This is a genomic window from Massilia sp. BSC265, assembly GCF_000740675.1.
GTDB lineage: Bacteria > Pseudomonadota > Gammaproteobacteria > Burkholderiales > Burkholderiaceae_D > Telluria.
The window spans coordinates 401,254-458,924 of sequence record NZ_JPXI01000042.1 but is presented as its reverse complement, the minus strand read 5'-3'; the positions used below and the strand labels follow the sequence as shown (position 1 = coordinate 458,924).

The window sequence follows — 57,671 nt, the reverse complement described above, 5'->3', positions numbered from 1 at the left end:
GCCGCACGAGCCGGCGCGCTGGATGCGGGTGCCGATCGAACTGCTGGTGCTGTTGTGCATCGCCATCGGCATCATGCCGGAGCGGGTGGTGGGCGACGTGCTGGCGGTAGCGGCGCACGCCGTCCTCGGCCCGGCCATGCCCGAGTACAGCCTGGCGGTGTGGCACGGCCTCAACCTGCCGCTCGTGATGAGCCTGGTGGCGCTGGGCGGCGGCCTGGTGTGCTACCTGGTGCTGCGCAACCGCTTCGAGCTGGCAGGGCGTGACCGTACGCCGGTACTGCACCGTATCAATGGCGCCCAGCTGTACGAAACCACCATGCTCGGCCTGGCATCGGGCGCGGACCGGCTGATCCGCCTGACGGGGACGCGCCGGCTGCAGCCGCAGCTAAGGGTGCTGATGACAGCGCTGGTGGCAGTCCCTCTGCTGCTGGCATGGCCGGCCGGCCACTGGGCACTTCCCCTGCCGCGCAATGCCGATCCGCTGTTCGCGCTGCTGTGGCTGATCGGCGCCGGCTGCGCCATCGGCGCGGCCTGGAAGGCCAAGTACCACCGGCTGGCCGCGCTGGCAATGGCCGGCGGCACCGGCCTGGCCACCGCGATCTCCTTCCTGTGGCTGTCCGCGCCCGACCTGGCGCTGACCCAGTTCATGGTCGAGACGGTGACCGTGGTGCTGGTCCTGCTCGGCCTGCGCTGGCTGCCGCCGCGGCGCCCTCCGCCTCACCTGGCGCCGCATGCCCCGCCCTCCACCTGGCTGCGCCGCGGGCGCGACGCCCTGATCGCCGGTGCCGGCGGGCTGGCGCTGGCGGCAGCCAGCTACACGGTGCTGACCCAGCCGGGCGTGCCGGGCATCCGCGACTTCTTCGTGCTGCGCGCGCTTCCCGAGGGCGGCGGTTCCAACGTCGTCAACGTGATACTGGTCGACTTCCGGGCCCTCGACACCATGGGCGAGATCACAGTACTGTCGGCCGTGGCGCTGACGGTCTACGCCCTGCTGCGGCGCTTCCGCCCGGCGCCGGAAAGCATCCCGATCCCGGTGCAGCAGGCCGACGACGCCGACCCGGCGGTCCATGAGGCGCCGGCGCAGCAGGCCGCCAGCGGCTACCTGATGGTGCAAGCCACTTACCTGCGCTTCCTGCTGCCGGGCATCGGGGTGGTGGCCGTGTACTTCTTCATGCGCGGCCACAACGAGCCGGGGGGCGGCTTCGTCGCCGGACTGGTGTTCGCCACCGCCCTCATCGTTCAGTACATGGTGGCCGGCACCGACTGGGTCGAATCGCACCTGCGCCTGCGCCCGCACCGGTGGGTCGGCTGGGGCCTGGCGCTGGCCTGCGGCACCGGCCTGGGCGCCTGGCTGTTCGGCTACCCCTTCCTGACCAGCCATACGGCCCACGTGAGCCTGCCGCTGCTGGGCGAGCTGCACCTGCCTTCTGCCTTCCTGTTCGACCTCGGGGTGTTCTTCGTGGTGGTCGGCACCACCATGCTGATCCTGGTGGCACTGGCGCACCAGTCGCTGCGCAGCCGGCGGATGCCGCCCGGCCGCGCCCCCAGCCTCGCCGCCATCGCACCGCCCAAGGAGATCCAGTAATGGAGGCCGTCATCTCGCTCGCCATCGGCATCGTGTTCGGCGCCGGCATCTGGCTGATCCTGCGTCCGCGCAGCTTCCAGGTGCTCATCGGCCTGCTGCTGATGTCGTATGCCGTCAACCTGTTCATCTTCGTCATGGGCGGTCTCGCCGTGGACCGACCGCCGCTCACGCCGCCGGGCAAGGTAGCCGACCCGGCGGCGCTGGCCGACCCGGTGCCGCAAGCCCTGGTACTGACGGCCATCGTGATCGGCTTCGCCACCACCGCCCTCTACCTGGTGGTGATGATCGGCGCGCGCGGCCTGGCAGGCACCGACCACGTCGACGGCGCGGAGCCGCCGCCATGAGCCTGGACTGGACTGCCCACCTGGTTGCCGTCCCGGTCGTGCTGCCGCTGCTGTGCGGCGCGCTGCTGGCGCCCTTGACCCAGGGCCGCCACGACCTCAAGTTCGGCCTCGCCTACGGCTCGGTGCTGGCCCAACTGGCCACCGCACTGGCGCTGGGCGCCCTTGCCGACGGCGGTCGCCCGGGCGGCATCGGCGTCTACTTCGGGGCCAACTGGGCCGCCCCCTTCGGCATCACGCTGGTGGCCGACCGCCTGGCCGCCGCCATGCTGCTGCTCACCGCCGTGCTGGCGCTGGCCGCGCTGCATTACGCCCGGCCGCGCTGGAGCCGGATCGGGGTGCATTTCCATTCGCTGTTCCAGTTCCTGCTGATGGGAATCAATGGCGCGTTCCTGACCCACGACCTGTTCAACCTGTTCGTGTTCTTCGAGGTGATGCTGGCCGCCTCCTACGGCCTGGTCCTGCACGGCTACAACGCCGTGCGCCTGCGCGCCAGCCTCCATTACATCGCCATCAACCTGGCCGCTTCCCTGCTGTTCCTGATCGGTGTTGCCCTGATCTATGCCACGGTCGGCACCCTCAACATGGCGGACCTGGCGGCGCGCATCGACGCGGTGGATGCCGGCCGGATCGGCCTGCTGCACACCGGCCTGGCCGTGCTGGCGCTGGCCTTCCTGGTCAAGGGCGCCATGTGGCCGCTCGGCTTCTGGCTCCCCACGACCTACGCCGCGGCTTCCCCGCCGGTGGCCGTGATGCTGGTCCTGATGACCAAGGTTGGCGCCTACGCAGTGCTGCGGGTCTGGCTGCTGGTGTTCCCCGACAGTGCCCGCTTCGGCTACGAGGCGCTGCTGTGGGGCGGCATGGCCAGCATCGTGTTCGGCGCCGCCGGCATGCTCGCCACCGACACCGCCGGTCGCCTGGCCGGCTATGCCGCCATCGTCTCGTCCGGCACGCTGCTGGCGGTGATCGGCTACGGCCAGGCTTCCCTCGTCACGGCCGGGCTGTACTACTTCTTCGCCTCGACGCTCGCCCTGGCCGCTTTCGTGCTGTTGATCGAACTGGTGGACCGCATCCGCACGCCGGGCGCCGCGATGCTGGCCCTGACGGCGGAAGCCTACGCGGTCGAGGACGCCCCGGCCGAGCCCAAGGGCACCGGCGTACCGGCCGCGATGGCCTTCCTGTCGCTGGCCTTCATGGCCTGCGCCCTCATCATCGCGGGCCTGCCGCCCCTGTCGGGCTTCGTCGCCAAGTTCGGCATGTTCCACGCGGTGCTCAACCCGGGGCCGGGCGCGCCGGGCATCGGCGCCGCCGGCTGGACCCTGATGGCCCTGGTATTCGGCTCCAGCCTGATCGCGATCGTGTCCCTGATGCGCTTCGGCGTGCGCACCTTCTGGGCTACGGAGGCGATCGGACCGCCGCGCCTGCACGCCTCGGAAGTGATCCCGGTGGCAGCGCTGCTGCTGGCGTCGGTGGCGCTCACGCTGCAGGCACGGCCGGTGCTGGACTACCTGGCGCGTGCCAGCGGCGAACTGCACCGGCCGGCCCTGTACATCGAGCGCGTGCTGGGCACGCCGGCGCTCCCGGGGCCGGCCTCGTCCGCGCACCGGCCGGGGGAGGCGCCATGAAGCACTTGCTGCCCCACCCGGTCGTGTCGCTAGGGCTGTGCGCCCTGTGGCTGCTGCTGAACCAGTCGCTTTCACCGGGCAATCTACTGCTAGGTGTACTGCTTGGCATCGCGGTGCCGCTGCTGTCGCGCCGCCTGGTGCCGCTCGGCTACCCACGCATGCGCGCCCCGGCGGCCATGCTGCGCCTGCTGGTGATGGCCACGGTGGAGATCGTGCGCTCGTGCTTCAACGTCAGCCGCATCATCCTGCTCGGGAGCAAACAGAAGGCGAACGCACAGTTCATCCGCGTGCCGCTGACGATCCGCGACCCCTACGGCCTTGCGATGCTGTCCTGCCTGATCACCATGACACCGGGCACCGTCTGGGTCGAGATCCTGCCGGAGCACTACGAGCTGTCGATGCACGTGCTCGACCTGCACGACGCGCAGTGGTGGATCAACACCATCAAGAACCGCTACGAGCGCCCCTTGATCACCATCTTCGAACCGGAGGACGACCATGGACACCCTGCTTGAGATCGCGATCGGCTACGCGCTGGTCTGCGTGCTGCTGGCGATGCTGCTGTGCACCTTGCGGCTGCTGATCGGCCCTTCGGCGCACGACCGCGTGCTGGCCCTCGACACACTCTGGATCTCGGCCATGCTGCTGGCGATCGTGCTCGGCATCCGCTTCGGCACCCAGGTGTATTTCGAGGTGGCGCTGCTGGTAGCGCTGTTTGGCTTCGCATCGACCGTGGCCCTGGCCAAGTTCCTGATGCGAGGGGAGATCATCGAATGAGCGGCATCGAGGACATCTCCGACTGGGCGGCGCTGCCGGTTGCGCTGCTGCTGGTGCTGGGCGCCAGCATCATCCTGATCGGCGCCCTCGGCCTGCTGCGCCTGCCCTCTTTCTACCAGCGCATCCACGGCCCGGCCCTGGTCGTCACGCTCGGCGCGGCCTGCGTGCTGCTGGCGTCGATGATCTTTTTCACGGCGGCGCAGGCGCGCCTGGTCATCCACGAAATCCTGATCACGATCTTCCTGTTCCTGACGGCCCCGGTGGTAACGATGACCATCATGCGCGCCGCCGTGTACCGCGACCTGCGGGCGCGCAGGCATGGGGCGGGGGCGACGGCGGGCAAGGTATATGCCATTCCCGAGGAGCCGGACGACGACGTTCCCGGCGGGCCTTAGCGCTTTGGTGGAACTGCCGGAACGACCTGTTCGATACCACCCTGATCGGTGCGGCCGTGTTCGGGCGCTCGACCAACCGGAGAAGGCTGGCGGCGTCGCGGCTGCCGTCATCCTGTTCGATGGGCGGACTGCGGCCGCGGGACACGCCTTGCCCACCGCATCAGCCACTGGGCCAGGAGAAAATATCTAAGCATAAAAAAACCCATTCCTGGGAATGGGTTTCGTGTCGAGCCTGCGGCTGGCGCTTAGAAAGGAATGTCGTCGTCCATGTCCGAGAAGTTCGGCGCCGGACGCTGCGGCTGCGGACGGGCTGCCGGTGCCGGCGGGGCCTGGCGCGGTGCCGGGCGCTGCTGAGGCTCGTAGCCGCCGTCATCCATGCCGCCCATGCTGTCGCCACCACCCATTCCCTGGCGGCCGCCCAGCATCTGCATATTCTCGGCGATGATGTCGGTCGCGTAGCGCTCGATGCCGTCCTTGTCGGTGTACTTGCGGGTCTGCAGGCGGCCTTCGACGTAGACCGAGGAGCCCTTCTTGAGGTACTGGCCCACGATCTCGGCCAGGCGGCCGAAGAACGAGATGCGGTGCCATTCGGTCAGTTCTTTCTGTTCGCCGGTCTGGCGGTCCTTCGACTTGTACGAGGTGGCCACCGCGATGTTGGCGATCGCGTCGCCGCTCGGCATGTAGCGGATTTCCGGGTCGCGGCCCAGGTTGCCGACGATGATGACCTTGTTGACTGATGCCATGTTGTTACTCCAGTGAGTTTTGTAGAGCCCTGACTCTGCGTGGGTACTCAACGTCAGGGAACGTATGCTGCAGCCAACTATTATGGGGCCGAAAGGCAGAGAAAAAAAGCAGATTTTGCGTGTCCCGCCATGCGTTCGATTGCGCTGGCTCGACCCCTGATTTCCCGGGTTTGACCCGCACTTACATGAAAATTTCCGATTACTGAACGCTTTGTCATTGAACAGCCGGCGAACCGGCCCACATACGTCGAACCCGGCTTTTCGCCCGTCGCAGGTGCGTTCCAGTTCGCCATCGAAACGTATCCTGAAGGCACAAAACTGCTGGATGCATGTACAGCACTTCGAAAAACCAGCTACACTACTAGGTTCTCCCCCATTGGCCCGCTCACCGCGACAGTCCTTCGTGCGCCGGCCCTGCAAACTTTGACTGAAAGCCTGCAAAAAGACTAATGGAAGAAATTCGCATCCGCGGCGCACGCACGCACAACCTGAAGAACATCAACCTCGACCTTCCGCGCAACAAGCTGATCGTCATCACGGGCCTCTCGGGTTCGGGCAAGTCGTCGCTCGCCTTCGATACCCTCTATGCGGAAGGCCAGCGCCGCTACGTCGAGTCGCTGTCGGCCTACGCGCGCCAGTTCCTGCAGCTGATGGAAAAGCCGGACGTCGACCTGATCGAGGGCCTGTCGCCGGCGATCTCGATCGAGCAGAAGGCCACCTCGCACAACCCGCGTTCGACCGTCGGCACCGTCACCGAGATCCACGACTACCTGCGCCTGCTGTACGCGCGCGTCGGCACGCCCTACTGCCCGCAGCATCCGCACGAGCCGCTGGCGGCTCAGACCGTATCGCAGATGGTCGACTCCGTGCTTGCCATGCCGGAGGGTACCAAGCTGATGATCCTGGCGCCGGTCGTGGCCAACCGCAAGGGCGAGCATACCGACCTGTTCCAGGCCATGCAGGCCCAGGGCTTCGTGCGCTTCCGCGTCGCCAGCGGCGTGGGCGCGGCCAGGATCCATGAGATCGACGAGCTGCCCAAGCTCAAGAAGACTGAAAAGCACACGATCGATGTCGTGATCGACCGCGTCAAGGTCAATCCCGACATCAAGCAGCGTCTTGCCGAAAGCTTCGAGACCGCACTGCGCCTCGCCGATGGCCGCGCCGTGGCTTATGAAATGGACACCGAGAAGGAAACCGTCTTCTCGAACAAGTTCGCCTGCAATGTCTGCGGCTACTCGCTGCAGGAATTGGAGCCGCGTCTGTTCTCGTTCAACAATCCGATGGGCGCCTGCCAGGAGTGCGACGGCCTCGGCCACATCGAGTTCTTCGATCCGAAGCGCATTGTCGCCTTCCCGCACCTGTCGCTGGCCTCCGGCGCCGTGAAAGGCTGGGACCGCCGCAACCAGTTCTACTACCAGATGCTGCAGAGCCTGGCGGCCCACTACGACTTCGACCTCGACAAGCCTTTCGAGACCCTGCCGAAGTCGGCCCAGGATGCCGTGCTGTTCGGCTCGGGCAAGACCGCAATCCCGTTCAGCTACGTCAACGAGCGCGGCCGCACCGTGATCCGCGAGCACACGTTCGAAGGCGTGGTCAACAACCTGCAGCGCCGCTACCGCGAGACGGACTCGATGGCGGTCAAGGAAGAGCTGGCCAAGTTCATCAACGAAAAGAAATGCCCGGTCTGCGACGGTGCGCGCCTGCGCACCGAAGCGCGTTACGTGAAGATCGGCCAGGGCGCCCAGCAGCGCGCCATTTATGAAGTCTCGGACAAGCCCTTGCGCGACACCCTCGCCTTCTTCGAGACGCTGGAACTGACCGGCGCCAAGAAGGACATCGCCGAGCGCGTCATCAAGGAAATCACGGCCCGCCTGAAATTCCTGAACAACGTCGGCCTCGACTACCTGTCGCTCGACCGCAGCGCCGATACCCTGTCGGGCGGCGAAGCCCAGCGCATCCGCCTGGCCTCGCAGATCGGTTCGGGCCTGACCGGCGTGATGTACGTGCTGGACGAGCCTTCGATCGGCCTGCACCAGCGCGACAACGACCGCCTGATCGCGACCTTGAAGCACCTGCGCGACATCGGCAACAGCGTGCTGGTGGTGGAGCATGACGAGGATGCGATCCGTACTGCCGACTATATCGTCGACATGGGTCCGGGTGCGGGCGTGCATGGCGGCGCGGTGATCGCGGCCGGCTCGCTGCCGGAGATCATGAAGAGCGAGCATTCGCTGACCGCCCAGTACCTGGACGGCCGCCGCAGGATCGAGGTGCCGAAGAAGCGTACCAAGGCCGACCCGGCGCGCCAGCTGGTGATCACCGGCGCCACCGGCAACAACCTGAAGAACGTTTCCTTGACACTGCCGGTCGGCCTGCTGACCTGCGTCACGGGGGTCTCGGGTTCCGGTAAATCGACCCTGATCAACGACACGCTGTACCCGGCCCTGTCGCGCCACCTGTACGGTTCGCAGACCGAGCCGGCGCCGCACGACGCCATCCACGGCCTCGAGCACTTCGACAAGGTGATCTCGGTCGACCAGGCGCCGATCGGCCGCACCCCACGTTCGAACCCGGCGACCTACACCGGCGTGTTCACGCCGATCCGCGACCTGTTCGCCACCGTGCCGACCGCGAAGGAACGCGGCTACTCGGCGGGCCGCTTCTCGTTCAACGTGAAGGGCGGCCGCTGCGAAGCCTGCCAGGGCGACGGCGTGATCAAGGTCGAGATGCACTTCCTGCCGGACGTGTACGTGCCTTGCGACGTCTGCCACGGCAAGCGTTACAACCGCGAGACGCTCGAGGTGCAGTACAAGGGCAAGAACATCACCGAAGTGCTGGAGATGACGGTCGAGGACGCGCACGAGTTCTTCAAGCCGGTGCCGGTCATCGCGCGCAAGCTGCAGACCTTGTTGGATGTGGGCCTCGGCTACATCAAGCTGGGCCAGAGCGCGACCACGCTCTCGGGCGGCGAGGCGCAGCGCGTGAAGCTGTCGCTGGAACTGTCCAAGCGCGATACCGGGCGTACGCTGTACATCCTGGACGAGCCGACCACCGGCCTGCACTTCGCCGACATCGACCTGCTGCTGAAAGTGATCCACCGCCTGCGGGACCAGGGCAATACGCTGGCGATCATCGAGCACAACCTCGACGTGATCAAGACTGCGGACTGGATCGTCGACCTGGGGCCGGAAGGCGGCGCGGGCGGCGGCACAATCGTCGCGAGCGGCACGCCGGAAGATGTGGCGAAGAACAAGGCGAGCGTGACCGGGAAGTACTTGAAGCCCTTGCTGAAGGCTTGAGAAGCAGCTACTGCTTGAAGTAAGACAGGGCAGCGCCACCAGGCGCTGCCCTTTGCTTTTCCTGCTTCAGCAGCAGCCTAGCGTTCACGGCTCCGCTCGTTCTCCATCTTGTCGTTCGTGGCCTTGCTGCCCGACGTCGTCCCGCGCGTCCCGCTACCGCCCATAGCCGCCGCGCCGCTGCCGCTCGACGCATTCGCCAATGCCTGGCGCAGCATGTCGGCCTGCGGATTCTTCACCTTCCCGCTCAGGACGTCGCGCGCCGCCACCTGGCGCCGGTAGTAGCCCGAGGTCTCGTCTTCGTCGTAGTCGATGTCGGTGATGTTGAGGGCTGCACCGCCGAACAGGCCTTCGGTGTCGGCCCAGGCGGTGATGTTTCCCCAGCCGGCAGAACCCTCGCCTTTCTTCGACCAGTCCACCAGCGTCAGACCGGCGTCGGCCCCCAGCGAGAATTTGTTGTTCTGCATGAAGCTGTTGAGCGCCTTCTGGTCGTTGAGCACGAAGGCGATGGAACCGGCTTCCACGCCCGCCTGCAAGCCGGCACTGATGCCGCCCATGTTGTAGAAGGCCGGATTGCTCCAGGTCTTGCCGCTGCGAACCAGCAGCACGCCCGCGCCGCCTCGCGCGCCCACGCCGAGCGCCGCGCCGCCGTAATCCGGCACGACGAACACACCTTTCGAGCGCTGCAGCAAGGCACGCATCTCCGGCGTGGCCTGCATCTGCTGGACTACCTGGATGGCCTTGTTGACGTGCTCGGTCGCGTCCTTGACCTCTTCCTTGTTGCGGGCCGTACCGGGGGTGGCGGCTTCCTTGGCAGGTCCGACCTGGGCGCAGGCGCTCCCTGCCGTTCCCGCCAGCAGTACGGCAAACGATGTCGCGATGAGGTGCTTCATGGTCGTTTTCATGATTCTTTCTCCTTGGTGGGCGTTAAAACAACGAAAAACCTGAACCCATGCGACGCAAGCGCTATGCTAAAAAACAGCAGCCGCCGCATGGACTGGCAAGAAGCTCGCTCGTGTGGAACTCGCTATTGCTCAGCCTGTGCCTTGCGGCGGATGTCCATCCAGACGCATGTCGCCGAGCAGGTGGAGCCGGCCGACGTCGGATCGCTCAAGTTGTATGCCCAGCGTGCTTGCTGCCCCTGGTAAGCGACCTGGCACAAGCCCTGTGCCGGCATGCGCACGGCGGAAAGAAAACAGGCCTTCGCATCTGCCGAATCGGGAATCTGCTTCCACGCACCGTTGGTGGACTCTTTCAGGGTTACTTGGCGTACATTGGTTGTCACGAGTTCCAACTGGTCGACGGTCTGCAAAAGCAGTTGCTGTTTGGTCTTTTCCGCATGCTGCCTGACCCGTTCGGCCTCCGACGTGATCTGACCCTGCACGCAGGTCAGCGCAGCCTGGATGTCCCCGATTTTCTCGATTTTGTTGATGCGCGCCTGGCAATCCTCCTGTGCAGCGACCCCGGATGCCGAAGCTGCCAAAACACATGCCAGCACACTTGTCCTCGTACGGAACTTCATTGGCCACCTCCATTGTTATTGTCACGGAACACACAATTCACGCTTCTTTCGCTGATTTCGGGGATGTTGCAGTTGTCGGGTGGAGCGATAGGAGCCGGCTTGGCCGTGGACTCGTCTTTGCGTGCAGCCGGGGGGGACGGCTTGGGCTTCCGTGCTTCTTGTCGAGCTTCCTGGCGCTTCCTGGCTTGGTTACCGGATCCGGTATCAGTGTCTGGCTCGACCTCGGCAGGTTTGACTGGGTCCGTGCTGGCCCCTGGCTTGGACAGCGGCCTGCTCTGCGAATCGGCGGGCACCAGCGTGGTTCCGGATACGGATGACGCCTCCGTCCCTGTCTTGGGTGTTACCGGCGTCGGAGACGTGCTGTCCCGTGAAGGCCACATTGTCACGACACCGATCGCAATAGCCACGGCCGCGGCGAACAATCCTGCGGCCAGGACGCCCATGCGCGAGCGTCCGGGTTGCGCGGCCCGGGCCGGCGCCTCCTCGTGCACTGGGGTAGTGGACGGCGGCCTGCCCTGCTCACGTCCGAAGCCCGGCCGGCCCGGTTCCGGTTCCGGTTCTGGTTCTGGTTCTGGTTCTGGTTCCAGTATGAATGCCGGAAGACCCACTCCCTGGCCGGCGCTCGGCGGAGTGTCTTGCACGTCCAGGACAGGTTCCCGTTTCGATGGTGGCGTGCGCCGTTTCGACGGAGGCTTCGGTGCAAGCTTGTTCTCCGCCGGGCCCGGTGCGGCCTCGGCCGGCGACATGGCTTCGTTCACCCGGGCCGTCGGCACCGTGTGCTGTTCTGCCTGACCGGGCGCCGGTCCAGGCGGCGAGGTGGCCTTCTCCTCCGGGACTTCCAGCGGGATCTGTTGCGCAGCCGGTACCGGCTCCGGTTCGAGCGCCGGAGCGGTTTCGCCTGCCTGGAATGCCTTCGCTTGCGCCTGCGGCGGGAAGGCGTTCTCCTGCGGATCCGGGCCTGGCGTGGGCGGTGGCGGACTCTCTTTGACCCGCGTGGCCCTCGGTTTTTTTCTGGCGGCTGGACCTGGATCGGCTTGAAGCGGCAAGGCTCCCTGTTGCGACTGGGTCTCCTTGATCTCGCGCTGCTCGCTCAGGGCAGGCGCGACGCGGGGCGGGCGCGCACCTGCCTTGGCAGCGGCTTCCTTCGGCTTTTTCTGGCCGGCGGGGCTTGCTGCCGGGTTGGCGATCGGTTGAAACAGCTGGCCGTTGAGTGCACGCATGTAGAGTACCGGCGTGCCCCATTCGATCGGGTGGCCGTTTGCCTGCATGCGCAGCCTGGCTTCGGTCAGGGAGGTATCGACAGCGCCGATCTCGATCAGGTCGCGGTAGAAGTAGCGGGTGAAAATGAGAGCGGCGTCATCCGTGATCGAGGCCTGCATCGCTACCACTGCCGGTACGCCCTGCCTCAGGAATCCCTGGGCAAGGCCCGAGAACGGCACATCCTCGGCAATGGCGCCGGAACAGGCGTTCAGGACGATGAGCCGCGGCAAGGCACCGATCGGAAACGCGGCGCGCAGATTGGTCGCCTCCATCTCCATGCCCCTGCCCGATTCCTGCTCGAGCACCAGCGCCCCCGGTACTCCGTGCCCCACGAAGTGGAAAATATGGGCGCCGTAATGCCGGAGCGAATCTCGCAGGCTGTCGAAGGTGCAGCGGCCGGGTACGCGGCGCAGTTCGAGCTGGCCGGCCGCCACCGAAGGTCCCAGGGCATTGCGCAGGATGTCCCACTCGCGTGTAATGTCGAGCCGCGGGTGATCCGACGGCGAGGACAAAGCCACGAGTACCCGCAACGGCCCCTCTACCATAATCGGAGGCATCGGTTGTGCAACCGGCAGATAACGGACAAGGGGAGTATGTTCACGGACAGCCAGGAATTCCCTGCTCTCCGTGTCGAACAGGAACTCCCACGGCCGCGCATGCAGTTCGCTGTCTTCGGGCAGTCGCAAGCGGATGCGTAGCCCTTTTCCGGAACGGAATGCGTTATCCAGCGAGGACCGGAACAGATGTTCGATGTCACCGGAAAAAACAGCTTCGAACAACCTTCCACCGAAGTCCTCGATCGTGCTCACCGGGCTCGCGCGCCCACGCCGTTGCCTGAGGCCGCCATAGATTTCGGACAACATTGCGTTTTCTTCTTCGGCAGCGAAGGGCCATTTCACATCGGTGAAAGGGCAATCGCCCTGGGGCGACTCGAGCACCCGGGCGCACAGCCGGTCCCCTCCGTGCGGGCAGATGATTTCCAAATCGAAGTTTTGATAAATCATCGCAACCCCAATGCGGTCCAGGAAACGGCACCCACGCGCTTGCTCCGTGGGAACGATATGTCTTAGACCGCACCGCGCGAAGAATGTGCGCCAGCGAAGAAAATGACTTCAGTGCCGGCGTCCGCCGTTATCCGGCTTCCAGACAAGCTTGACGTTGAGTGTTGCCTCGCTGGAGGTCTTTGCGATGTACGCATTGAGTCCTGCCTTGAACATCAGGCCGAACTCGACTTCGACAGAATCGGGCAACACATCGAGGCTACTGCATGTCTCCATCGTTGCTTCGGCAACTGGACGGATGACCGATAGCGCATCCACCAGGGTCGCGCCGACTTTTTCCGCTACCTGGGCGACACTTGCACCGCGCATCACGCTCCCGGAAGCGGTGTCCTGGGATTCAATGACCACCGTGCCACCGGACACATTGAACTCGATAAGCTTGTTCATGGAAATTCCCCTTTTCCAAATGAAAAAGGGACAGGCGTTTGCCCATCCCTTACTTGCTTATGCGCTGCTGATGTGCTGCCGGTGCGCTCCCTTGCGGCAAGCGCACCGTCCGCCTGGCTTAGGCAGCCAGTTGCTTCTCCAGCTTGGCTTTGGTATCCACCAGCTCCTGCGGCAGGTGGTAGGCCAGCTTCTCGAACAGCTCGCTGTGCAGCTTCAGCTCTTCGTTCCAGGCGGCCTTGTCGATCGAGGTGATCTGGGTGAACTGCTGCTCGGTGAAGTCCACGCCTTCCCAGTTCAGGTCGCCGTAATTCGGCGAGGTGCCGAACAGGTGCTGCTGGCCGCCCTGGGCGCCGCCTTCGGCACGGTCCAGGATCCACTTCAGCACACGCATGTTGTCGCCGTAGCCCGGCCACACGAAGCCGCCGTTCTCGTCGGTGCGGAACCAGTTGACGCAGAAGATCTTCGGCGCCGTGCCCTGGGCTTCGATTTTCTTGCCGAGGTTGAGCCAGTGCTGGAAATAGTCGCTCATGTTGTAGCCCATGAACGGCAGCATCGCGAACGGATCGCGGCGCACCACGCCCATCTGGCCGGCGGCGGCGGCGGTGGTTTCCGAGCCCATGGTGGCGGCCATGTAGACGCCTTCCACCCAGTTGTTCGCTTCGGTCACCAGCGGCACGGTGGTCGAGCGGCGGCCGCCGAAGATGAAGGCCGAGATCGGCACGCCGGCCGGGTCGTCCCAGGCGGCGTCGATCACCGGGTTCTGGGTGGCGGCAACCGTGAAGCGCGCGTTCGGGTGGGCGGCCTTGGTGCCGGAAGCCGGCGTCCAGTCCTTGCCCTGCCAGTCGATCAGGTGCGCCGGGGCTTCCTTGGTCATGCCTTCCCACCACACGTCGCCGTCGTCGGTCAGCGCCACGTTGGTGAAGATGACGTTCTCGCGCAGCGAGGCCATGCAGTTCGGGTTGGTCTTGTCGTTGGTGCCAGGTGCCACGCCGAAGTAGCCGGCTTCCGGGTTGATGGCGTACAGCTTGCCGTCCGCACCCGGCTTGATCCAGGCGATGTCGTCGCCGATGGTGGTGACCTTCCAGCCGTCAAAGGCTTTCGGCGGGATCAGCATCGCGAAGTTGGTCTTGCCGCAAGCCGACGGGAAGGCGGCAGCCACGTATTTCTTGTCGCCTTGCGGGGACTCGACGCCCAGGATCAGCATGTGCTCGGCCAGCCAGCCGGTGCCGCCCTGCTGGGCTTCCTGATAGCCCATGGTCGAGGCGATGCGCAGTGCAAAGCACTTCTTGCCCAGCAGCGCATTGCCGCCATAACCGGAACCGTAGGACCAGATCTCGCGGGTTTCCGGATAGTGGACGATGTACTTGGTGGCGTTGCATGGCCACGGCACGTCTTTCTGGCCGGCGGACAGCGGCATGCCGACGGTATGTACGCACGGCACGAACTCGCCGTCGCTGCCCAGCACGTCGAACACGGCCTTGCCCATGCGCGTCATGATGCGCATGTTGACGGCGACGTAAGGCGAGTCGGACAGTTCGACGCCGATGTGGGCGATCGGCGAACCCAGCGGGCCCATCGAGAACGGCACCACGTACAGCGTGCGGCCGGCCATGCAGCCGTCGAACAGGCCGTTCAGGGTGCGGCGCATCTCGGCCGGGTCCATCCAGTTGTTGGTCGGGCCGGCCTGTTCTTTCGTTGCCGAGCAGATGTAGGTGCGGTCTTCGACGCGGGCAACGTCCGACGGGTCGGACCAGGCCAGATAGGAATTCGGACGCTTTGCCGGGTTCAGCTTTTTCATCGTGCCGGCTTCGACCATCTGCGCGCACAGGCGGTCGTACTCTTCTTCGGAGCCGTCGCACCAATAGATGCTGTCAGGCTTCGTCAGGGCGGCGATGTCCGCGACCCAATTGATGAGCTGCTGGTGTTTGACGTGAGCTGGGACGTTCAGTGCGGCGACGCCGCCCATCACGGGCTGGTTCATAGATACCTCCAAATGCCAATTAAGAATACTGTCACGGCAGGATCGTCCGTCTGGCCGTGCCTTAGAATGGCGGTTCGCCCCAGCGAGGCGCGGCGTTTACGGCGGTCGTGTCGACGGCCTCATAAGGGAGGCCGGAACGGGTGCTGCTGGGTCCGGCATACACATGTCGAACCTTCAAGAATTGGCCGATTGTACACCCGGAAAACCTCGATTCGCGCTCAGCTACTACAAAAAAGTAGCGGAAATGCCCGAGTAATGTAGTAGGCTATTTGGCAGGTTTTTGGAACCTGTTATTTCGCTACGCGATGAACGTTTATTGAAAGAAACTCTCATGCGAATAGCTGTTTTGGACGATTATCAGGACGCCGTCCGGGGCCTGTCGTGCTTCCGTTTGCTCGACGGGCATGAGGTCAAGGTATTCACGCATTCGGCACGCGGGATGGGGCAACTGGCTGCGCGGCTGGCGCCGTTCGATGCCGTGGTGCTGATCCGCGAACGCACCGCCTTCCCGGCGGCGCTGCTGGCCCGCCTGCCGAATTTGAAACTGATCTCGCAGACTGGCAAGGTCAGCGGACACATCGACGTAGCGGCGGCCACAGAGCACGGGATTGCGATTGCCGAGGGGATCGGCTCGCCGGTGGCGCCTTCCGAACTGACCTGGGCCCTGATCATGGCGGCCAGCCGCAAGATCGTGCCGTATGCGACCAACCTGAAGGAAGGCCTGTGGCAGACGGCCTCGATCAATCCCGTGCTCAACGGGCTGGGACGTTCGCTGCGCGGGCGCACGCTGGCGATCTGGGGCTACGGCAAGATCGGCCAGCTCGTGGCCGGCTATGCGCGCGCTTTCGGCATGCGCGTGCTGGTGTGGGGCAGCGAAGACAGCCGGCAGGCCGCGATGGCCGACAGCTTCGAGGCGGCGGTGTCGCGCGAAGCCCTGTTCGCGCAGGCGGACGTGCTCACGCTGCACCTGCGCCTGGCGGAAAGCACACGCGGCATCGTCAAGGCCGACGATTTCGCACGCATGAAACCGGATGCCTTGTTCGTCAACACGAGCCGGGCGGAACTGGTCGAGGAAGGCGCATTGGAGCAGGCGCTGCGGGCCGGGCGGCCGGGATATGCGGCGCTGGATGTGTTCACCAATGAACCGCTCAGGCCGGATTCACCGCTGCTGCGCATTCCGACCGTGCTGGCCACGCCGCACCTTGGGTATGTGGAACAGGACAGTTACGAGATCTATTTCCAGACCGCGTTCGAGAACCTTGTGCGGTTTGCGGCGGGCCAACCGGACAACATCCTGAACCCGGAAGCGATAGGAAAGCGCTAGCTTTCCTGCTTCAGCTCAGGCAAGCCGGTAAAGCTGGGCTTACGCACCGGCATCACATGCGTGCCGGTCCACAGCCCTGCCCATCCCGGCGGCCAGCCGATCGTGGGCCCCGAGTACGGCTGCAGGCCCGCGCGCACCGGCACGACCGGCACCGGCGGCGCCTCGACCAGCTTGCCACCCGCGGGACGTTCCATGTTCAGGCTGTACATGTAGCCCGGCAATAAAAGATCGCACACCTGCGCGAACCAGGCCGTGTGGTCCTCGTCGCGCCCCAGTGCCTGCGCCAGGCCCTGCGGGTCGAACTTCGCCAGCGCATGGATCAGCTCGTCCGTGCTCGCGCCCGGCGAATCGCCCCAGCCCATCACCGGATTGTTGTTGTAGTCCGCGCCCGAGCCGTACCAGCCCTCGCGCCAGGTGCGCTGCATCCAGTTGCGCGGACCGGTGAACAGGTGCCAGCGCCAGTGCAGTCCGGACGGTTTGGGCCACGAGTACAGGTACAGCTTCTGGTAGCCCGCCTGGTGCAGCGCGCGCACCACTTCCATCAGGCGCGCATGCGGCATGCGGTCCGGCGGAGCGCGGCGAAACAGGATCGGCTCGCCGTCCGCGTGCTGCACCTCGTCGCTCGACAGGTTCAGGTCGAGCGTGCGCTGCTCGTTGCCGAAGCGGGCCGAGATCCAGCCGGTCAGCAAGTTGACGTGGGTGATCACGCCATAGCCCCGATGGCGGTGGAAAATGACGGTGCCTGGTGCGACGGCTTTCATGGGAGTACGTGGAGAGAAGGAAGAAAGATGATGACTATACTCATCCGATCGAGACGATTCTAGCGCAGTCACATCCAGATACACTACCGTTTGCGGCTATCATTAGCCACCTTTTTTCTGCACGTGGACAAACCAACATGACTTTGCGAATCATCGCCACCGGCGGCACTTTCGATAAACACTACAACGAACTGAACGGCGTGCTCGGCTTTGCCGAGAGCCACCTGCCGGCCGTGATCGCGCGCTCGCGCATGACCGTGCCGGTCGAGCTCGAAGTGTTGCCCCTGCTCGACTCGCTCGACATGCAGGACCCGGACCGCCAGCGTGTGCTGGCCTCATGCCAGGCAGCAAAGGAGAAGGCCATCGTCATCATCCACGGCACCGACACCATGCGCGACACCGCGGCCGTGCTGGGTGCTGCCAAGCTGGACCAGACCATCGTGCTGACCGGCGCCATGATCCCCTACGAGATTGCGAATTCCGACGCGCTGTTCAACCTCGGCTTCGCCTGCGGCGTCGCCCAGACCCTGCCGGCCGGCGTATACGTCGCCATGAACGGCCAGGTGTTCCCATGGGATAACGTCACCAAGAACCGCGCTGCCGGCGTGTTCCAGCAACTGTAATTCTCGCAGGCAGGCGCGCGCTGCCTGCACGCGCGTCTTCCTATACTGCTTCCTCCATCGACCCCGCACGAGGAGAAAGCAATGAACGAGCAGCGTCCCTTCCTGACCACGCGCCAGGGCCATCCGGTCCGCGACAACCAGTCGCTGCGCTCGGTGGGCGAACGTGGTCCGGCCACGCTCGAGAATTACCAGTTCATCGAAAAGATCACCCATTTCGACCGTGAGCGCATCCCGGAGCGCGTCGTGCACGCGCGCGGCACCGGCGCCCACGGTTATTTCGAGCCCTACGGCACCATCGGCGGCGAGCCGGCCAGCAAGTACACGCGCGCCCGCGTGCTCAACGAACTCGGCGTGCAAACCCCGATCTTCGTGCGCTTCTCGACCGTGATCGGCGCCAAGGAATCGCCCGAGACAGCGCGCGACCCGCGCGGCTTCGCCATCAAGTTCAAGACCGTCGACGGCAACTGGGATTTGGTGGGCAACAACCTGAAGGTCTTCTTCATCCGTGACGCAATCAAGTTCCCGGACATGATCCACGCCTTCAAGCCCGACCCCGTCACCAACCAGCAGGAGCCGTGGCGCTTCTACGACTTCATCTGCAGCCATCCGGAAGCGCTGCACATGGTCACCTGGGTCAAGAGCCCGTGGGGCATCCCGGCCACCTACCGCGAGATGGAAGGCTCGGGCGTGAACACCTACAAGTTCGTCAACGACCAGGGCGTGGCCCACCTGGTGAAGTTCCACTTCCAGCCGAAGCAGGGCGTGCGCAACCTCACCGCACAGCAGGCCGCCGAGATCCAGGCCCATGACACCAGCCACGCCACGCGCGACCTGTACGAGGCGATCGAGCGCGGCGAGTTCCCGGAATGGGAGTTCTGCGTGCAGATCATGAGCGACGGCGACCATCCCGAACTCGACTTCGATCCGCTGGACGACACCAAGCGCTGGCCGGAAGACCAGTTCCCGCTGCTGCCGCTGGGCCGCATCGTGCTGAACAAGAACCCGGACAATGTGTTCGCCGAGACCGAGCAGTCGGCCTTCGGCACCGGCGTGCTGGTGGACGGCATCGACTTCTCGGACGACAAGATGCTGCAGGGACGCACCCTGTCCTATTCCGATACCCAGCGCTACCGCGTGGGCCCGAACTACCTGCAGCTGCCGATCAACCAGCCGCAGGAAGGCGCCGCGTCACGCACCAACCAGCGCGACGGCCAGATGACGTATTACGTGGACGGCCGCGGCGAGGACAAGCACATCAACTACGAGCCGAGCCTGATGGGCGGCTACACCGAAGCGCCGAAGCCGGAGAAGGAATACAACCAGTGGGTCGAAGGCCGCCTGGGCCGCTACCAGACCACCCGCACGATGGACGACTACGCCCAGGCCGGCACGCGCTACCGCACCTTCGAGGACTGGGAGCGCGACGACCTGGTCAACAACGTGGGGGGCGACCTGAAGAAATGCCCGGAACCGATCCAGCTGCGCATGGTGTGGCACCTGTGGCACTGCGACGAGGATTACGGCCGCCGGGTGGCGGAGGTGGCGGGCATCGACCTGGAGCGGGCCAAGGCGCTGCCGCCGCTGCCGGGCAAGCCGGCGCCGCACCAGAACCGGCAGGGGCCGACCTACTCGAGCGGCAAGCCGGAACAGGGGGATGAGCCGTCGACCAGCGAGGAGATGGCAGGGGCCAAGTAAGTCGACACAGCGCGGCAATTCACCCGCTGCTTGAACGCGTGGGCGTAATTCAGGCCATTGGCCTGAATTACGCCCACCCTACGGGTACGTGGGTTTCGTAGGGTGGGCGGGTCTCCCGCCCACGCGGTGATAGCCGACATGTGCAAGACTGCACACGTGCCGACAGAAAGAAATTACGCCTTGGCTTCCCCGCCCAGCGCCTCAACCACATCCGCCAGCAGCTTCGCCATCTCGCCCGTCATCAGGGTGATGTCGTTGTCGAAGCGCTCGTCATCGCTGTAGGTCACCGCTTCGCCTTCCTTGATCACATCCAGCGGCTTGACCCCCTTGATCGCCAGCGACTCGGTCAGCACGAAGCTGATGCGGTCGTTCCAGGTCATGGCCAGGCGGGTACACTGCTTGCCGGCGGCGATGTGGCGACGGATGTCGTCCGGTTCCAGGGTGTGCTTCACGTAGCGCACGGCTGCGCGGCTTTCACCGGTGGCGCGCAGTTCGGTGTCCTGGTCGATGGTGAAGCCGTACGGCGCTTCATCCGCTTCCAGCCAGCCGGTCATCACGGCCACCGGCGAGCGCTGCACGCGCAGCGATTCCAGCGGCATGCGGTCCACTGCCTTCAGCAGCAGCTTGATGACGTCGTCCGCCTTCGATGGGCTGGCGGCGTCGATCACGAGCCAGCCGTTGACCGGGTCGATCCAGACCCAGACGTTGCTGCGGATCGAGAAGGCGCGCGGCAGCAGTTCGTCGGCCACGCGTTCCTTCAGTTCCTTCATTGCCTTCTTACCCGGCGGGAAGCCCTGCTGCTCTTCCAGCTCGGCGGCCTTGGCCTTGGCGACCTGGTTGATGACCGAGCTCGGCAGCAACTTCTTCTCGGTGCCCAGCATCATCAGCATCTGCTTGTTGACGACATGGACGAGCTTGCCGTTGCCGCGTGGCGAATCCCAGCCCTGGCGCAGCAGTTCATTGCTGCTCGCGGGCGTGAAAGCCTGCGACTGCAGTGCTTCTTCCATCTGTTCCGGGTTGAATGCCCATGGGGCGGGCAGGCGATAAATCTGGAGATTCTTGAACCACATACGCTGTTATCCGATTGTTTCAGTATTTCAAGGGAACGACATTCTACGCTGCTGAGCGGAAATTTGACCCAGCAGACGGGGGAAAATTAATCTGTTGACGAGTCGCCAATAAGCTCGACGATTGCCGCTGGCAGCGCATCGTCGAACAGGCGCAGCTGCTCGATCGTTTCGGTATCGCTGAGCCGCACGCCGACGCCCAGCAGGCGCACGGGGCGGCTATGGCGGGCCCAGCCCGTTTCCATCAGGCGCGCATAGGTCGGGATATGTGGCGCATAGCCAACACACTCGACCGTGGTCTGCTGGAAGTCCGAAAACTTGATTTTCACGAAGAGCTTGTTGATGAACTTCTCGGCGCCGTTGCGCTTGATGCGGCCCAGCAGGTGCTCGTACAAGTCCGGCAGCAACCTGAGACAGGCGTCGAGGTTCGGCACGTCCGGCGTATAGGTTTCTTCGGTGCTGATCGACTTGCGCTCGCGCGAGGTGTTCACTTCGCGCTCGTCGATGCCGCGGCAGAGCTTGTACAACCGGTAGCCGAAACTACCGAAGTGCTCGGTCAGCCGCTCGATGCTCCAGTGGCGCATGTCGGCGCAGGTCTGCAGGCCGAGGCGGTGCATCTTCTCGGCCGTCACCTTGCCCACGCCGTACAGCTTCTTGACCGGCAGCGCGGCAACGAACGCGTCCACCTCCTCCGGCCGCACCAGGAACAGGCCGTCCGGCTTGTTCCAGTCGCTGGCGATCTTGGCCACGAACTTGTTCGGCGCCACCCCGGCCGAGGCGGTGATGCCGACGGTCTCGAAAATACGGCGCCGGATCTCCTGCGCGATCAACGTGGCGCTGCCCTTGCAGTGCGGCGAATCGGTGACGTCGAGGTAGGCTTCGTCGAGCGAGAGCGGCTCTACCAGCTCGGTGTAGTCGCGGTAGATGTCCATGATTCTCCGCGAAGCGATGCGGTATTTTTCCATCGCCGGCGGGATCACCAGCAGCTGCGGGCACAGCTTCATGGCCTGGGCGGTGGCCATGGCCGAATGGATGCCGTAGCGGCGCGCCTCGTAGTTGCAGGTGGCGATCACGCCGCGCTGGTCGGGACGGCCGCCGACCGCGAGCGGACGCCCGCGCAGCGACGGGTCGTCGCGCATCTCGACCGATGCGTAGAAACAGTCGCAATCGCAGTGGATGATTTTACGGAGGGGAGGATTCACGTGACGGCGGAGCCGACTACTGTCATTCCATACAGTATCCGTGGAAAGGGGATTTCTTGCAAGATGCCAAAAAACTGAGCAAAAAAGAACGCGCGGCATGCCGCGCGTTCCCGGATGAAGGCGGCGCAGGGGAGCGCGCCGCCTCGTCCTGACCGTTACCAGCTGAGCTTCAGGGTGTATTTGCCGCTGGTCGCATCGGCGCCACCGCTGTAGTACACGACACGTACGTAGCGGGTCACCGTGGTAGTGCCGGTATTGGCCGAGCTCACGCTTTCAACCGCACCGGTGCCGTTCTGGCTGCGGCTAAGCAACATACCCGAGCCACTGTAAACGTACAGGTCGTAGTCCGAGCTCAGGTTCGGCGTCATGACCGCGCTTAGTGTCTTGCCTGCCGGCAGGTTCACACGGAAATAATCCGTATCGGTCGAGCTGCTCAGAACGCCATTCAGGGTAGTAGCGCTGGTCGAGACCAGGTTCGCGGTACCCGAGCTGTTATTCGACTCTACCTCGTTCATAGTGGGGCCGGTCGAGGTGGTGCCGCCGCCGATTGCCGCGTTCACCGCCGCGGTCGCGTCCACGATGCCGGTGCCGCAGCCAGAGCAGGTCGCCGGGAAGGCGCGCGCGGTCGACTTCAGCATGCTTTCCACCTGGTCCGGGGTCAGGGTCGGCTTGGCCGCGAACATCAGCGCTGCCACACCGGCCACATGCGGGGTCGCCATCGAGGTGCCCTGGTAGCCTGCGTAGTTGTCGGCGCCCGGCGAGCTGGTGCCCGCGTTCAGGGTCGAGATCACGCTGTAGCTGCCATCGCCGCCGGGCGCGGCTACGTCGATCAGGGTGCCGAAGTTCGAGTACGAAGCACGGCCGCCGGTCTTGCCGGTGGCTGCCACGGCGATGACGCCCGAGCAGTTCGCCGGACTGGCGTTGCTGACGTCCGTGTTGGCGTTACCCGCCGCCACGACCACGACCGCACCGCGCGAACGGGCGCCGTTGATCGCGGTCTGGGTGGTAACGTCGCAGGCGCCGCTGCCGCCCAGCGACAGGTTCAGCACCTTGGCAGGGTTGGCGTTGGCTGGCACGTTGTTCACGGCGCCGCCCGAGGACCAGGTGATCGCGTCGGCGATGTCCGAAGTGTAGCCGCCGCACTTGCCGAGCACGCGGACCGGGACCATCTTGGCGTTGTACGCCACACCGGCCACGCCGAGGCTGTTGTTGGTGCGTGCGGCAACCGTGCCGGCCACGTGAGTGCCGTGCCAGCTGGAATTACGAGCCGGCGAGCCGGCATAGCATTCGCCTGCGGCAACCCGGTCGCCTGGATCGCTCGGATCGTTGTCGCGGCCGTTGCCGTCGTTGCCGATGGTGGCGCTGCTGATGAAGTCATAACCCGGCAGGTGCTGGCCGCTCAGGTCGGCGTGCGGGCGGTAGCCGGTGTCGATCACGGCCACGACCACCCCTAGCCCGGTCGACTTGTCCCAGGCGGTCGGCAGGCGCAGGCCGCCGGTCGCGTCGGTGTAGTGCCACTGCTGCGCGTAGTACGGGTCGTTGGCGGTGGCCATGTGGGTCATGATGCGGTCCGGCTCGGCGTATTCGATGTCCGGGTCGCGCGCCATCATTTCGGCGGCCAGCTTCTCGACTTCCTTCAGGTGCTTGCGGCCGTTGAGCTTGAACACGTGGGCGCCAGTCGCAATGGAATGGCTCTCGCTGACCAGCATGCCGAACTCCTGGCCCGCACGGTCCAGTTTGGCCTTGCGGTCGGCCTTCAGGGCTGCCTTGGCCGCCTTCTTGCTGTCCGGTGCCGAGTCCTTGTATTTCACGATGACACGGTCTGTTTCTACGATAAAGTTCTGCTCGGCCGCACCAGTTGTCGTTGCCACCAAAGCGAACGAGATTGCAGCGCACATCTTCAGCATTGCAGGATGGTGCGAACGCGTTTGCTTCATCTTTCTTCCTTCTAGTGTGTGTTTTCCGTTTGGCAAGATATTCTTGCCTGTGTCGCTGGTTTCGGTCATTGCCGATGCCATCTGGATGCGACGAAAGGCAGCGTAATACGAAAGGAAGAGCTTATGAGTGACAATGAGACACAATTTCGGCCTATTCACAACACGAAATTGAACTTATTTTGCGGGAAAAATTTTTATTCGGCGAAACGTTAATTCCAGAAAACAACGTATGACATCATTATGTTGATATATCTAGAATATTTGTCTTGAGGCAATATGAGGACGATATGGTGCCCAGACTCAAGAATAAAAACGCTGCATGACAGTGGGGCCTCTTCCCACCTGCGCAGGTTGAGCCCAAAAAGAACGCGCGGCATGCCGCGCGTTCCGGATGAAGGCGGCGCAGGGGAGCCGCGCCGCTTCGTCCTGACTTTTACCAGCTGAGCTTCAGGGTGTACTTGCCGCTGGTGGCGCCGGTGCCGCCGCTGTAGTACACGACACGCACATAGCGGATCGAAGCGGTGGTGCCGGTGTTGGCCGAGCTCACGCTGTCCATGGCGCCGGTGCCGTTCTCGCTGCGGCTGAGCAGCGTGCCCGCGCTGTTGTACACGTACAGGTCGTAGTCCGACGACGAGTTCGGGGTCATGGCCGCGCTCAGGGTCTTGCCTGCCGGCAGATCGACACGGAAGTAATCCGTATCGGTCGAGCTGCCCATGACGCCGTTCACGGTGGTGCCGCTGGTCGAGACCAGGTTGGCGGTACCGGTGGTGTTGTTCGACTCGGTTTCGTTGACGGTCGGTCCGGTCGGGGTGGTAGTGCCGCCGATCGCCGCATTCACCGCCGCGGTCGCGTCCACGATGCCGGTGCCGCAGCCCGAGCAGGTCGCCGGGAAGGCGCGCGCGGTCGACTTCAGCATGCTTTCCACCTGGTCCGGGGTCAGGGTCGGCTTGGCCGCGAACATCAGCGCTGCCACGCCGGCCACGTGCGGGGTCGCCATCGAGGTGCCCTGGTAGCCTGCGTAGTTGTCCGAGCCCGGTGCCGAAGTGCCCGAGTTCAGGGTCGAGATCACGCTGTAGCTGCCGTCGCCGCCAGGCGCCGCCACATCCACCAGGGTGCCGTAGTTCGAGTAGGAAGCACGGCCGCCGGTCTTGCCGGTGGCTGCCACGGCGATGACGCCCGAGCAGTTCGCCGGGCTGGCGTTGCTGACGTTCATGTTGTCGTTACCCGCCGCCACGACCACGACCGAGCCGCGCGAACGGGCGCCGTTGATCGCGGTTTGGGTGGTAGCGTCGCAGGCGCCGCTGCCGCCCAGCGACAGGTTCAGCACCTTGGCGGGGTTGGCGTTGGCCGGCACGCCGCTCACGGTGCCGCCCGACGACCAGGTGATTGCGTCGGCGATGTCCGAGGTATAGCCGCCGCACTTGCCGAGCACGCGTACCGGGACCATCTTGGCGTTGTACGCCACGCCGGCCACACCCAGGCTGTTGTTGGTCTTGGCGGCCACCGTACCGGCCACGTGGGTGCCGTGCCAGCTGGAATTACGAGCCGGCGAGCCGGCATAGCATTCGCCCGCTGCTACCTGGTCGCCCGGATCGCTCGGATCGCTGTCGCGGCCGTTGCCGTCGTTGCCGATGGTGGCGCTGCTGATGAAGTCATAGCCGGCCAGGTGCTGGCCGCTCAGGTCGGCGTGCGGGCGGTAGCCGGTGTCGATCACGGCCACGACCACCCCTAGCCCGGTCGACTTGTCCCAGGCGGTCGGCAGGCGCAGGCCGCCGGTCGCGTCGGTGTAGTGCCACTGCTGCGCGTAGTACGGGTCGTTGGCGGTGGCCATGTGGGTCATGATGCGGTCCGGCTCGGCGTATTCGATGTCCGGGTCGCGCGCCATCATTTCGGCGGCCAGCTTCTCGACTTCCTTCAGGTGCTTGCGGCCGTTGAGCTTGAACACATGGGCGCCGGTGGCGATCGCGTGGCTCTCGGCGACGGTCATGCCGAATTCCTGGCCTGCACGGTCCAGCTTGGCCTTGCGGTCGGCTTTGATCGCAGCCTTGGCGGCCTTCGCAGCGCCCTTGCTGTCCGGCACCGAGTCCTTGTACTTCACAATGATCCGGTCTGTTTCAACAATGAATTTCTGCTCGGCCGCACCGGCCGTGACCGTCACGAGGGCGAGCGAGATTGCAGCGCACATCTTCAACATTGCAGGATGAATCGAACGCGATTGCTTCATGTTTCTTCCTTATTGTGTGTTTTCCGTCAAGCGAGGACCCTCGCCTGTGTCGTTGATTTCCGGTCATTGCCGGTGCCGTCTGAATGCGGCGAAAAGCAGCGTAATACGAAAGGAAGAGGTCGTGCGCGACAATTCGAGACAATTTCGGGAAATTAACAACACGAAATGGAGCGCATGCATCAAAAACATGTTTTCTTCGGCGAAACGTTAAAAGAGGCAAATATCGTCTGCCACAATTGTGTTGACATATCTTAAATTGCCTTCCCTCCAGATAATATAAAGAAGCCCATTTTGTTCGGGCTCACGACAAACAAAAAGGCCGCGCAGAGCGCGGCCTTTCCTGTTCAAACCAAGAGCAGTTTAGAAATTGCCCTTGAACTGGACACCCCACTGGCGCGGCTCGTTGGTGAAGCCGGTCAGGTTGTTGAAGTCGATGGCGCCGGTGATGCGACGTTGGTCGAGCACGTTGCGGCCAAAGGCGGCGACTTCGTACTTGCCGTTACCGAAGATGTAGCCCAGGCGTACGCCGCCTTCCGTCAGCGGAGCACCGACGAATTCGGTGGCCTCGTACAGGAAGAAGTTGATCTTGCTGCGGTAGGACCAGTCGGTAAAGAAGTACAGCTCACCGTCGGCGACCGGCACGCCGTAGCGGGCGGTGGCGTTGACGGTCCAGCGCGGCGCCTGCGGCAGCGGGTTGCCGTTGATGACGACGCGGCCTGCAGCGTTCAGGGGGTCGGTCACGGTGCACTGTGCGCACTTGTTCACCGACAGGCTGGCGTCGCGGATCTGGGTGTAGTTGTAGCTGGCGCCGGCGCTCACGCGCAGTGCCGAGCTGATGGCCGCTTCGAAGTCGAACTCGGCGCCCTTGCCCTTGGTGCGGTCGGCATTGATCAGGCGGTTGACGTTCGAGTTGCCGCCTACCACGGTCAGCTGCTGGTCCTTCACGGTGTAGTCATACACCGAGAACGACGTGCGTGCGCGGCGCTCGAACAGATCGGCCTTCACGCCCACTTCGTAGGAGGTGATGGTTTCCGAATCGGCGACCGTGATCGGCACCGCAGCCGAGGCGGCCGCGATACTCGGGGCGCGGAAGCCGGTGGCGACGCGGCCGTAGACGTTCACATTCGGGCTCAGCTTGTAGGTTGCCGACAGATCCCAGTTGAACTTGTCCTGGCTGGCTTCCACCGAGCGCGGACCGATCTGCGTCACGTTTTCGTTCACCAGGGTGCGGAATTCCTTCTCGTCCTTGGTGTAGCGCAGGCCGCCGCGAACGGTCAGGTCCGGGCTGATGGTGTAGTTCACCGAGCCGAAGGCGGCCCAGGCTTCGTTCTTCTGGTTGCTGACCAGGCGCGAGGTGCGGGCGCCGGCATTGTTGAAGTTGTCGCTGCCGCCGGTGGCGTCTTCGTCGAAGAAGTACAGGCCTGCCTGCCAGTTCAGCGGGCCGGTATACTGCGATTCGACGCGAAATTCCTGGGTGTACTGGTCGAGGTCGGTGATGTAGCCGCCGGTCTGTACCTGGAACGGGATCAAGCCCGGACCGGCCGGGGTGCCGCCGTCGATATCGCCGCGGCTGAAGTAGTCGGCGACGTGCTCGTAGCCGGTGACCGAGAAGAAACGCACGCTGCCCAGGTCCCAGGTCAGGCGCAGGCTGGCGCCGTTGGTGTTCAGGCGCTGGAAGTTCTCGGCGTTGGTGACGATCTTGTCCAGGTCGTAGCCGGGGACGATCTTGTTGGTGCCCTTCTGGATCAGGTTCGCGCGGAACAGGCGGGCAGTGCCGTTGGTGCGGCGCTGGTGCACGTTGGCGAGGGCGCTGAAGCCCATGCCCGGGCTGTACAGCAGCTGGACGCGCTCGGCGTGCTCGTTGTAGCCGTCGAGTTCGCCGCGCTTCTGGGTCATGGCCACGTCGGCGAAGTTGTCGACGAAATCGTCACGGTGCTGGCCAACGGCCGACACGCGCATCGCCCACTTGTCCGACAGCGGAATGTTGACCGCGCCTTCGATATTTGCCGTCTTGTGGGTGGCAATGGAAGCGTTGTAGTAGCCCTCGACCTTGCCCAGCTTCGGCTTCTCGGATTCGAACTTGACCACGCCGGCCGGGGTGTTGCGGCCGAACAGGGTGCCCTGCGGGCCGCGCAGCACTTCGACGCTGGCCAGGTCGAAGATCGGGAAGCCTTTCAGGATCGGGTTTTCCTGCACCACGTCGTCATAGACCAGCGAGACCGGCTGCGAGGCGAAGGTGTTGAAGTCGGTATTGCCGTAACCGCGGATGTAGAAGCGCGGGAAGGTACGGCCGTTGGAGGATTCGACGTTCAGGCTCGGCACCTTGCCGGCCAGCAGGCGGATGTCTTCGCCGCCGGAGATCAGGACGTCGAGCTTTTCGCCCTTGAGTGCGGTGACGGACACCGGTACTTCGCGGATGTTTTCGGTGCGGCGCTGCGCGGTGACGGTGACGGTCTGCAGTTCCGGCGCGTCATTGCTTGCTGCGGTCTGGGCCTGGACCGGCATGGCTGCTGCCAGGGCCAGCGTGGCGACGTGCGCGGACAGGACGCGCTTGTGCATCTTGGACATCTTCATCATGGAGTTATTTCCTGTTGATTGATAAAAGAACCGATGTCCCCGTTCTCTCTTATCGACGCTGCGACCGTGCTGTTTGGACGGGCAGCGCGGCGGTATCTTCCGCCTGTCGGCAGCGCAGGTCATGGCATGCGCATTAGCCTTGTTTCAAGCTTGCCGGTTTTATAAAGCGCGTATTGTCAGTGATGTGTATATGTCATTGCAAGACAGAAACATGCCTTTAGCGGCATTTACAACACATCGGCCTCGATGACGATGGCGCGAAAGTCATTGACATTGGTGCGGGTGGGGCCGGTGACGATCAGCTGGTCAAGCGCGCCGAAGAAGCCATGGCCGTCGTTATCGAGCAGGCGTGCCCGGGCATCCAGCCCTTGGGCGCGGGCCCGTGCCAGCGTGCCGGGCGCCAGCCAGGCACCGGCATTGTCTTCGGTGCCGTCGATGCCGTCGGTGTCGGCGGCAAGGGCATGCACGCCCGGCAGGCCGTCGAGCGCGACGCTCAGTGCCAGCAGGAACTCGGCATTGCGCCCGCCCCGGCCCTGCCCGCGCACGGTGACGCTGGTTTCGCCGCCGGACAGGAGGACGCAGGGCGCCTGCAGGGGCTGGCCATGCTGCACGACCTGGCGCGCGATGCTGGCATGTACCAGCGCCACCTCGCGCGCCTCGCCTTCCATGCTCGAGGACAGCACCAGCGGCGCATAGCCGGCCGCGCGTGCAGCCGCTGCCGCGGCATCGAGCGACTGCTGGGCGGTGACGATGACCTTCGTTTCGTTGCGCGCCAGGCGCGGGTCGCCCGGCAGCGGCGCCGCCAGCTGCGCATCCAGCAGCACCGCGCGCGCGCCCTCCGATACGGGGATCGCATACTTCTCGAGGATGGCGAGCGCGTCAAGGCCGGTACTGCCGTCGGGCACGGTCGGGCCCGAGGCCACCACGGCCGGGTCGTCGCCCGGCACGTCCGACACCACCAGCGTCACCACGCGCGCCGGGTGACACGCCAGCGCCAGACGCCCGCCCTTGATGGCGGACAGGTGGCGGCGCACGCGGTTCATCTCGCCGATCGGCGCGCCACAGCGCAGCAGTTCGCGGTTCAGCGCGCGCTTTTCGTCGAAGCCGATGCCGGGCGCGGGCAGGGACATCAAGGCCGAGCCGCCACCGGACATCAGGCACAGCACCAGGTCGTCCTGCCCCAGCCCGGCGGCAGCGTCGAGCATGCGCCGCGCCGCGTCTTCGCTGGCCGCGTCCGGCACCGGGTGGCCTGCTTCGATCACTTCGATATGACGGGTCGGGGCGCCGTGGCCATAGCGCGTCACCACCAGCCCTTCCAGCGGCCCCTGCCAGTGGCGCTCGACCGCCTCGGCCATGCGCGCGGCCGCCTTGCCCGCGCCGAGCACCAGGGTGCGTCCCTTGGGGGGAGGCGGCAGGTGCGGCGCGATCAGATGGTAGGGATCGGCGGCCGCCAAGGCGGCATCGAACAGGTGCTGCAACAGCGGGTGGGCGGTGGGCATGGCGGTTCTCGTCCGGGGCGAAGCATGATCTTTACACAAAAGCGCCGGGGCGGGGAAAGGGGGGGGTAGCGATACGTTTTCGGTTTTTTTTCAAAAACCCTTGCACACCTCGAATTCCACCCTCTATAATTCGGGCCTCTTCGGACGCAATGACAAGCGTCAGACAGAAACCTCTGAATAGAGAAGCCGGGCGCTTAGCTCAGTTGGTAGAGCGGATCCCTTACAAGGATTAGGTCGGGAGTTCGAGCCTCTCAGCGCCCACCACGCAATTCAGCAGGTCGATCGAAGTACTGATCAGAGTAAACGGAGCGGTAGTTCAGTTGGTTAGAATACCGGCCTGTCACGCCGGGGGTCGCGGGTTCGAGCCCCGTCCGCTCCGCCAGCATCACGGGAAAAGGTCTGATTCGTCGGACCTTTTTCTTTTTCGGACTGGCTGCTGTCAAGGCAGCCTGGTCCGGTTCCAGAGTCATGGAGCGGTAGTTCAGTTGGTTAGAATACCGGCCTGTCACGCCGGGGGTCGCGGGTTCGAGCCCCGTCCGCTCCGCCAGCATCACGGGAAAAGGTCTGATTCGTCGGACCTTTTTCTTTTTCGGACTGGCTGCTGTCAAGGCAGCCTGGTCCGGTTCCAGAGTCATGGAGCGGTAGTTCAGTTGGTTAGAATACCGGCCTGTCACGCCGGGGGTCGCGGGTTCGAGCCCCGTCCGCTCCGCCAGCTTTAAAGGAAGGGTCCGAGAAGTCGGACCCTTTTTCTTTTCTATCAGAGTGTTCTCCCCTGCGGGAGAACACGGGCCGTGGGCTCGAAGGGATTGCCTTGCAAGGCAATCCGCGGCCCGCGGAACGTGGGCGAGCCCCGTCGCTTTGAACATCCCAAAGAAAAATGGTCCGCCAAAGCGGACCATTTTTCTTTGCACTCTAGGTTTTAAGCACGCCGCTGCTGCGGTTGCCCAGCCTCCACCCGATCCCTCCCCCCACTCTTCGCCGCATACAGCGCATGATCCGCCCTCGCCAACGCCACCCCCAGCGTCTCATTCGGATCCAGCACCACCACCCCAATACTCACCGTCATCGTGTAGTTACCGCCGCTGGTGATCACAACCGCCTCCCGCACCGCGTGCCGCAGGCGTTCCGCCGCAGCAAGCGCCCCGCCCAAATCCGCCCCCGGCAACACCATCGCAAACTCCTCCCCACCCAGCCTTCCGACCGTTTCATGCCCACGCAGCGTCTCGCGCGCCGTACGCGCAAACACCATCAGCGCCTCATCCCCCGTCGCATGTCCGAACCGGTCATTGATCTGCTTGAAGTGATCGATGTCCATCATCGCCAGCGCCAGCGGCTGGCGCAGGCGCAAGGCGGCCTGGCGCGCATGCTCGGCGCGCTCGAGGAAGGCATGACGGTTCGGCAGGCCGGTCAGGCTGTCGACCGTGGCCAGGCGCGCCATCTCGGCATCATCCTTTTCCTTGCACAACAGCAGGAAACCGAAACCGTTTACGATCATCAGGAGGTAACCGGCCAGGTAGGCAAACTCCTGCACGGCGCGTTGGCCCAGCGGGAGGTCACTGCTCAGGCAGCTGGCAGCCCACAGGGCCACCGAGGCCGCGAATACCGCGTCGCTGATGCCGATGATCCGCTGAAGCAGCGACGCGCGGCGCCGCGGGCGCAACAGGATCCAGGCCATCGCCGCCGCGAGCAGGGCGACGACGGCTGCCACCAGCGCCGTCAGGTAGGCCACCGGCGCGCCGGCGCTGCCGGCCGCCAGCACGATGGCGAGGGCCAGTGCCGATACCGGCAGCAGGACGCGCCGCCAGTGTTCGAAGCCGAAGAAGATGCAGTAGGCGGCCACTTCCAGCGAGACCGCGAGGACCCAGCCGGCGCCTTCGAGGCCGTTGAGCATGGGGATGTCGAGATAGGGGCGGCACCAGCCCAGCAGCTGGCACACGCCCATGCCGAAGCGCGCCCACATCCACAAGCGCAAGCCCGGACTGGGCGCCGCACCATGCATATAGCCTGCCATCAGGACGGCAAACGCGATATTGCCGACGCCGAGCGCTAGCAGGAAAGAATGAATGTCGAGCACAGCAGTTCCCATGGATGCGTCATTGACATCACCGCAAGCGTAGTATCTTGTTAATATATATTGCCGTAGAGAACTATATTACACCCTTTCGTCGATCGGGTCCGTATCGTTGAATAGACATGCGTAAAGTGCAACAGTAGCTTCAGAGATATATCTGGGCACAGCTTTTTGATGCACAGCAGTACCTGATAGCGGATAATCATCCGACAACAACCCAACGCACCATTCCGGAGCAATCGTGATTTTCGGTTTCCTCAAGTCGCCCAAGATGTCGCCACGCCTGCACCGCCTGAAGAATTCGGCGCTGTTCTCGACATTGACGCCCCTGGAGCTGAAAATCGTCGACGGCTTGCTGCACGAGCGCCGCTACCTCACCGACGAGATCATCTTCGACGAAGGCGAGGAAGGCCAGGCGCTGTACCTGATCATGAGCGGCCGGGTCGTCATCAACAAGCTTCACCAGGGAAGCAACCAGGTGGTCGCCGAGCTCGAACCGGGCAGCTTCTTCGGCGACCTGGCCCTGCTCGACAACTCGCCGCGCAATGCCCAGGCGCGCGCCCTCGAATCCTGCGAGATGGCGGTGTTCTTCCGCGCCGACTTCCTTGGGCTGCTGGAGACCGACGCCGTCATCGGCTACAAGATCTCGCTGGCGCTGGCGCGCCACATCGGCCTGCGCCTGCGCGAATGGATGGGCACCGGCCGTCCCCAGCTGGAAGCCCTATGAACCGCAGCGAGCGCGCCGGGCCGGTCGTCTGGACCGGGATCATCGCCGCCACCTGCGTGCTGCTGCTGGTCGTGCAGCAGATGCTGTGGCTGGCCCTGCCCTTCCTGTTCGGCGGAGTGCTGCACTACATCCTGGTCGGACCGATGCAGCGCCTGGTGCGTGCCGGCTATGGCCGCAATGCCGCCGCGATGCTGGTCTGCCTGGGCTTCTTCGCCTTCCTCGCACTGGCCCTGACCGCCGCCTTCTCGTGGAGCCGCGGGCCGGAAGAAGAATCGTGGGAAAAAACGGTCGGCCTCTACCTCGACGGCGGCATCGCCTTCGTGCACAACACCATGACCCTGCTCGAGAAGCGCTTCCCGCTGCTGGCCGAGATGCACCTGACCTCGACCGTGAACGGCATCTTCCGCACCCATACCGACAACTTCGCGGAGAAGCACCTGGGCGAGATCCTGGTGGGGGTCGCGACCTGGGTGCCTTCGCTGCTGCTGGCGCCCTTCCTCACCTTTTTCTTCCTGCGCGACGGCCTGCGCTTCAAGAAATTCCTGGCGCGCGCGGTGCCGAACGCCTACTTCGAACGGGCGCTCTACCTGCTGCACGAAGTCGACCAGACCGCGCGCCGTTATTTCGAGGGCCTGATCAAGCTGACCGTGCTCGACACGGCGGTGCTGGCGCTGGGCCTGTGGACGATCGGGGTGTCCTCGCCGCTGTTGCTCGGCCTGTTCTGCGCCGTGCTGGCCTGGGTGCCTTTCGTCGGCTCGGTAGTAGGCTGCGTGCTGGTGGTGATCGTGGCCTCGACCGATGCGCCCAGCAATCCCTTCATCGCCTACGGCGCGATCGGCGTGTTCGTGCTGGTGCGCCTGCTGGATGACTTCGTGTTCATGCCGCTGACCCTCGGGCGCAGCATCCGCGTGCATCCCTTGGTGACGGTCTTGATGATCTTCATCGGCGGCGCGCTGGCCGGGGTGGTGGGCCTGATGCTGGTGCTGCCGCTGCTGGGCGTGGTGATGGTGGTGGGCGAAACGCTGGGACGCCTCGTCACCAATCCGCGCCTGCGCGCGCGGCACCGTTATGCGCGGGCGCTGCGCACGCGCCAGGCCAGTATCGACCTCGATGTCGCCCAGGAACGCCGCGCCGGCATTGCGAACGTGGAGCTGTAGCCAATCTATAACCGTAGGGTGGGCGGGTCTCCCGCCCACGCGTTCAAATCACGGTGATGCTGCCTGCGCAGCTGTTCATGCCTCAACCAGCACCGCGTGGGCGTAACGCAGGCCATTGGCCTGAGTTACCCTGCCCACCCTACTTGCGCCCTGCCTTCGGCTTGGTCTTGATCGTATCCAGGATCGAAGGCCGGGCCTTGGATGCAGCCACGGCGGCGGCCGGTGCACGCTCGACACGCACCTGCACCTTGTCGCGTCCTGCGCCACGCGCAGTGCCCGGCCCGCGCTTGCCGACCTCGCGCTCGGTCACCGGCGCGCCACCCGGCACCATGCGCTTGCGGTCCCATTCCGGTCCGGGCTCGGCGCCCGCCGGCGGAACCAGGTGGCGCTCGCCCGTGCCGATCAGGTCGGTTCGGCCCATGCGCTTCAGGCCCTCGCGCAGGATCGGCCAGTTCTCCGGATCGTAATAGCGCAGGAAGGCCTTGTGCAGCTTGCGCGTCTTGCCGCTCTTCGCGGTCTCGACGACTTCCGAATCCTCGGTCACCTTCGCCAGCGGGTTCTTGCCCGAATGGTACATGGTAGTGGCCATTGCCATCGGCGTCGGCGTGAAGGTCTGCACCTGGTCGAGCCTGAAGTTGTTCTTCTTCAGCCACAGGGCCAGGTTCAGCATGTCCTCGTCGGTCGAACCCGGGTGGGCCGCGATGAAGTAGGGGATCAGGTACTGCTTCTTGCCGGCCTCGATCGAGTACTTGTCGAACAGGCGCTTGAACTCGTCGTAGGCGCCGATGCCCGGCTTCATCATCTTCGACAGCGTGCCCTGCTCGGTATGCTCCGGCGCGATCTTCAGCAGGCCGCCCACGTGGTGGGTGACCAGCTCTTTCACGTACTCGGGCGAACGCACCGCGAGGTCGTAACGCAGGCCGGAACCGATCAGGATCTTCTTGATCCCCGGAATGGCGCGCGCCTTGCGGTACAGCGAGATCAGTTTGCTGTGGTCGGTACCCAGGTTGCTGCAGATCGTCGGGTACACGCACGACAGGCGACGGCAGGACTCTTCGATCTTCTTGTCCTTGCAGGCCAGGCGATACATGTTGGCCGTGGGCCCGCCCAGGTCGGTAATCGTGCCTGCAAAATTCTTGGTCGTATCGCGGATCAGCTCGATCTCGCGCAGGATCGACGGCTCCGAACGGCTCTGGATGATGCGGCCTTCGTGCTCGGTGATCGAGCAGAAGGTGCAGCCGCCGAAGCAGCCGCGCATGATGTTCACCGAATAACGGATCATCTCCCAGGCCGGGATATGGGCCTTGCCGTAGCTCGGGTGCGGCGCACGCGCGTACGGCAGGTCGTAGACGTTGTCCATCTCGTCCATGGCCAGGGGCAGCGGCGGCGGATTCAGCCAGACGTCGCGGTCGCCATGCTGCTGCACCAGCGCGCGTGCATTGCCCGGGTTCGACTCGAGGTGGAACACGCGCGAGGCGTGCGCGTACATCACCGGGTCTTCGCTGACGGTCTCGAATGACGGCAGGCGCACCACGGTCTTGCGTGCTTTTTCACGGGCGGCGGCCTGGCGCTCTTCGCGCGTCATGATCACCACCGGCTTCACTTCCGGCTCGGGCTTGGCGTTTTCGGTGGCGCAAGCCTTGGTGTCTTCCTGCGCCATCGCATAGGGGTTCGGATGCGGGTCGACACGGCCCGGCACGTCGACGCGGGTCGAGTTGTGCACGGTCCACTCTTCGTCCGGCAGCCAGCCGTGCGGCACCAGGAAGGCGGTGCCGCGCAGGTCGCGGATGGTCTTGATGTTCTCGCCGGCGGCGATGCGGCGGGTGACGTCCACCAGCGCGCGCTCGGCATTGCCGAAGATGACCAGGTCGGCCTTCGATTCGAACAGCACCGAGCGGCGCACCTTGTCCGACCAGTAGTCATAGTGGGCGATGCGGCGCAGCGAAGCCTCGATGCTGCCGGCGATCACCGGCACGCCCGGGAAGGCTTCGCGGGCGCGCTGGCAGTACACCGTGACGGCGCGGTCAGGGCGCTTGTTGGGCTCGGCGTTGGGGGTGTAGGCATCGTCGGAACGGATCTTGCGGTCGGCCGTGTAGCGGTTGACCATCGAGTCCATGTTGCCGGCGGTAATGCCCCAGTAGAGGTTCGGCTTGCCGAGCGCACGGAAGGGCTCGACCGAGGTCCAGTCCGGCTGGCTGATGATGCCGACGCGGTAGCCCTGCGCTTCCAGCAGGCGGCCGACCAGCGCCATCCCGAAGCTCGGGTGGTCGATGTAGGCGTCGCCGGTGATCAGGATGATGTCGCACGAATCCCACCCGAGCTTGTCCATTTCGGCACGGGACATCGGGAGGAAAGGCGCGACGGGAGCGCGGCCGGAGCGCTTCGGGACGCTCGCGAAAAGATTTACTGGGGAGTTCATTGGCCGGTATTGTACCGGAAAACCATTTTCGGGTCTCGCTCGGACCCTGAAAATGGCTTAGTTATCAATGACTTGCTGATCAGTATGCGATTCAGACGCCCATATTGGCCAGCATATTGCCGAGCTGGCGCAGTCCGGCCGAGACCGTCGGGTGGCGGACGTTGAAGCGGGCCGCCAGTTCCTGGGTTTGCGACGACAGGCCGAAGGTGTTCTCGTCGAGCTGGCTTTCCGCGCGGCGCGCCAGGGCGCGGTCGATGTCGCCGTCGAGCTGGCGCAGCAGGGTTTCCAGTTCGGGATCGACATCGTTGGTTTCCTGCAACTGGCGGTGCAAGGCTTTCAGGTGCGCTTTCAGGTTCGCATCGTTCTCATTCTGCATTGTCGTTCTCGCTAGTTGGTGAAGCGGGTCTCGAGGTACAGCGCCTCGACCTGCTCGCGCGCCCAAGGGGTGCGGCGCAAAAACTTCAGGCTCGACTTGATGCTCGGGTCTTTCTGGAAACAATTAATGTCGATTCGACGGCCGAGCCCGTCCCACCCGTAGTGGTCGACGAGTCGCGTTAACAGGGATTCTAAGGTAATACCGTGGAGGGATTGAACACTCATCGCTTGGTGGGCTAGCCTGGCTTGCATGAAAAGGGGAAAGGGTGCCATCGGCATCGTTTCCCCGATTTTACGTGAACAGCTGCAGGCCGGACGCATTGCACGCCCGGCCCGGGCAGCTTATTCGCCAGTCAAGCCGCGACGCTCCAGCAGCGGACGCACCTGCGCATCGCGCCCGCTGAAGTTGCGGTACATCTGCATGGCATCCAGCGTACCGCCGCGCGACAGCAGGGTCTTGCGGAAGCGGTCGCCGTTCTTGCGGGTCAGGCCGCCGTTTTCCTTGAACCAGTTGACGGTGTCCGCGTCCAGCTTCTCGGCCCACAGGTAGCCGTAGTAGCCGGCCGAGTAGCCGCCCGAGAAGGTGTGCGAGAAGTAGGTCGTGCGGTAGCGCGGCGGCACCAGCGCGAAGTCCACGCCCGCCTTCTTCAGCGCGTCACCCTCGAAGGCCAGCACATCGGTCGGAATGTCCTTCGGCGACAGCTGGTGCCAGGCCTGGTCCAGCAGCGCCGCGGCCAGGTACTCGGTGGTGCGGAAGCCTTCGTTGAACTGCTGCGACGCCTGCACCTTGTCCAGCAGCGCCGATGGCATCGGCGCGCCGGTCTGGTAGTGCCTGGCGTAATTCGCCAGGACTTCCGGCCAGGTCATCCACATCTCGTTCACCTGCGACGGGAACTCGACGTAGTCGCGCGGCACGCGCGAGCCCGAGAAGCGCGGGTATTTCACGTCCGAGAACATGCCGTGCAGCGCATGGCCGAACTCGTGGAAGGTGGTGCGCACTTCGTCGTACGTCAAGAGCGTCGGTTCGCCGGCCGCCGGCTTGGCGATGTTCAGGTTGTTGGCGATGACCGGCTTCGTGCCCAGCAGCTTGGATTGCGGGACCCAGGCATTGGCCCAGGCGCCGCCGCGCTTGTTCGAGCGCGCGTACGGGTCGAAGGTGAAGATGGCGAGCTGCTTGCCGTCGTGGTCGAACACGTCGAACACGCGCACGTCTTCGTTGTAGGCTGGCAAGTCCTTGCGTTCCTTGAAGCTGATCCCGAATTCCTTGTTGGCGGCGAAGAACACGCCATCGACCAGCACCCGGTTCAGCTCGAAGTAGGGGCGCAGCTGGTTACCGTCGAAGGCGTACTTGGCGGCTTGCACCTTGTCGCTGTAGAAGGCCCAGTCATGGGCGGCGGCCTGGAAGCCCCCTCCTTCCTGGTCGATCACCTTCTGGATCTCGGCCGCTTCCTTGCGCGCGTTGTTCACGGCGGGCTTGGCGAATTCGGCCAGCAGCTGGTTCACTGCGGCGGGGTTCTTGGCGGTCTGGTCTTCCAGGTGGTAGGCCGCATGGTTCGGGTAGCCCAGCAGTACCGCGCGCTCGGCGCGCAACTTGGCGATCTTCAGCACCACGTTGCGGTTGTCGTAGTCGCCGCCACGCGAGCCGCGCGCCAGCGAGGCAGCCAGCAGCTTCTCGCGGGTGGCGCGGTTGGTCAGCACCGACAGGGCTGCCTGCTGGGTGGTGTTCACGACCGGGATGACGAACTTGCCGTCCAGGCCACGCCTCTTGGCCTCAAGCGCGGCGGCATCGATCGCCTTGTCCGACATGCCGGCCAGCTCGGCGCGGCTGTCCACCACCAGGGCCGAGGCATTGGCTTCCTTCAGTACGTTCTGCGCGAACTGGGTCGACAGCGCGGCCAGTTCGCCGTTCATTGCCTTCATCTTCTGCTTGTCGGCCTCGGACAGCTTGGCGCCTGCGCGCACGAAGTCGGTGTGGTAGCGCTCGACCAGGTACCGCGATTCGGCATCCAGGCCCAGCTTGGCGCGCTTGTCGTACAGCGCCTTGATGCGGGCATACAGCTTCGGGTTCAGGCGGATCGCGTCGTTATGGGCCGACAGCTTCGGCGCCAGTTCCTTGTCCAGCGCCTGCAGCGCGTCGTTGGTGTACGAGCTCCTCAGGGTGCCGAAAGCGGCGCTCACACGGTTCATCAGCTGGCCCGAACGCTCCATCGCGACGATGGTGTTTTCAAAAGTAGGCGCGGCCTTGTTGTTGGCGATCGCTTCCATCTCCGCGGCCTCCTGGCGCATGGCCTCGGCAAAGGCCGGGGCGAAATGCTCGTTCCTGATCTTGTCCCAAGCCGGGTACTGGAACGGCAGGGTGCTCGGCTTGGCGAACGGGTTCGAGGCTTCGAGCTGCGAGCTTGGTGCAAGGGGGGCGGCAACTGCGGCGATACTGGCGGCGGCGCTGGCGGCGGCGACCAGCAGGATGTGTGGACGGATCATGGTGTCCTTCTTGTGGTTTTCATTGAAAGGTGCAGCAATCAAAAAGCCGGCGCATGCGCCGGCTTCGACAACATCACTTCAGGCCACGGCGTTCCAGCAGCGGCTCGATGACCGGGTCGCGGCCACGGAAGTTGCGGTACATCTGCACCGCATCCATGGTGCCGCCCTTCGACAGCACCATGTTGCGGAAGCGGTCGCCGGCCTTGCGGTTCAGGCCGCCATTTTCCTTGAACCATTCGCCCGCATCGGCGTCCAGGCGCTCGGCCCACAGGTAGCTGTAGTAGCCGGCCGAGTAGCCGCCCGAGAAGGCGTGCGAGAAGTAGGTCGAGCTGTAGCGCGGCGGGACCGGCGCGAAGTCGAGGCCCGCATCCTTCAGCGCCTGCTCTTCGAAGCTCTTCACGTCGGCCGGGATGGCCTTCGAGCCGAGCTGGTGCCAGCGCTGGTCGATCACCGCGGCGGCCAGGTACTCGGTGGTGCGGTAGCCTTCGTTGAAGCGCTGCGAGGCCTGCAGCTTGTCCAGCAGTTCCTTCGGCATCGGCTCGCCGGTCTGGTAGTGCTTGGCGTAGTTGGCCAGCACTTCCGGCCAAGCCATCCACATCTCGTACACCTGCGACGGCAGTTCGACGTAGTCGCGCGGCACGCTGGTGCCCGAGAAGCGCGGGTACTTCACCTTCGAGAACCAGCCATGGGTGCCGTGGCCGAGTTCGTGGAAGGTCGTGCGCACTTCGTCCCAGCTCAAGAGGGTCGGCTCGCCCGGCGCCGGCTTGGCCAGGTTCAGGTTGTTGGTGATGACCGGCTTGTTGCCCAGCAGGGTGCTCTGGCTGACCAGGGCGCTCATCCAGGCGCCGCCGCGCTTGTTCGGGCGGGCGTACGGGTCGAGCACGAAGATCGCCAGGTGTTCGCCGTTCTCTTCGAACACGTCGTACACGCGCACGTCCGGATCATAGACCGGCAGGTCCTTGCGCTGCTTGAAGGTGATGCCCCACAGCTTGTTGGCGGCGAAGAAGGCGCCGTCATGCAGCACGCGGTCGAGTTCGAAGTAAGGCTTGAGCTGGTTGGCGTCGAAGGCGTACTTGGCGGCGCGCACCTTGTCGCTGTAGAAGTTCCAGTCGTAGGCGGCGACCTTGAAACCACCCTTCTCGGCGTCGATGACCTCCTGGATCTCGGCGGCTTCCTTCTTGGCGTTGCGCACGGCCGGCGCGGCCAGGTCGGACAGCAGCTTGTTGACGGCGCTGGTGTTCTTCGCGGTCTGGTCTTCCAGCGAGTAGGCGGCGTGGCTGCTGTAGCCCAGCAGTTCGGCGCGCTCGGCGCGCAGCTTGGCCAACTGCAGCACGGCTTCGCGGTTGTCGAATTCGCCGCCGCGCGAACCGCGCACCAGCGACACCTGCAGCAGCTTCTCGCGCGTCGCGCGGTTGGTCAGCTGCGACAGCGGGCCCTGCTGGGTGGTGTTCACGACCGGGATCACGAACTTGCCGTCCAGGCCGCGCTTCTTCGCCTCGGCGGCGGCGGCATCGATCACCTTGGCCGGCAGGCCGGCCAGCTCTTCGCGGGTGTCGACCACGAAGGCCGAGGCATTCACTTCCTTCAGCACGTTCTGGCTGAACTGGGTCTGCAGGGCGGCCAGCTTGCTGTTGTAATCGCGCAGCTTCTGCTTGTCGGCATCCGACAGCTTGGCGCCGGCGCGTACGAAGTCCTTGTGGTAGCGCTCGATCAGGTATTTCGATTCGGCGTCCAGGCCCAGCTTGTCGCGCTTGGCGTACAGGGTCTGGATGCGCTGGAACAGCTTCGGGTTCAGGCGGATCGCGTCGCCGTGGGCGGCGAGTTTCGGCGCCAATTCCTTGTCCAGGGCCTGCAGGGTGTCATTGGTATAGGAGCCGACCAGGGCCGAGAACACCGAGGACACGCGGGTCAGCAGCTGGCCCGAACGCTCCATCGCGACGATGGTGTTTTCAAAGGTCGGCGCCGCCTTGTTGTTGGCGATGGCTTCCACTTCCGCGGCCTGCTCGCGCATGGCTTCGGCGAAGGCCGGGGCGAAGTGCTCGTTCTTGATCTTGTCGAAGGCCGGGTAGCCGTACTGGAGGGTGCTCGGCTTGGCGAACGGGTTGGATGCGTCGAGCGGTGCGGCATAGGCCAGGTTGGCCATCGCAACGCTTGCTGCGATCAGGAGCATACGGGGACGATTCATGGTGTCTCGGATGTTGATTGAACTACGTTGAAACACGCCCGCCCTGCCGCCGCCGGGCTTGTGGCCCGGCGGCCGAGGACACGGCGCGGAAAAAGATTAATTACCGGTCAGGCCCCGGCGTTCCAGCAGCGGTTCGATGACCGGATCGCGGCCACGGAAGTTGCGGAACAGGTCCATCGCATCGGCGCTGCCGCCACGCGACAGCAGGGTCTTGCGGAAGTGGTCGCCGTTCTTGCGCGACAGGCCGCCGCTCTCGGTGAACCACTGCACGGTGTCGGCGTCGAGCTTCTCGCTCCACAGATAGGCGTAGTAGCCGGCCGAATAGCCGCCGTTCATCGAATGCGAGAAATAGGTCGTGCGGTAGCGCGGCGGCACCGGGCCGAAGTCCACGCCCGCATCCTTCAGTGCCTTGGCCTCGAAGGCCAACACGTCGGTCGGGACCTGGGACGGCTTGAGCTGGTGCCAGCGCTGGTCGAGCAGCGAGGCGGCCAGGTATTCGGTGGTCATGTAGCCCTGGTTGAACTTCTTCGAGGCGACCACCTTGTCCAGCAATTCCTTCGGCATCGGCGCGCCGGTCTGGTAGTGCTTCGCATAGTTGGACAAGACCTCGGGCCAGATCGCCCACATCTCGTTGACCTGCGACGGATACTCGACGAAGTCGCGCGGCACGTTGGTGCCCGAGAAGTGCGGGTACTTCACATCGGAGAACATGCCGTGCAGCGCGTGGCCGAACTCGTGGAACATGGTGCGCACTTCGTCATAGGTCAGCAGCGTGGGCTCACCTAGAGGTGGTTTCGGGATGTTCTGGTGGTTGCCGACCACCGGGCGCTTGCCCAGCAGGTGCGACTGCGACACGTATTCGTTCATCCAGGCGCCGCCCTGCTTGTTGCCGCGCGCGTAGGGGTCGAACAGGAAAATCGCCAGCTGCTTGCCGTCGTGGTCGAACACGTCGAACACGCGCACGTCCGGGTCGTAGACCGGCAGGTCCTTGCGCTCCTTGAAGGTGATGCCGTATTCCTTGGTAGCGGCGAAGAACACGCCGTCCACCAGCACGCGGTTCAGTTCGAAGTAGGGGCGCAACTGGTTCTCGTCGAAGTTGTACTTGGCGGCGCGCACCTTGTCCTGGTACATCGGCCAATCATGCGAAGCGACTTTGAAACCGCCTTTTTCCCGGTCGATCACCTTCTGGATCTCCGCCGCTTCCTTGCGCGCGTTGTTGACGGCCGGCTTGGCCAGCTCGGCCAGCAGCTTGTTGACGGCGGCCGGGTTCTTGGCGGTTTCCAATTCCTGCGAATAGGCCGCGTAGTTCGGGTAGCCCAGCAGGACGGCGCGCTCGGCGCGCAGCTTGGCCAGGCGCAGCACCAGCTGGCGGGTATCGAACTCGCCGCCGCGGCTGCCGCGACCCAGCGATGCCGCCATCAGGCGCTCGCGGGTCTTGCGGTCTTTCAGCACGGCCAGAGGCGGCTGGCTGCTGGTATTCACGAGGGTGATCGCGTACTTGCCCTTGTGGCCACGTTTTTCGGCTTCCGCTGCTGCTGCGGCGATCTCGGCATCGGAGAAGCCGGCCAGCTCTTCGCGCGTGTCCACGATCAGCGCCGAGGCATTGACTTCCTTCAGCACGCGCTGCGCGAAGTCCGACTGCAGCGAGGCGATTTCGGCGTTGTATTTCTTGAGCTTGTCCTTGTCGGCGGCGGACAGGTTGGCGCCCGCGCGCACGAATTCCTTGTACACGCGTTCGAGCAGGTGCTTCGATTCCGGATCCAGCCCCAGCGAGGCGCGCTTGGCGTGCAGGGTCTTCACGCGCTGGAACAGCGCCGGGTTCAGGTAGATCGCGTCGTTGTGCGCCGCCAGTTTCGGCGACATCTCGCGGTCCACGGCATCCAGCACGTCGTTGGTGTTGGCCGTCTGCAGGTTGGAGAACACGGCGGCCACACGCGCCAGCATCTGGCCGGCGCGTTCCATCGCGACGATGGTGTTGTCGAAAGTCGGCGCCGCCTTGTCCTTCGCGATGGCGTCGATCTCGCGCAAATGTTCGGCCATGCCAGCGGCGTAGGCCGGCAGGAAGTGCTCGTTCCTGATCTTGTCGAAGGCCGGGTAGTTCAGCGGCAGGCTGCTGGGCTGGGCAAACGGGTTGGAGGCGTCGAGGGCCGGTGCGGCCGGTGCGGCCACTGCGGTGGCGTGCGCGAGCGCGAGGCTGGCGGCAACGATGAACAGGTGTGGTCGGTTCATGCGATCTTTCGGACTCTTGGGAAGGAGCTGCCGGGCATACTCGACAGCCGTTGCGCGACGATCATAGCAGGCTTATACGCATGCCGTCACAACAAAAAAGGGTTGGTTGACGCATGTATCCGGCATGTATCAGCCTTGTATCGGCATGTATCAATCGGCGCCGTGCTAGCATCCGCTTTCACCATGGATTCCTTTACCGAACGCTGCGAACGCCCCTTTGACGTCATCGTCGTCGGCACCGGCCCCGGCGGCGCCAGCACGGCGCGCGAGCTGGCGCGCGCCGGCGCCCACGTGCTCATCCTCGAGCAGGGTAGTGCCGCGCCCCTGGCCGGCACCCTGGGCCAGATGGCCACCATGGCGCTGCCCGGCCGCGGTACCTGGCTGCACCGCGACGCCTCGCTGCTGGTGTCCGGCACGGTGCTGGGCGGCAGCTCGGCGCTGAACTTCGCCACCGCCGCCCCGCCTCCTGCCGCCATGTTCGCGGCCCACGGCATCGACCTGGCCCCCTTCCTCGCGGCGCTGCGCGCGGAACTGCCGCTGGCGCCCCTGCCCGACAACCTGGTCGGCCCGATGGCCGCGCGCATCATGCTTGCTGCGCGCGCCGCCGGCTTCAACTGGCAAAAGCTCGACAAGATGATCCGCCCGCAAGCCTGCCGCAGCGGCTGCTGGCGCTGCGTGTACGGCTGTCCCTTTGGCGCCAAGTGGAGCGCGCGCGATTTCGTGATCGATGCGTGCCGGCACGGCGCCGTGCTGCTGGACCGCAGCCGGGTGCGGCGCGTGCTGGTGGAAGACGGCCGCGCCGCCGGCGTCGAATACCGGCGTGCCGGCGCCCTTCATACGGTACGGGCGCCGACGGTGGTGCTGGCAGGCGGCGGCATCGGCAGCCCGCGCCTGCTGCATGCCTCGGGGCTGGGGCCGCGCCATGCGCCCTTCTTCAGCGACCCGGTGGTGGCGGTGATGGGCAGCGTCGACGACATCGATGGCGGCGCGGAGGTGCCGATGGCAGCCGGCGTCAGCTTTCCCGAGGAAGGCATCGCGCTGGCCGACCTCACCTTGCCGGCCCCGATGTACGCGGCCTTCGCGCTGCAGGCCGGCCGCGTCGACCGCGTGGGCGCGCACCGGCGCACGCTGAGCCTGATGGTGAAGATCCGCGACGACATCGGCGGGGCCGTCGGCCCGCGCTGGGTGGACAAGCGCCTGACTACAGGCGACCGGGCGCGTCTCGAACAAGGTATCGGGATGGCGCGCAGGATCCTGGCGCAGGCAGGCGCGCGGCAGGTCTTCGCGACCCACCATTTCGCCGCCCATCCCGGCGGCAGCATCCCGATCGGAGGAAATGCGGGAGAAGGGGTCGACAGCGACTTGCGCGCCGCACCGGGGCTGTACGTGTGCGATGCCTCGGTGATCCCGCAGCCATGGGGACTGCCGCCCACCCTGACCCTGCTCTGCCTGGGCAAGCGGCTCGGCGCCATGTTGGCCGGCGCCGCTATTGGCGGCAGTAGTGTCAGTAGTGAGGCGGTTTCTCGTTGACCGGTCCCTGGCGGGTGGACTGCAGGGTGCGGACATGGTCCACCAATGAGGCGACCAGGGCCTCGAGCTGGTCGATGCGGCGGCCCTGGCGGTAGATGGTGTCGTTCAGCGTCTCGACCAGGTCTTCCTGGTGCGCGAGCTTGATTTCGATGTCGACGAAACGGTCTTCGTGGTTCACGAGGAATCCTGGGCAAAGCGGGCATTATGCCAGCTTCGCCCCACGGGTGCGGATCCTTAGACCAGGGGCGGCTCCGTCCAGGCTTCGACGCCGATGAGAGTGGCCAGGCCGGTCGGCTGCTTGTAAGGGGTGAATTCAATCCCGTCCGAGGTCTGGTCAAGGACCTGCGCCTTGTTTTCCACGCTTTCGCTGAACTCGAGCATGATCTGCTCGCGGCTGGAATCGTCGACCCGGGTCAGCCAGTAGGCGAAGCCGTCGGCATCGGGCGTACGGTTCAGGACATTGGCGTAGAGCTTGGTGATGAAGACTTCGTCGGTCGGCTTGTCGCCGTATTTTTCCTTGAACTCGGGCGCCCAGGTGAACTCGTGGGCGATCTGCACCATCGAGGTGCCGCTGTCCACGCGGTCCATCCAGTAACCCAGGCCGAACGGTTCGGCCTCGCGGCCCAGTGCGGCGCGGTACAGGCGGAACAGCTGGATACTGGGTTCGTCGAGTGCGAACCAGGTATCCGCGAACTGCACCCGCTCGACGTCGTACAAGGCATCGACGCCGCCATTGCGGTCGCGCACCGCCCAGCCGTACGCTTCCTGGCTGATCGTGTAATCCGTATGCTTACCGGCAAAGACCGCGACATCGATCCCGCCGCGGCCGCTGATGGCGGCGTTTTCCGCGCCCATGACGAAGGTGTCGGCCTTCTCGGTACCCAGCTTGTTGGCGGGATTGTTGACCACGACTGTCACTGCATTGCCGCTGCTGGTCGCGTTGCCGGCCACGTCCACTGCTGCCGCAATGACCGTGTAGCTGCCGTCCGGCAGCGGCTTGGAAGCCAGTTGCCAGCGCCCGTCGGCGCCAACGCTTGCTTCGCCAATCTTGATGACGTTATCGCCGGCCCGGTACAGCTCGATCGTGTTGCCGGCCTCGCCCGTGCCGGCGAACACCGGCTGGTTGCTGCCGCTGGCCATCGACACCTGGAGGGTCGGGCTCAGCGGCGGGGTAGCATCGATGTGGAAAGTGACAAGCGCGCTGGCCAGGGAAGTATTGCCGGAGTCGTCGGTGGCAGTCGCGTGCGCGCTATAGTTCATGCGGTCGGGCAGCTTCAGCGACGACACGACACTCCACAAGCCGTCGGCGCCGGCCCTGGTCGTCGCGACCAGCGAATTGTCGATATACACGCGCACCGTCGAATTGGCTTCGGCACTGCCCGTCATCAGGGGTTTGTCGCCGACCGCATACAGCTTCGCGTTCTGCATCACGCTCATGGTCGGGGCCTTCGGTGCCGTGGTATCGGCGACATTGGCGCGGACCACCTTCATGTCGGCGAAGCGCAGGATTTCCACGGAGCGCAAGGTGGTGGTGCCTTCGGAAGCGTGTGCCACTGTCAGCGTGCCGTCGGCCTGGTTGCTCAGGGTATAAGCGCTGCGGCTGCCGCTAAACACCGCGGTATCCGTTCCTTCTCCACCATCGATCATGTCATTGCCTCCATTACCTTGAAGAGTATCGTCGTGAGCCGTACCAGTGAGTGTTTCCGCGCGACTGGTACCCGTGAGATAGCGGGCACCTGAGGTGCTGTTGATGCCGAGCGCGCCCCCCAGGCCGTCGCCGCCATACAGCCAGTTCAGGGCAGCGATATCGTAAGGACTGAAGGTGCTGTACGGTCCGCCGGCATCGGTGTAGGACATGATCGTATTGCCCGTATTGTCCTGGCCGACCGGCAGGCGAACAGTATTGTCCTCGCTGTCCTCGAACGGATGCTTCAGCCCGAGTGCGTGGCCCAGTTCGTGGATGAGGGTCTGATAGCCCTCGCTGCCCGGCACCAGGTTGTAGTTCTGCTGCCAGCCCCAGTCCACATGATCGAGGTAGACATACACATTGGGCTTGTACCCGACGACATTGTTGCCGACATAGGAATACGGCCCATACCAGCTGCACAGGCCGGTAGTCAGGCGCCCGTCGAGGTCGAGGTTCGCCAGATGGATCTGGGCATTGCTTCCGCTCGCGGTCTCCACGAACTGGATGCCGGTAATCTGCTGCAGGTATGTAAAGGCGGTACGCGTGCCGGCCTGCTGGCTGTCAGTAAAGGCCACCTGACCAGTGACTGGCTGCTTGGTGTCCTGGTCCACTTCGTTTCCGGACGAAATATCAAACGTGTAGTAAATCGTGTTCGGCGTTACGCCGATCATGTAATTCCAGTCGGGGCCGATATCGAGCAGCGCGTCGATATGGTTCAGCCCGGACAAAGGGGTTTTGGTGAGGTCGGAAACGGTTGCCATACGTAAAATAGTAAGAAAATAATTGCAAGACTCTTTGCAGAGCTCGCCTCTAGGAAAGTATTTCCTGCGGCACAAATGAAGTCAAATAAGATTTCAATCGTGCGCAGGTATTAACAATCCGACATTTTTTCTTACTAGGCGATTTGTCGCCTGTTAGGCTTTCGGCGTGGCCAGCAAGGCCTTCAGACTGGCCAGCCTTTCCTTCGGGCTGAGCACTTCGGTTTCCTTGGGCGGGGCGTCGCCGACGTCCAGCGCCATTTCCTTGATGAAGCGCGAAGGTTCGCAGTGCACCAGCTCACCGGCGCGCTTGCGCTTCTTGCACCAGGTCAGGCGCAGGGTGCGCTGGGCGCGCGTGATGCCCACGTACATCAGGCGGCGTTCCTCCTGGATGCGGGCCGCGATCACTTCTACCGGCGCGTCCGGGTCGCCCTTGTGCGGCAGGATGCCCTCTTCCACCCCTACCAGGAACACGTGCGGGTACTCCAGGCCCTTGGAGGCGTGCAGGGTCGACATGCGCACCGCATCCTGCTCCTCGTCCGAGCCTTCCAGCATCGACATCAACGCCACCATCTGGGTCAGTTCCAGCAGGTTCTTTTCTTCGCCATCGCGGTCACGCCCGCCACGGCCGCGTTCCTTCAGCCAGTTGGTGAACTCGAGCACGTTCTGCCACTTGGCCTGGGCCGCGCGGTCATCGAAGTTCTCGTACAGGTAGTGCTCGTAGTTCATCTCCTTCATCATGTCGTCCAGCACCTCGGCGGCATTGTCGCCGCTGCCCGACGGGCCGGGCCGGGTGGCGCGGTCTTCCAGCTCCAGCATGAAGCGGCAGAAGTCGCGCAGCGGCGCCAGCTGGCGTTCGGCCAGCTTGGCCTCCAGGCCGCCCTTGCGCGCGGCCTCGAACAGCGAGCAGTTCCACTGCTTGGAGAATTCGCCCAGCGTCTCCAGGGTGGCCATGCCGACGCCGCGCTTCGGTGTCGTCACGGCCCGGATGAAGGCCGGGTCGTCGTCCTGGTTGGCGATCAGGCGCAGGTAGGCGATGATGTCCTTGATCTCGGCCTTGTCGAAAAAGCTCTGGCCACCCGACATCGTGTACGGGATGCGCTCCTTGCGCAGGGCCTGCTCGATCACGCGCGCCTGGTGGTTGCCGCGATACAGGATGGCGTAATCGGTCCACTTGTTCTTGCGCTGGAAGTGGTCGGCCGAGATCATGATCGCCACCTGCTCGGCTTCCTGCTCGTCGCTCTGCATGCCCAGCACTTCGATCGGCTCGCCCAGGCCGTGCTCGGACCAGAGCGACTTCTCGAACAGCTTCGGGTTGTTGCCGATGACGGCATTGGCCGCCTGCAGGATGCGGGTGGTGGAGCGGTAGTTCTGCTCCAGCTTGATGACGCGCAGGTCGGGGAAGTCGGTCTGCAGGGTCTTGAGGTTTTCGACCGAAGCGCCGCGCCAGGCGTAGATCGCCTGGTCGTCGTCGCCCACCGCCGTGAACATCGGCTTTTTACCCAGGCCCGTGACCAGGAGCTTGACCAGCTCGTACTGGCAGGTGTTGGTGTCCTGGTACTCGTCCATGAGCAGGTAGCGCAGGCGGCGCTGCCAGCGGTCGCGGATCGATTCGTTGTTGCGAAACAACTCCACCGGCAGGCGGATCAGGTCGTCGAAGTCGACTGCCTGGTAGGCCTGCAGGGTGGCCAGGTAGCTGCGGTAGACGCGTGCCGACATGGCCTCGTCCTCGTCTTTCGCATTCTTGATCGCATCTTCCGGGTCGACCAGGCCGTTCTTCCACAGCGAGATCGCGTTCTGGATGCGGCGGATCTCCTGTTTATCGGTGGTGAGCGCCAGGTCGGACACGACGGTGTAGCAATCGTCGCTGTCCATGATCGAGAACTTGTCCTTCAGGCCGACGCCGGCCGCTTCCTGGCGCAGGATCTTGACGCCCAGGGAATGAAAGGTGGAGACGGTCAGTTGCTTGGCCTGCTTGGGCTGCTTGAGCAGCTTGGCGATGCGTTCCTGCATCTCGAGCGCCGCCTTGTTGGTGAAGGTCAGGGCAGCGATCGTGCGCGGGTCGTAGCCGCGGTCTTCGATCATGTACGCGATCTTTTGCGTAATCACGCGCGTCTTGCCCGAGCCGGCACCGGCCAGCACCAGGCAAGGGCCGTCGAGATAGAGCACGGCTTCGCTCTGCGGCCCATTGAGGCCGAATTTTGGTGCGTTGGACATGGGAAAGATTTCTGCAGAATGGTCGGGTATTGTAAGGCTGAGTTCGATACCGCGCCGGAATCATCCCGTAAAAATCCGCCGTCCTGCCTGTTTTGCAACAGCTCAGGCCAGCAGGGCGACTGCCTTGACCTGTGCCCACACCTGCAGTCCCGGACGGATGTCCAGCTCGCGCCGCGAGCGTTCGGAAATCCGGGCAAGGAGCGGCACCTCGCCCATGCGCATCTGCACCAGGACATGCCCGGGCGTGTCGGTGGCAGACGTCGCCGTCACGATGGCGGGCAGGAGGTTCACGATGCTGCTGCGGCGCGGTTGCTCGAGCGCGATGCTGACGTCGCGGGCATGGATGCGGCAGCGCAGGCGGCTGCCGATCGGCTCGCTGCGCCGCCCGACCAGCAGCACCCCACCCTGGAAGGCCAGGCGTGACAGCTCGTCGGCCTCGTGCCCCGCCAATACCGTGTCCAGGACGACCCCGGTATCGTCGGCAAATGCCGGCGGCAGGTCGGCACGGGCAAAGGTCTCGCTCAACGAACCGCTCGCCACGACCCGTCCGGCATCGAGCAGCACCAGGTGGTCGGCCAGGCGTGCCACCTCGTCCGGCGCGTGGCTGACGTAGATGATGGGGATGGACAGTTCGTCGTGCATGCGCTCCAGGTAAGGCAGGATTTCCTGCTTGCGCTTGAGGTCGAGCGCCGCGAGCGGCTCGTCCATGAGCAGCAGGCGTGGCGAGGACAGCAATGCCCGGGCGATCGCGACACGCTGCCGCTCGCCGCCGGAAAGCCTGTCCGGCTTGCGCACGAGCAGCTCCGTGATACCGAGCATCGCAGTGACCGGATCCAGTTCGAATCGCCGCTCACTGGGGAGCACCCGCTTCATGCCGAATTCCAGGTTGGCGCGGACGCTGAGGTGGGGAAACAGGCTCGCTTCCTGGAACACGACACCGACCGCGCGCCGATGGGTCGGTACGAATATTCCACCCGCCTCGTCCTGCCAGACTTCGTTGCCGAGTGCAACATAGCCATCCGCTGCGCGCTCCAGGCCGGCAATGGCGCGCAGGCAGGTGGTCTTGCCCGAGCCCGAGGGGCCGAACAGGGCGCTCACCCCACGTCCCGGCAGGGCAAGGTCGACGTCCAGCGCGAAACCGCCGCGGTCGATACGGAACCTGGCGCGGATGTCCTTCATCCCTTATGCCCTTTCAGGAAGGGCGGATTGAAGGTGTACAGCGCCAGCAGAACCACAAAACTGAACAGCAGCATGCCGCCGGCAAGCCAATGCGCCTGCGCATATTCCATCGCTTCGACATGATCGTAGATCTGGACCGAGACCACGCGCGTCTTTCCAGGAATGTTCCCACCGATCATCAGGATCACGCCGAATTCGCCGATGGTATGGGCGAAGCCGAGCACGGCAGCGGAGAGGAAGCCGGGGCGCGCCAGCGGCACCACCACCGACCAGAAGCTGTCCCACGGGCCCGCCCGCAGCGTCGCCGCCACTTCCAGCGGACGCTCGCCGATGGCCTCGAAGGCATTCTGCAAGGGCTGGATGACGAAGGGCATGGAATAGAAGACCGAGCCGATCACCAGCCCGGGAAAGGTGAACGCCAGGGTGCCCAGGCCGAGCGCTTCGGTCGCGCGCCCCACCGGACCGTTGGGGCCCATCGCAACGAGCAGGTAGAAGCCCAGCACGGTCGGCGGCAGGACCAGCGGCAGGGCCACGACGGCCCCGACCACGCTTTTCAGGCGCGAACGCGTGCGTGCCAGCCACCAGGCCACCGGCGTCCCCAGGACCAGCAGGAGCAGCGTGACGATCGACGCCAGCTTGAGCGTCAGCCAGACGGCCGCGAGGTCGTTTCCGCTCATGCAAACCTACAGTGCGTAGCCATAGCTGCGGATGATGCCCCTGGCCTTGTCCGTCTTCAGGTAGTCCACCAGGGCCGCGGCCGCGGGATTGCCCTTTCCTTGCGCTAGCACCAGCGCATCCTGGCGGATCGGGGCATGGAGATGAGCCGGCACGATCCAGCCCGAACCCGAGGCAATCCTGCCGTCCCTGGCCACCTGCGACAGCGCGACAAAACCGAGCTGCGCGTTGCCGGTGCTGACGAACTGGTGCGCCTGGGCGATGTTCTCGCCCTGCACCAGCTTCGGTCCCAGCGCGTCGGACAGGCCGAACTTCATCAGTACCTCGACGGCTGCCGCGCCGTAGGGAGCGGTCTTGGGATTGGCGATGGCAAGGTGGCGAAAGCCCCCCGCCTTGAGGACCTCGCCCCCGGCATCGACATAGCCCGCCCGGGCCGACCACAGGACCAGCCTGCCGATCGCATAGGTAAAGCGGGTGCCGCGTACGGCCCGGCCTTCCTTTTCCAGCCGGGCCGGGGTGTCGTCATCCGCGGCAAGCAGGACGCCGAAGGGCGCGCCGTTCCTGACCTGCGCATAGAACTTGCCGGTGGAGCCGTAAGCCAGGCGTGCCTTGTGGCCGGTGTCCTTTTCGAACTCCGCTGCGATCTTCTGCATGGGCGCGGTGAAGTTGGCGGCCACCGCCACCTGGACTTCCCCGGCTTGGGCGGCCGAGACGCATGCCGTGGCCAGGAGCAGGCTGGAAAGACATTTCATGACATTTCCTGGAGTAGAATCATCGTTATATAGCGGAGTATATAGCGCAGCGCATGGAGATGGAAAACAAGGACATCGCCCTGGGCGGCTCGTTGTGGATGACGGTGAGCGGCGCACAGCTGGGCGGCAGCAGCCGGGTCGCCCTGCTGGCCGAAATCGCCGGGCGCGGCTCGATCACGCAGGCGGCCAAGGCGGTCGGGATGAGCTACAAGGCCGCCTGGGACGCCATCGATGCCATGAACAACCTGGCCGGCGAACCGCTGGTCGAACGGCTTGCGGGCGGCAAGGGCGGCGGCGGGACGCGGCTGACCGCGCGCGGCGCACAACTGGTCGAGAATTTCAGGCTGGTCGAACAGCTGCACCGCGAATTCGTGGATCACCTCAACCGCCGGGCCGGCGGCATCGCCGGCGACCTGTCACTGCTTCGGAGATTGAACATGAAGACCAGCGCACGCAACCAGTTCTTCGGCACCGTCTCGCGGGTCAGGAAGGGCGCCGTCAACGACGAGGTCGAACTGGCCATCGCCGGGGACTGGAGCATCGTCGCCGTCGTCACGCACGAAAGCGCGGAAAGCCTCGGCCTGGAAGTGGGGGCGCAGGCGTTTGCCCTGGTCAAGTCTTCATCCGTCATGATCATGGCGGACGACGATGGCGTGAAGCTGTCGGCGCGCAACCGCCTGAGCGGCAGGGTAGCCAGGCTGCTGCCCGGTGCGGTGAATACCGAGGTCGTCATCGACCTCGGGGGCGGCAGTTCGGTCGCCGCGGTCATCACCAATGAAAGCGCACGGCTGCTGGAACTGCAGGAAGGTAGCGCTGCCACGGCGATATTCAAGGCGTCGAGCGTGATTCTCGGCATCCCGGCCTAGACCCGCGACGCCGCGGCGCGCAATCAGTTACCATCGCACCCTTGTGGCGCCAAGGCGCCAGGGCCTTTTTTGGACTGCACCATGAAATTTGAACATCTCATCCAGATCAACGATCCGCTCAATCCGCTGATCGACACCATTTCGATCGAACAGCTGTGGCGCGGGCTGGTGCTGCGCGCCGAATCGCCGACCATGTTCGTGCCGCACCTGGACGAATGCACGATCGGCGAACGGACCAGCGGCAGCTTCGCGCGCCGCCTGCGCTACGGCGACCTGGTGATCGACGACGTCGTGCACCTGACCCCGCTGAAGGAAGTGCGCTACGAAGTGCCGGCCCAGGGCGAGATTGCCGCCTCGAGCCTGAAGATGATCATCGAGGCGCCGGGCGAAGCCGTGCTGCTGCTGCGCTTCTGCTACGACGACGGCCAGGGCGAGCACACCGACCCGGCCAACGAAATGTACGACGACTTCAAGCGCTCGGCCTACCAGGAAGCCGACATCGACACCGTGCGCATCCTGCGCCAGCTGGCCGGCGAGGGCAAGCTGGATGCCAGCTACCTGAACTGATCGCGGTATGCTGTTCGTAGGGTGGGCGGGTCTCCCGCCCACGCGGCCGGATCACGGTAATACGGCCTGCTCGGCTATTCATGGCCTGACTATCACCGCGTGGGCGTTTGTAAGTCCGGGCATTGCCCGAAATTACCCCGCCCACCCTACGGTTCTCCCTGCTCTACGTCCCCGGCTCGGTATCGGCGGGATCGATTTCGCTCTCCCCTTTGGCCAGGCATTGCGCCAGGTCGCGCAGGGCGGTGCGCACGCCCTCCTCGATCACCGGGTGATAAAAAGGCATCTCCAGCATCTGGTCCACCGTCATGCGCATCTGGCAAGCCCAGGACAGGGTGTGCGCCAGGTGTTCGGCGCGCGGCGCGATCATCTCGGCACCCAGGAAGCGGCGCGAACCGTATTCGGCATACACCCGCAGCATCCCCTTGTTCTGCAACATCACCCGGCTGCGGCCCTGGTTCGCGAAGGCTACCTGCCCCACCGCGAACTTGCGCTTGCCACCTTCGCACAGGCTGCGGTAGTTCGCACCCAGGGTGGCGATGTTCGGCTCGGTGAAGGCCACCGCGATCGGCGTGCGGCGCAGGCCGGGACGCACGTCCGGGTAGCGGCCGGCGTTGTCGCCGGCGATCTTGCCGTGGTCGGCCGCGTCGTGCAGCAGCGGGCGCTCGTTGTTGGCGTCGCCGGCGATGAAGATGTGGCTGTTCCCGCACTGCATGGTGCGGGTGTCGAACAGCGGGATGCCCTCCGACGTTCGCTCCAACCCCGTGTGCTCCAGCCCGAGGTCGTGCACATTCGGCGTGCGCCCGGCCGCCATCAGCACGTACTGAAAACGTTCGGTCCTTTCCTCGCCAAGGGCGTCGCTGACGGTGAGCGCCACCTCATCGCCCTCCTGCACTGCGCCCACCACCTTCGACTGGAACTGGATATCGAGTTCCTCCGCGAGCACGCGGGTGGCGCTGCGCAGCACTTCCGGATCGCTCAGGTGGGCGATGCTGCCCCCGCGCGCGAACAGCTTCACGCGCACCCCCAGGCGGTGCAGGGCCTGACCCAATTCCAGGCCGATCACACCGGTGCCGATCACGGCCACCGACTGCGGCAGGTCGTCCCAGTAGAACACGTCGTCGCTGGTGACGATGCCGGGACCGACCTTCTCCAGCACCGGCAGGCGCAGCGGCGTGGAACCGGTGGCGATGACGATGCGTCCGGCGTTGACTTCGGTGTGGTCGTCTACCAGCAAGGTGTGCGGGCCGGTGAAGCGCGCGTGGCCGCGCAGCTTGTCCGCCATGGGGAAGGAATCGACGCCTTCCAGCACGAAGCCCACGAAGCGGTCGCGCTCGCGCCGCACCCGCTCCATCACGGCGCGGCCGTCGATGCGGACCTCGCCGGCGTGCACGCCGAAAGGCGCGCTATGCTGCATCGCATGCGCGGCCTCGGCAGCCGCGATCAGGAGCTTGCTCGGCATGCAGCCGACCCGCGCGCAGGTGGTGCCGTAATGGCTGCTTTCGATGACCACCGTGCGCGTCCCCTGCGCCTTGGCCGCCCGATAGGCCGTCATGCCGGCGGTGCCGGTACCGATGATGGCAACATCCACGTCCAGTCTGTTCATCGCTTTCTCCGGGTCTCTCTACAGAACATGACGAAACGATACGCGATTTTCAGCCGGACCGCCGGAACCGCGCCAATATGTCAACATGCTCGCGTTGTACTCAGGAGAGGGAATGCTGGAACCGATCAGGGAACTGCTGCGCCCGCCTCCCGGCATGGCCTTCGACTTCAGCCAGCCGGCGGGCGAGCCTGCGCTCGCCCCGCGCGACGGCATCGCGTGGCAGGTATTCGCCAATCCCGTGGCCATGTTCATCGGCGGGGTGGCGGCAGTGCTGCTCGAGTTGAGCGAACCTTCGGTCCGTTCGGGCGTGTGGGACCACGGCGGCTTCCGGCACGACCCGATCATGCGCCTGCGCCGTACCGGCTTCGCGGCCATGATGACCGTCTACGGCCCGCGCTCGGCGGCGGAAAAGATGATCGCGCGCGTGGTGCGCATGCACGACCGCGTGACAGGCACGACTCCCACAGGTCTTCCCTATCGCGCCAACGATCCGCGCCTGCTCGACTGGGTCCAGGCCACCGCCACTTTCGGCTTCGCCGAGGCCTACCACCGCTACGTGCGGCCCCTGTCCGCGCTGGAGAAGGATGCCGCCTTCGCGGAAGGCGAAACCGCCGCCCGGCTGTACGGCGCGCTCGGGGCGCCGTGCTCCTGGACAGCATGGGAAGCGATGCTGGCGGCGAACGCGTCCGCGCTGGAAGGATCCGCCATCCTGGCCGACTTCCTGCGGATCATGGCTGAGACGCCGTTCGTGCCGGGACCGATGCGTCCCGTGCAGCGGCTGCTGGTGCGCGCCGCCGTGGAGATCGTGCCGGAGCCGGTGCGTTCGCTGCCGCAGCTTCACCGGCGCGGCCTGCGCCCCGGCGAGGCGGCGCTGGTACGTGCGCTGGCGCGCTCGAGCGCGCTGCTGCCGCTGGGCGATACCCCGGCGGCGCAGGCGGTCCGGCGGCTTAGCGCATCTGGTACTCGATCCCGAACGTGAAGTTCATCTCGGTCAGGGTATCGGCCCGGATGCCGCCGGGGTGCGGGTAGCGCTGCAGGGCGCGGGATGCCGGGCAAGAAGCGCAGTGTCACGTCGCCGCCGATCGCAAACGGCGGAAGTGCGCAAGACAGGCTCTCTTTGCGTGACGGGAACGCCGACTCTATCAAAGAACCGCCGGGCGAAACTCACGAATAGTTGCAGCGCTCAGATATCGAGCGGATCGACCTCGAGCGACCAGCGAACGCGCGATTTCATGCCGCGCAGGATCTCGATCCATTCGCGCAGGAAGGCCTGCAGGGCCGGACGCGAGCTCGATTCCACCAGCAGCTGGGCGCGGTCGACATTGTGCACGCGCGTCATCGTCATCGGGATCGGGTCATTGATCATCACCGCATCGAACGCCATGCTGTCGCGCGCCGCCTCGAGGAAGGCGATGGCGTCGGCCAGCGCCGGCGCCTCGGCGCGCAGCAGTGCCTGGTACATGAAAGGCGGCAGGCCGGCCTGGCGGCGTTCTTCCAGCAAGCTGCCGGCGAAGCGGTCGTAGTCGTGGCGCATGACGGCGCCGTACAGCGGGTGGCTGGCGTAGCGGGTCTGCACCAGCACCTCCGAGGCCGCCCCGGCGCGCCCGGCACGTCCCGCCACCTGCATCAGCTGGGCGAACAGGCGCTCGCTGGCGCGGTAGTCCTGCGAGAACAGGGCGGTGTCCGGGTTGAGGATGCCCACCAGGGTGAGTTTCTTGAAGTCGTGACCCTTGGCGACCATTTGCGTGCCCACCAGGATGTCCACCTCGCCGCGGTGCACGGTGTCGAAGGCCGCCTGCGCGCTGCCCTTCAGGCGGGTGGAGTCGGCATCGATGCGCAGGATGCGCGCTTCCGGGAACATCGCAGCCAGGCCTTCCTCGATGCGCTGGGTGCCGCGTCCGAGCGGCTGCAGGTCGACGTTGCCGCAGGTCGGGCAGTGGCGCGGGATGCGCAGCTCCAGGCTGCAGTGGTGGCAGCGCAGCCGGTGCTCGGGCCGGTGCAGCACCATGAAGGCGGTGCAGCGGGTGCAGTTGCTGATCCAGCCGCAGGCGTCGCAGCAGATCACGGGGGCATAGCCGCGCCGGTTCAGGAACAGCAGCGACTGTTCGCCGCGGTCCAGGCGCCCGCGCAGCGCGGCGATCAGGGCGCTGGTAAGTCCGTCCTTCGGGCGGTCGCGCTCCATGTCGACCAGCTTCACGGTGGGCAGCACGGCATCGCGCACGGCGCGCTCGCGCAGCTCCAGCTTGCGGTAGCGGCCAGAGGCGGCATGGTGCCAGGTCTCGAGCGAGGGCGTGGCCGAGCCGAGCACGAT

44 protein-coding genes and 4 tRNA genes (2 of these 48 only partly in view) are annotated in these 57,671 nt (G+C 64.9%); 20 read left to right on the top strand and 28 right to left on the bottom strand.

Annotation, left to right across the window (positions count from 1 at the left end; all coding sequences use genetic code 11):
- The 6 genes in view from MA09_RS23085 to mnhG are tightly spaced (each overlapping or abutting the next) and all read left to right on the top strand, a layout consistent with a single transcriptional unit that may run on beyond the window.
- On the top strand, positions 1-1,585 hold the 3' portion of the coding sequence (locus MA09_RS23085) for a monovalent cation/H+ antiporter subunit A (RefSeq protein WP_036253523.1). It extends 1,322 nt beyond the left edge of the window; the window shows 1,585 of its 2,907 coding nt (coding positions 1,323-2,907); the start codon falls outside the window, past its left edge; its stop codon occupies positions 1,583-1,585.
- Positions 1,585-1,929: a Na+/H+ antiporter subunit C gene (locus MA09_RS23080; RefSeq protein WP_036253520.1), complete on the top strand. Its 345-nt coding sequence runs from the start codon at positions 1,585-1,587 to the stop codon at positions 1,927-1,929. Before MA09_RS23085 ends, MA09_RS23080 begins: the two co-directional genes overlap by 1 nt.
- Entirely contained in the window at positions 1,926-3,551 is a 1,626-nt protein-coding gene (locus tag MA09_RS23075; RefSeq protein WP_036253517.1) for a monovalent cation/H+ antiporter subunit D, read from the top strand. The genes MA09_RS23080 and MA09_RS23075 overlap by 4 nt, the downstream gene beginning before the upstream one ends.
- Complete coding sequence (locus MA09_RS23070) at positions 3,548-4,066, top strand: Na+/H+ antiporter subunit E (protein WP_036253514.1); 519 nt, start codon at positions 3,548-3,550, stop codon at positions 4,064-4,066. The genes MA09_RS23075 and MA09_RS23070 overlap by 4 nt, the downstream gene beginning before the upstream one ends.
- Complete coding sequence (locus MA09_RS23065; protein ID WP_036253511.1) at positions 4,050-4,328, top strand: K+/H+ antiporter subunit F; 279 nt, start codon at positions 4,050-4,052, stop codon at positions 4,326-4,328. The genes MA09_RS23070 and MA09_RS23065 overlap by 17 nt, the downstream gene beginning before the upstream one ends.
- Positions 4,325-4,723: a monovalent cation/H(+) antiporter subunit G gene (gene mnhG, locus MA09_RS23060; protein WP_036253509.1), complete on the top strand. Its 399-nt coding sequence runs from the start codon at positions 4,325-4,327 to the stop codon at positions 4,721-4,723. Before MA09_RS23065 ends, mnhG begins: the two co-directional genes overlap by 4 nt.
- A gap of 245 nt (positions 4,724-4,968) precedes the next feature.
- On the opposite strand, the gene ssb is transcribed toward mnhG, so the two are convergent.
- A complete protein-coding gene (ssb, locus tag MA09_RS23055) occupies positions 4,969-5,466 on the bottom strand; it encodes a single-stranded DNA-binding protein (RefSeq protein ID WP_036253506.1) in 498 nt (165 codons plus the stop codon).
- Between the two features lie 449 nt (positions 5,467-5,915).
- On the opposite strand from ssb, the gene uvrA reads away from it, so the two are divergent.
- The gene (uvrA, locus tag MA09_RS23050; RefSeq protein WP_036253501.1) at positions 5,916-8,765 is read left to right on the top strand and encodes an excinuclease ABC subunit UvrA; all 2,850 of its coding nucleotides are present in this window, start codon (positions 5,916-5,918) and stop codon (positions 8,763-8,765) included.
- A gap of 77 nt (positions 8,766-8,842) precedes the next feature.
- Here the strand turns inward: uvrA and MA09_RS23045 are convergent, their stop codons facing one another.
- From MA09_RS23045 to MA09_RS23025, 5 genes are all read right to left on the bottom strand, one after another.
- Positions 8,843-9,667, bottom strand: coding sequence for a lipid-binding SYLF domain-containing protein (locus tag MA09_RS23045; protein WP_036253498.1), 825 nt, complete (start codon positions 9,665-9,667; stop codon positions 8,843-8,845).
- Positions 9,668-9,789: 122 nt separating this feature from the next.
- Entirely contained in the window at positions 9,790-10,284 is a 495-nt protein-coding gene (locus MA09_RS23040; protein ID WP_036253494.1) for a hypothetical protein, read from the bottom strand.
- On the bottom strand, positions 10,281-12,548 hold the full coding sequence (locus MA09_RS23035; protein ID WP_036253492.1) for a CHAT domain-containing protein: 2,268 nt from the start codon (positions 12,546-12,548) through the stop codon (positions 10,281-10,283). The genes MA09_RS23040 and MA09_RS23035 overlap by 4 nt, the downstream gene beginning before the upstream one ends.
- Before the next feature lie 108 nt (positions 12,549-12,656).
- On the bottom strand, positions 12,657-12,992 hold the full coding sequence (locus MA09_RS23030; protein ID WP_036253490.1) for a CU044_2847 family protein: 336 nt from the start codon (positions 12,990-12,992) through the stop codon (positions 12,657-12,659).
- Positions 12,993-13,110: 118 nt separating this feature from the next.
- Complete coding sequence (locus MA09_RS23025; protein WP_036253489.1) at positions 13,111-14,973, bottom strand: phosphoenolpyruvate carboxykinase (GTP); 1,863 nt, start codon at positions 14,971-14,973, stop codon at positions 13,111-13,113.
- A 331-nt stretch (positions 14,974-15,304) separates the two neighbouring features.
- Here MA09_RS23025 and MA09_RS23020 point away from each other — a divergent pair, with 331 nt between their 5' ends.
- Positions 15,305-16,297 (top strand): D-2-hydroxyacid dehydrogenase family protein, encoded by a 993-nt coding sequence (locus MA09_RS23020; RefSeq protein WP_036253486.1) that lies wholly within the window; start codon positions 15,305-15,307, stop codon positions 16,295-16,297.
- Here the strand turns inward: MA09_RS23020 and MA09_RS23015 are convergent.
- Positions 16,294-17,058: a hypothetical protein gene (locus MA09_RS23015; RefSeq protein ID WP_036253483.1), complete on the bottom strand. Its 765-nt coding sequence runs from the start codon at positions 17,056-17,058 to the stop codon at positions 16,294-16,296. The genes MA09_RS23020 and MA09_RS23015 overlap by 4 nt on opposite strands.
- 137 nt (positions 17,059-17,195) lie before the next feature.
- On the opposite strand from MA09_RS23015, the gene MA09_RS23010 reads away from it, so the two are divergent.
- Both MA09_RS23010 and MA09_RS23005 read left to right on the top strand, forming a co-directional pair.
- Entirely contained in the window at positions 17,196-17,681 is a 486-nt protein-coding gene (locus MA09_RS23010; protein WP_036253480.1) for an asparaginase domain-containing protein, read from the top strand.
- Positions 17,682-17,762: 81 nt separating this feature from the next.
- Positions 17,763-19,376: a catalase gene (locus MA09_RS23005; RefSeq protein WP_036253478.1), complete on the top strand. Its 1,614-nt coding sequence runs from the start codon at positions 17,763-17,765 to the stop codon at positions 19,374-19,376.
- A 173-nt stretch (positions 19,377-19,549) separates the two neighbouring features.
- On the opposite strand, the gene MA09_RS23000 is transcribed toward MA09_RS23005, so the two are convergent.
- The 6 genes from MA09_RS23000 to MA09_RS22975 form a co-directional block, all read right to left on the bottom strand.
- Positions 19,550-20,446, bottom strand: coding sequence for a recombination-associated protein RdgC (locus tag MA09_RS23000; protein ID WP_036253475.1), 897 nt, complete (start codon positions 20,444-20,446; stop codon positions 19,550-19,552).
- Positions 20,447-20,532: 86 nt separating this feature from the next.
- Entirely contained in the window at positions 20,533-21,645 is a 1,113-nt protein-coding gene (dinB, locus tag MA09_RS22995; protein ID WP_267872594.1) for a DNA polymerase IV, read from the bottom strand.
- A gap of 155 nt (positions 21,646-21,800) precedes the next feature.
- Positions 21,801-23,456, bottom strand: a complete 1,656-nt coding sequence (locus tag MA09_RS22990; protein WP_307184559.1) for a S8 family peptidase — start codon at positions 23,454-23,456, stop codon at positions 21,801-21,803.
- A gap of 559 nt (positions 23,457-24,015) precedes the next feature.
- The gene (locus MA09_RS22985; RefSeq protein WP_036253471.1) at positions 24,016-25,806 is read right to left on the bottom strand and encodes a S8 family peptidase; all 1,791 of its coding nucleotides are present in this window, start codon (positions 25,804-25,806) and stop codon (positions 24,016-24,018) included.
- A gap of 360 nt (positions 25,807-26,166) precedes the next feature.
- A complete protein-coding gene (locus MA09_RS22980) occupies positions 26,167-28,383 on the bottom strand; it encodes a TonB-dependent receptor (protein WP_081897765.1) in 2,217 nt (738 codons plus the stop codon).
- A 227-nt stretch (positions 28,384-28,610) separates the two neighbouring features.
- Positions 28,611-29,882: a glycerate kinase gene (locus tag MA09_RS22975; RefSeq protein ID WP_036253470.1), complete on the bottom strand. Its 1,272-nt coding sequence runs from the start codon at positions 29,880-29,882 to the stop codon at positions 28,611-28,613.
- Positions 29,883-30,070: 188 nt separating this feature from the next.
- Between MA09_RS22975 and MA09_RS22970 the strand changes: the two genes are divergently transcribed.
- The 4 genes from MA09_RS22970 to MA09_RS22955 all read left to right on the top strand — a co-directional run bounded on the left by MA09_RS22970 (position 30,071) and on the right by MA09_RS22955 (position 30,594).
- Positions 30,071-30,146: transfer RNA gene (locus MA09_RS22970), tRNA-Val, on the top strand.
- Between the two features lie 41 nt (positions 30,147-30,187).
- A tRNA-Asp gene (locus tag MA09_RS22965) sits at positions 30,188-30,264 on the top strand.
- Between the two features lie 88 nt (positions 30,265-30,352).
- A tRNA-Asp gene (locus MA09_RS22960) sits at positions 30,353-30,429 on the top strand.
- Positions 30,430-30,517: 88 nt separating this feature from the next.
- Positions 30,518-30,594, top strand: a tRNA-Asp gene (locus MA09_RS22955).
- Between the two features lie 207 nt (positions 30,595-30,801).
- On the opposite strand, the gene MA09_RS22950 is transcribed toward MA09_RS22955, so the two are convergent.
- Positions 30,802-31,968, bottom strand: a complete 1,167-nt coding sequence (locus tag MA09_RS22950) for a diguanylate cyclase (RefSeq protein ID WP_229440825.1) — start codon at positions 31,966-31,968, stop codon at positions 30,802-30,804.
- 226 nt (positions 31,969-32,194) lie between these two features.
- Between MA09_RS22950 and MA09_RS22945 the strand changes: the two genes are divergently transcribed.
- On the top strand, positions 32,195-32,680 hold the full coding sequence (locus tag MA09_RS22945; protein WP_036253468.1) for a cyclic nucleotide-binding domain-containing protein: 486 nt from the start codon (positions 32,195-32,197) through the stop codon (positions 32,678-32,680).
- Complete coding sequence (locus MA09_RS22940) at positions 32,677-33,837, top strand: AI-2E family transporter (RefSeq protein WP_036253466.1); 1,161 nt, start codon at positions 32,677-32,679, stop codon at positions 33,835-33,837. The genes MA09_RS22945 and MA09_RS22940 overlap by 4 nt, the downstream gene beginning before the upstream one ends.
- A 139-nt stretch (positions 33,838-33,976) precedes the next feature.
- Here the strand turns inward: MA09_RS22940 and MA09_RS22935 are convergent, their stop codons facing one another.
- From MA09_RS22935 to MA09_RS22910, 6 genes are all read right to left on the bottom strand, one after another.
- Positions 33,977-36,181, bottom strand: a complete 2,205-nt coding sequence (locus tag MA09_RS22935; protein WP_036253464.1) for a YgiQ family radical SAM protein — start codon at positions 36,179-36,181, stop codon at positions 33,977-33,979.
- A gap of 166 nt (positions 36,182-36,347) precedes the next feature.
- Complete coding sequence (locus MA09_RS22930; RefSeq protein ID WP_036253462.1) at positions 36,348-36,632, bottom strand: DUF4404 family protein; 285 nt, start codon at positions 36,630-36,632, stop codon at positions 36,348-36,350.
- A gap of 11 nt (positions 36,633-36,643) precedes the next feature.
- Entirely contained in the window at positions 36,644-36,856 is a 213-nt protein-coding gene (locus tag MA09_RS22925; protein WP_036253838.1) for a VF530 family DNA-binding protein, read from the bottom strand.
- Positions 36,857-36,973: 117 nt separating this feature from the next.
- The gene (locus MA09_RS22920) at positions 36,974-39,112 is read right to left on the bottom strand and encodes a M3 family metallopeptidase (protein ID WP_036253835.1); all 2,139 of its coding nucleotides are present in this window, start codon (positions 39,110-39,112) and stop codon (positions 36,974-36,976) included.
- A 73-nt stretch (positions 39,113-39,185) separates the two neighbouring features.
- On the bottom strand, positions 39,186-41,297 hold the full coding sequence (locus MA09_RS22915; RefSeq protein ID WP_036253460.1) for a M3 family metallopeptidase: 2,112 nt from the start codon (positions 41,295-41,297) through the stop codon (positions 39,186-39,188).
- 96 nt (positions 41,298-41,393) lie between these two features.
- Positions 41,394-43,526 carry a M3 family metallopeptidase gene (locus tag MA09_RS22910; protein WP_036253458.1) on the bottom strand — a complete coding sequence of 711 codons (2,133 nt, stop codon included), beginning with the start codon at positions 43,524-43,526 and terminating at the stop codon, positions 41,394-41,396.
- A 183-nt stretch (positions 43,527-43,709) separates the two neighbouring features.
- Here MA09_RS22910 and MA09_RS22905 point away from each other — a divergent pair, with 183 nt between their 5' ends.
- Positions 43,710-45,056: an FAD-dependent oxidoreductase gene (locus MA09_RS22905; protein ID WP_051933717.1), complete on the top strand. Its 1,347-nt coding sequence runs from the start codon at positions 43,710-43,712 to the stop codon at positions 45,054-45,056.
- On the opposite strand, the gene MA09_RS22900 is transcribed toward MA09_RS22905, so the two are convergent.
- The 6 genes from MA09_RS22900 to modA all read right to left on the bottom strand — a co-directional run bounded on the left by MA09_RS22900 (position 45,031) and on the right by modA (position 52,324).
- Complete coding sequence (locus MA09_RS22900; RefSeq protein ID WP_036253456.1) at positions 45,031-45,234, bottom strand: SlyX family protein; 204 nt, start codon at positions 45,232-45,234, stop codon at positions 45,031-45,033. The two genes, MA09_RS22905 and MA09_RS22900, sit on opposite strands and share 26 nt — an antisense overlap.
- Before the next feature lie 56 nt (positions 45,235-45,290).
- Entirely contained in the window at positions 45,291-47,504 is a 2,214-nt protein-coding gene (locus MA09_RS22895; protein ID WP_036253454.1) for a DUF4214 domain-containing protein, read from the bottom strand.
- Between the two features lie 153 nt (positions 47,505-47,657).
- Complete coding sequence (locus MA09_RS22890) at positions 47,658-49,718, bottom strand: UvrD-helicase domain-containing protein (RefSeq protein ID WP_051933716.1); 2,061 nt, start codon at positions 49,716-49,718, stop codon at positions 47,658-47,660.
- Between the two features lie 102 nt (positions 49,719-49,820).
- On the bottom strand, positions 49,821-50,897 hold the full coding sequence (gene modC, locus MA09_RS22885) for a molybdenum ABC transporter ATP-binding protein (RefSeq protein WP_036253452.1): 1,077 nt from the start codon (positions 50,895-50,897) through the stop codon (positions 49,821-49,823).
- Positions 50,894-51,574: a molybdate ABC transporter permease subunit gene (modB, locus tag MA09_RS22880; RefSeq protein WP_036253451.1), complete on the bottom strand. Its 681-nt coding sequence runs from the start codon at positions 51,572-51,574 to the stop codon at positions 50,894-50,896. The genes modC and modB overlap by 4 nt, the downstream gene beginning before the upstream one ends.
- Before the next feature lie 6 nt (positions 51,575-51,580).
- Positions 51,581-52,324, bottom strand: coding sequence for a molybdate ABC transporter substrate-binding protein (modA, locus tag MA09_RS22875; RefSeq protein WP_036253449.1), 744 nt, complete (start codon positions 52,322-52,324; stop codon positions 51,581-51,583).
- 53 nt (positions 52,325-52,377) lie between these two features.
- Here modA and MA09_RS22870 point away from each other — a divergent pair, with 53 nt between their 5' ends.
- Positions 52,378-53,190, top strand: a complete 813-nt coding sequence (locus MA09_RS22870) for a TOBE domain-containing protein (RefSeq protein ID WP_036253446.1) — start codon at positions 52,378-52,380, stop codon at positions 53,188-53,190.
- An 81-nt stretch (positions 53,191-53,271) separates the two neighbouring features.
- On the top strand, positions 53,272-53,757 hold the full coding sequence (locus MA09_RS22865; protein ID WP_036253443.1) for an SRPBCC family protein: 486 nt from the start codon (positions 53,272-53,274) through the stop codon (positions 53,755-53,757).
- A 163-nt stretch (positions 53,758-53,920) separates the two neighbouring features.
- On the opposite strand, the gene MA09_RS22860 is transcribed toward MA09_RS22865, so the two are convergent.
- Positions 53,921-55,360, bottom strand: a complete 1,440-nt coding sequence (locus MA09_RS22860) for a dihydrolipoyl dehydrogenase (protein ID WP_036253440.1) — start codon at positions 55,358-55,360, stop codon at positions 53,921-53,923.
- A 112-nt stretch (positions 55,361-55,472) separates the two neighbouring features.
- Here MA09_RS22860 and MA09_RS22855 point away from each other — a divergent pair, with 112 nt between their 5' ends.
- Positions 55,473-56,339 carry an oxygenase MpaB family protein gene (locus tag MA09_RS22855; RefSeq protein WP_051933715.1) on the top strand — a complete coding sequence of 289 codons (867 nt, stop codon included), beginning with the start codon at positions 55,473-55,475 and terminating at the stop codon, positions 56,337-56,339.
- Positions 56,340-56,543: 204 nt separating this feature from the next.
- Here the strand turns inward: MA09_RS22855 and MA09_RS22850 are convergent, their stop codons facing one another.
- A protein-coding gene (locus MA09_RS22850; protein ID WP_036253437.1) for a primosomal protein N' crosses the window boundary here: on the bottom strand, positions 56,544-57,671 show its 3' portion. 879 nt of this gene lie beyond the right edge of the window; the window shows 1,128 of its 2,007 coding nt (coding positions 880-2,007); the start codon falls outside the window, past its right edge; the stop codon is at positions 56,544-56,546.

Bases quoted from the DNA above. Each gene is read 5' to 3' on its own strand.
- MA09_RS23080 (WP_036253520.1), top strand. From the start codon at position 1,585: ATGGAGGCCGTCATCTCGCTCGCCATCGGCATCGTGTTCGGCGCCGGC.
- MA09_RS23075 (WP_036253517.1), top strand. From the start codon at position 1,926: ATGAGCCTGGACTGGACTGCCCACCTGGTTGCCGTCCCGGTCGTGCTG.
- MA09_RS23070 (WP_036253514.1), top strand. From the start codon at position 3,548: ATGAAGCACTTGCTGCCCCACCCGGTCGTGTCGCTAGGGCTGTGCGCC.
- MA09_RS23065 (WP_036253511.1), top strand. From the start codon at position 4,050: ATGGACACCCTGCTTGAGATCGCGATCGGCTACGCGCTGGTCTGCGTG.
- mnhG (WP_036253509.1), top strand. From the start codon at position 4,325: ATGAGCGGCATCGAGGACATCTCCGACTGGGCGGCGCTGCCGGTTGCG.
- ssb (WP_036253506.1), bottom strand. From the start codon at position 5,466: ATGGCATCAGTCAACAAGGTCATCATCGTCGGCAACCTGGGCCGCGAC.
- uvrA (WP_036253501.1), top strand. From the start codon at position 5,916: ATGGAAGAAATTCGCATCCGCGGCGCACGCACGCACAACCTGAAGAAC.
- MA09_RS23045 (WP_036253498.1), bottom strand. From the start codon at position 9,667: ATGAAAACGACCATGAAGCACCTCATCGCGACATCGTTTGCCGTACTG.
- MA09_RS23040 (WP_036253494.1), bottom strand. From the start codon at position 10,284: ATGAAGTTCCGTACGAGGACAAGTGTGCTGGCATGTGTTTTGGCAGCT.
- MA09_RS23035 (WP_036253492.1), bottom strand. From the start codon at position 12,548: ATGATTTATCAAAACTTCGATTTGGAAATCATCTGCCCGCACGGAGGG.
- MA09_RS23030 (WP_036253490.1), bottom strand. From the start codon at position 12,992: ATGAACAAGCTTATCGAGTTCAATGTGTCCGGTGGCACGGTGGTCATT.
- MA09_RS23025 (WP_036253489.1), bottom strand. From the start codon at position 14,973: ATGAACCAGCCCGTGATGGGCGGCGTCGCCGCACTGAACGTCCCAGCT.
- MA09_RS23020 (WP_036253486.1), top strand. From the start codon at position 15,305: ATGCGAATAGCTGTTTTGGACGATTATCAGGACGCCGTCCGGGGCCTG.
- MA09_RS23015 (WP_036253483.1), bottom strand. From the start codon at position 17,058: ATGAAAGCCGTCGCACCAGGCACCGTCATTTTCCACCGCCATCGGGGC.
- MA09_RS23010 (WP_036253480.1), top strand. From the start codon at position 17,196: ATGACTTTGCGAATCATCGCCACCGGCGGCACTTTCGATAAACACTAC.
- MA09_RS23005 (WP_036253478.1), top strand. From the start codon at position 17,763: ATGAACGAGCAGCGTCCCTTCCTGACCACGCGCCAGGGCCATCCGGTC.
- MA09_RS23000 (WP_036253475.1), bottom strand. From the start codon at position 20,446: ATGTGGTTCAAGAATCTCCAGATTTATCGCCTGCCCGCCCCATGGGCA.
- MA09_RS22985 (WP_036253471.1), bottom strand. From the start codon at position 25,806: ATGAAGCAATCGCGTTCGATTCATCCTGCAATGTTGAAGATGTGCGCT.
- MA09_RS22980 (WP_081897765.1), bottom strand. From the start codon at position 28,383: ATGATGAAGATGTCCAAGATGCACAAGCGCGTCCTGTCCGCGCACGTC.
- MA09_RS22975 (WP_036253470.1), bottom strand. From the start codon at position 29,882: ATGCCCACCGCCCACCCGCTGTTGCAGCACCTGTTCGATGCCGCCTTG.
- MA09_RS22950 (WP_229440825.1), bottom strand. From the start codon at position 31,968: ATGGGAACTGCTGTGCTCGACATTCATTCTTTCCTGCTAGCGCTCGGC.
- MA09_RS22940 (WP_036253466.1), top strand. From the start codon at position 32,677: ATGAACCGCAGCGAGCGCGCCGGGCCGGTCGTCTGGACCGGGATCATC.
- MA09_RS22935 (WP_036253464.1), bottom strand. From the start codon at position 36,181: ATGTCCCGTGCCGAAATGGACAAGCTCGGGTGGGATTCGTGCGACATC.
- MA09_RS22930 (WP_036253462.1), bottom strand. From the start codon at position 36,632: ATGCAGAATGAGAACGATGCGAACCTGAAAGCGCACCTGAAAGCCTTG.
- MA09_RS22925 (WP_036253838.1), bottom strand. From the start codon at position 36,856: ATGAGTGTTCAATCCCTCCACGGTATTACCTTAGAATCCCTGTTAACG.
- MA09_RS22920 (WP_036253835.1), bottom strand. From the start codon at position 39,112: ATGATCCGTCCACACATCCTGCTGGTCGCCGCCGCCAGCGCCGCCGCC.
- MA09_RS22915 (WP_036253460.1), bottom strand. From the start codon at position 41,297: ATGAATCGTCCCCGTATGCTCCTGATCGCAGCAAGCGTTGCGATGGCC.
- MA09_RS22910 (WP_036253458.1), bottom strand. From the start codon at position 43,526: ATGAACCGACCACACCTGTTCATCGTTGCCGCCAGCCTCGCGCTCGCG.
- MA09_RS22905 (WP_051933717.1), top strand. From the start codon at position 43,710: ATGGATTCCTTTACCGAACGCTGCGAACGCCCCTTTGACGTCATCGTC.
- MA09_RS22895 (WP_036253454.1), bottom strand. From the start codon at position 47,504: ATGGCAACCGTTTCCGACCTCACCAAAACCCCTTTGTCCGGGCTGAAC.
- MA09_RS22890 (WP_051933716.1), bottom strand. From the start codon at position 49,718: ATGTCCAACGCACCAAAATTCGGCCTCAATGGGCCGCAGAGCGAAGCC.
- modC (WP_036253452.1), bottom strand. From the start codon at position 50,897: ATGAAGGACATCCGCGCCAGGTTCCGTATCGACCGCGGCGGTTTCGCG.
- modB (WP_036253451.1), bottom strand. From the start codon at position 51,574: ATGAGCGGAAACGACCTCGCGGCCGTCTGGCTGACGCTCAAGCTGGCG.
- modA (WP_036253449.1), bottom strand. From the start codon at position 52,324: ATGAAATGTCTTTCCAGCCTGCTCCTGGCCACGGCATGCGTCTCGGCC.
- MA09_RS22870 (WP_036253446.1), top strand. From the start codon at position 52,378: ATGGAGATGGAAAACAAGGACATCGCCCTGGGCGGCTCGTTGTGGATG.
- MA09_RS22865 (WP_036253443.1), top strand. From the start codon at position 53,272: ATGAAATTTGAACATCTCATCCAGATCAACGATCCGCTCAATCCGCTG.
- MA09_RS22860 (WP_036253440.1), bottom strand. From the start codon at position 55,360: ATGAACAGACTGGACGTGGATGTTGCCATCATCGGTACCGGCACCGCC.
- MA09_RS22855 (WP_051933715.1), top strand. From the start codon at position 55,473: ATGCTGGAACCGATCAGGGAACTGCTGCGCCCGCCTCCCGGCATGGCC.